The sequence below is a fragment of the Achromobacter sp. MUI-25009338 genome (genome assembly GCF_057359325.1).
This window is the reverse complement of sequence record NZ_CM170627.1, coordinates 2,270,370-2,323,364: the sequence shown is the minus strand read 5'-3', so window position 1 is coordinate 2,323,364 and position 52,995 is coordinate 2,270,370. Positions and strand designations below refer to the sequence as shown.

At 68.3% G+C, this 52,995-nt stretch carries 57 protein-coding genes, 1 tRNA gene and 1 pseudogene (2 of these 59 running past the window's edge); 26 read left to right on the top strand and 33 right to left on the bottom strand.

Features of this window, described 5'->3' with window-relative positions; all coding sequences use genetic code 11:
• On the bottom strand, positions 1-624 hold the 5' portion of the coding sequence (locus AC1IQ6_RS11115; protein ID WP_111824815.1) for a DSD1 family PLP-dependent enzyme. Its footprint begins 531 nt before the window's first position; only the first 624 of its 1,155 coding nucleotides appear in the window; the start codon lies at positions 622-624; its stop codon lies off the left edge, out of view.
• A 99-nt stretch (positions 625-723) separates the two neighbouring features.
• Here AC1IQ6_RS11115 and AC1IQ6_RS11110 point away from each other — a divergent pair, with 99 nt between their 5' ends.
• Positions 724-1,635 (top strand): LysR family transcriptional regulator, encoded by a 912-nt coding sequence (locus AC1IQ6_RS11110; protein ID WP_485866321.1) that lies wholly within the window; start codon positions 724-726, stop codon positions 1,633-1,635.
• A 6-nt stretch (positions 1,636-1,641) separates the two neighbouring features.
• Here the strand turns inward: AC1IQ6_RS11110 and AC1IQ6_RS11105 are convergent, their stop codons facing one another.
• On the bottom strand, positions 1,642-2,040 hold the full coding sequence (locus AC1IQ6_RS11105; protein ID WP_102772104.1) for a RidA family protein: 399 nt from the start codon (positions 2,038-2,040) through the stop codon (positions 1,642-1,644).
• A 177-nt stretch (positions 2,041-2,217) separates the two neighbouring features.
• Here AC1IQ6_RS11105 and AC1IQ6_RS11100 point away from each other — a divergent pair, with 177 nt between their 5' ends.
• Both AC1IQ6_RS11100 and AC1IQ6_RS11095 read left to right on the top strand, forming a co-directional pair.
• Entirely contained in the window at positions 2,218-3,651 is a 1,434-nt protein-coding gene (locus AC1IQ6_RS11100; protein ID WP_485866320.1) for an MFS transporter, read from the top strand.
• A 77-nt stretch (positions 3,652-3,728) separates the two neighbouring features.
• Positions 3,729-4,037: a hypothetical protein gene (locus AC1IQ6_RS11095; protein ID WP_102772106.1), complete on the top strand. Its 309-nt coding sequence runs from the start codon at positions 3,729-3,731 to the stop codon at positions 4,035-4,037.
• 2 nt (positions 4,038-4,039) lie between these two features.
• On the opposite strand, the gene AC1IQ6_RS11090 is transcribed toward AC1IQ6_RS11095, so the two are convergent.
• Together AC1IQ6_RS11090 and AC1IQ6_RS11085 are read right to left on the bottom strand one after the other, a co-directional pair.
• Entirely contained in the window at positions 4,040-4,297 is a 258-nt protein-coding gene (locus AC1IQ6_RS11090; RefSeq protein ID WP_102772107.1) for a hypothetical protein, read from the bottom strand.
• A 90-nt stretch (positions 4,298-4,387) separates the two neighbouring features.
• The gene (locus AC1IQ6_RS11085) at positions 4,388-6,040 is read right to left on the bottom strand and encodes a PqiB family protein (RefSeq protein WP_485866319.1); all 1,653 of its coding nucleotides are present in this window, start codon (positions 6,038-6,040) and stop codon (positions 4,388-4,390) included.
• Between the two features lie 156 nt (positions 6,041-6,196).
• Between AC1IQ6_RS11085 and AC1IQ6_RS11080 the strand changes: the two genes are divergently transcribed.
• Positions 6,197-6,682, top strand: a complete 486-nt coding sequence (locus AC1IQ6_RS11080; protein WP_102772109.1) for a GNAT family N-acetyltransferase — start codon at positions 6,197-6,199, stop codon at positions 6,680-6,682.
• A gap of 9 nt (positions 6,683-6,691) precedes the next feature.
• On the opposite strand, the gene AC1IQ6_RS11075 is transcribed toward AC1IQ6_RS11080, so the two are convergent.
• From AC1IQ6_RS11075 to aqpZ, 4 genes are all read right to left on the bottom strand, one after another.
• Positions 6,692-7,000: a carbohydrate isomerase gene (locus tag AC1IQ6_RS11075; protein ID WP_102772110.1), complete on the bottom strand. Its 309-nt coding sequence runs from the start codon at positions 6,998-7,000 to the stop codon at positions 6,692-6,694.
• Positions 7,001-7,069: 69 nt separating this feature from the next.
• Positions 7,070-7,927 carry a 3-deoxy-8-phosphooctulonate synthase gene (gene kdsA / locus AC1IQ6_RS11070; protein ID WP_102772111.1) on the bottom strand — a complete coding sequence of 286 codons (858 nt, stop codon included), beginning with the start codon at positions 7,925-7,927 and terminating at the stop codon, positions 7,070-7,072.
• A gap of 66 nt (positions 7,928-7,993) precedes the next feature.
• Entirely contained in the window at positions 7,994-8,683 is a 690-nt protein-coding gene (locus AC1IQ6_RS11065) for an MgtC/SapB family protein (RefSeq protein WP_102772112.1), read from the bottom strand.
• A 67-nt stretch (positions 8,684-8,750) separates the two neighbouring features.
• Positions 8,751-9,458, bottom strand: coding sequence for an aquaporin Z (gene aqpZ, locus AC1IQ6_RS11060; RefSeq protein ID WP_485866318.1), 708 nt, complete (start codon positions 9,456-9,458; stop codon positions 8,751-8,753).
• A gap of 600 nt (positions 9,459-10,058) precedes the next feature.
• Here aqpZ and AC1IQ6_RS11055 point away from each other — a divergent pair.
• Entirely contained in the window at positions 10,059-10,295 is a 237-nt protein-coding gene (locus AC1IQ6_RS11055; protein ID WP_111824810.1) for a toluene tolerance protein, read from the top strand.
• On the opposite strand, the gene AC1IQ6_RS11050 is transcribed toward AC1IQ6_RS11055, so the two are convergent.
• Entirely contained in the window at positions 10,292-10,660 is a 369-nt protein-coding gene (locus tag AC1IQ6_RS11050) for a hypothetical protein (protein WP_146196878.1), read from the bottom strand. The two genes, AC1IQ6_RS11055 and AC1IQ6_RS11050, sit on opposite strands and share 4 nt — an antisense overlap.
• 302 nt (positions 10,661-10,962) lie before the next feature.
• On the opposite strand from AC1IQ6_RS11050, the gene AC1IQ6_RS11045 reads away from it, so the two are divergent.
• Together AC1IQ6_RS11045 and AC1IQ6_RS11040 are read left to right on the top strand one after the other, a co-directional pair.
• On the top strand, positions 10,963-11,229 hold the full coding sequence (locus tag AC1IQ6_RS11045) for a BrnT family toxin (protein WP_485866317.1): 267 nt from the start codon (positions 10,963-10,965) through the stop codon (positions 11,227-11,229).
• The gene (locus tag AC1IQ6_RS11040; RefSeq protein WP_111824807.1) at positions 11,216-11,791 is read left to right on the top strand and encodes a BrnA antitoxin family protein; all 576 of its coding nucleotides are present in this window, start codon (positions 11,216-11,218) and stop codon (positions 11,789-11,791) included. Before AC1IQ6_RS11045 ends, AC1IQ6_RS11040 begins: the two co-directional genes overlap by 14 nt.
• 156 nt (positions 11,792-11,947) lie before the next feature.
• On the opposite strand, the gene AC1IQ6_RS11035 is transcribed toward AC1IQ6_RS11040, so the two are convergent.
• A tRNA-Leu gene (locus AC1IQ6_RS11035) sits at positions 11,948-12,034 on the bottom strand.
• Positions 12,035-12,079: 45 nt separating this feature from the next.
• On the opposite strand from AC1IQ6_RS11035, the gene dapC reads away from it, so the two are divergent.
• The 5 genes from dapC (at position 12,080) to AC1IQ6_RS11010 (ending at position 18,193) form a co-directional block, all read left to right on the top strand.
• On the top strand, positions 12,080-13,276 hold the full coding sequence (dapC, locus tag AC1IQ6_RS11030) for a succinyldiaminopimelate transaminase (RefSeq protein WP_168202103.1): 1,197 nt from the start codon (positions 12,080-12,082) through the stop codon (positions 13,274-13,276).
• A gap of 24 nt (positions 13,277-13,300) precedes the next feature.
• A complete protein-coding gene (gene dapD, locus AC1IQ6_RS11025) occupies positions 13,301-14,122 on the top strand; it encodes a 2,3,4,5-tetrahydropyridine-2,6-dicarboxylate N-succinyltransferase (protein WP_102772119.1) in 822 nt (273 codons plus the stop codon).
• Positions 14,122-15,282: a succinyl-diaminopimelate desuccinylase gene (gene dapE, locus AC1IQ6_RS11020; RefSeq protein WP_485866316.1), complete on the top strand. Its 1,161-nt coding sequence runs from the start codon at positions 14,122-14,124 to the stop codon at positions 15,280-15,282. Before dapD ends, dapE begins: the two co-directional genes overlap by 1 nt.
• 83 nt (positions 15,283-15,365) lie before the next feature.
• Positions 15,366-16,262 (top strand): 50S ribosomal protein L3 N(5)-glutamine methyltransferase, encoded by an 897-nt coding sequence (gene prmB / locus AC1IQ6_RS11015; RefSeq protein ID WP_209165335.1) that lies wholly within the window; start codon positions 15,366-15,368, stop codon positions 16,260-16,262.
• Positions 16,259-18,193, top strand: a complete 1,935-nt coding sequence (locus AC1IQ6_RS11010) for an ABC-F family ATP-binding cassette domain-containing protein (RefSeq protein WP_102772122.1) — start codon at positions 16,259-16,261, stop codon at positions 18,191-18,193. Before prmB ends, AC1IQ6_RS11010 begins: the two co-directional genes overlap by 4 nt.
• 22 nt (positions 18,194-18,215) lie before the next feature.
• Here the strand turns inward: AC1IQ6_RS11010 and AC1IQ6_RS11005 are convergent, their stop codons facing one another.
• From AC1IQ6_RS11005 to AC1IQ6_RS10995, 3 genes are read right to left on the bottom strand one after another with little or no spacing between them, the layout of a single operon-like run.
• Complete coding sequence (locus tag AC1IQ6_RS11005) at positions 18,216-18,521, bottom strand: chorismate mutase (RefSeq protein WP_102772123.1); 306 nt, start codon at positions 18,519-18,521, stop codon at positions 18,216-18,218.
• Between the two features lie 5 nt (positions 18,522-18,526).
• Positions 18,527-20,821, bottom strand: coding sequence for a UvrD-helicase domain-containing protein (locus AC1IQ6_RS11000; RefSeq protein ID WP_111824803.1), 2,295 nt, complete (start codon positions 20,819-20,821; stop codon positions 18,527-18,529).
• On the bottom strand, positions 20,818-22,026 hold the full coding sequence (locus AC1IQ6_RS10995; protein WP_111824802.1) for a DesA family fatty acid desaturase: 1,209 nt from the start codon (positions 22,024-22,026) through the stop codon (positions 20,818-20,820). Before AC1IQ6_RS10995 ends, AC1IQ6_RS11000 begins: the two co-directional genes overlap by 4 nt.
• 318 nt (positions 22,027-22,344) lie before the next feature.
• Between AC1IQ6_RS10995 and AC1IQ6_RS10990 the strand changes: the two genes are divergently transcribed.
• Complete coding sequence (locus AC1IQ6_RS10990) at positions 22,345-22,752, top strand: hypothetical protein (protein ID WP_485866315.1); 408 nt, start codon at positions 22,345-22,347, stop codon at positions 22,750-22,752.
• On the opposite strand, the gene AC1IQ6_RS10985 is transcribed toward AC1IQ6_RS10990, so the two are convergent.
• Positions 22,716-24,032 (bottom strand): RsmB/NOP family class I SAM-dependent RNA methyltransferase, encoded by a 1,317-nt coding sequence (locus tag AC1IQ6_RS10985; RefSeq protein ID WP_485866566.1) that lies wholly within the window; start codon positions 24,030-24,032, stop codon positions 22,716-22,718. The two genes, AC1IQ6_RS10990 and AC1IQ6_RS10985, sit on opposite strands and share 37 nt — an antisense overlap.
• Before the next feature lie 511 nt (positions 24,033-24,543).
• The gene (gene purN, locus AC1IQ6_RS10980; protein ID WP_111825526.1) at positions 24,544-25,200 is read right to left on the bottom strand and encodes a phosphoribosylglycinamide formyltransferase; all 657 of its coding nucleotides are present in this window, start codon (positions 25,198-25,200) and stop codon (positions 24,544-24,546) included.
• A gap of 110 nt (positions 25,201-25,310) precedes the next feature.
• Here purN and AC1IQ6_RS10975 point away from each other — a divergent pair, with 110 nt between their 5' ends.
• The 4 genes from AC1IQ6_RS10975 (at position 25,311) to coaBC (ending at position 30,970) form a co-directional block, all read left to right on the top strand.
• On the top strand, positions 25,311-26,276 hold the full coding sequence (locus tag AC1IQ6_RS10975) for a bifunctional riboflavin kinase/FAD synthetase (RefSeq protein ID WP_102772127.1): 966 nt from the start codon (positions 25,311-25,313) through the stop codon (positions 26,274-26,276).
• Entirely contained in the window at positions 26,266-29,127 is a 2,862-nt protein-coding gene (ileS, locus tag AC1IQ6_RS10970) for an isoleucine--tRNA ligase (RefSeq protein WP_479731537.1), read from the top strand. The genes AC1IQ6_RS10975 and ileS overlap by 11 nt, the downstream gene beginning before the upstream one ends.
• A gap of 2 nt (positions 29,128-29,129) precedes the next feature.
• Positions 29,130-29,654, top strand: coding sequence for a signal peptidase II (gene lspA, locus AC1IQ6_RS10965; RefSeq protein WP_102772129.1), 525 nt, complete (start codon positions 29,130-29,132; stop codon positions 29,652-29,654).
• 116 nt (positions 29,655-29,770) lie between these two features.
• Positions 29,771-30,970, top strand: a complete 1,200-nt coding sequence (gene coaBC, locus AC1IQ6_RS10960; protein WP_102772130.1) for a bifunctional phosphopantothenoylcysteine decarboxylase/phosphopantothenate--cysteine ligase CoaBC — start codon at positions 29,771-29,773, stop codon at positions 30,968-30,970.
• A 77-nt stretch (positions 30,971-31,047) separates the two neighbouring features.
• Here coaBC and AC1IQ6_RS10955 read toward each other — a convergent pair whose 3' ends face one another.
• Together AC1IQ6_RS10955 and AC1IQ6_RS10950 are read right to left on the bottom strand one after the other, a co-directional pair.
• The gene (locus AC1IQ6_RS10955; RefSeq protein WP_102772131.1) at positions 31,048-31,941 is read right to left on the bottom strand and encodes a cation diffusion facilitator family transporter; all 894 of its coding nucleotides are present in this window, start codon (positions 31,939-31,941) and stop codon (positions 31,048-31,050) included.
• A 13-nt stretch (positions 31,942-31,954) separates the two neighbouring features.
• Positions 31,955-32,242 (bottom strand): double zinc ribbon domain-containing protein, encoded by a 288-nt coding sequence (locus AC1IQ6_RS10950; RefSeq protein ID WP_485866314.1) that lies wholly within the window; start codon positions 32,240-32,242, stop codon positions 31,955-31,957.
• Positions 32,243-32,467: 225 nt separating this feature from the next.
• On the opposite strand from AC1IQ6_RS10950, the pseudogene AC1IQ6_RS10945 reads away from it, so the two are divergent.
• Positions 32,468-33,523, top strand: a pseudogene (locus tag AC1IQ6_RS10945) (PDDEXK nuclease domain-containing protein).
• Positions 33,524-33,613: 90 nt separating this feature from the next.
• Here AC1IQ6_RS10945 and AC1IQ6_RS10940 read toward each other — a convergent pair.
• The 5 genes from AC1IQ6_RS10940 to AC1IQ6_RS10920 form a co-directional block, all read right to left on the bottom strand.
• A complete protein-coding gene (locus AC1IQ6_RS10940) occupies positions 33,614-34,600 on the bottom strand; it encodes a Bug family tripartite tricarboxylate transporter substrate binding protein (protein ID WP_102772133.1) in 987 nt (328 codons plus the stop codon).
• Positions 34,601-34,672: 72 nt separating this feature from the next.
• On the bottom strand, positions 34,673-35,371 hold the full coding sequence (locus AC1IQ6_RS10935) for an AroM family protein (RefSeq protein WP_485866313.1): 699 nt from the start codon (positions 35,369-35,371) through the stop codon (positions 34,673-34,675).
• Entirely contained in the window at positions 35,368-36,297 is a 930-nt protein-coding gene (locus tag AC1IQ6_RS10930; protein ID WP_485866312.1) for a DUF1177 domain-containing protein, read from the bottom strand. Before AC1IQ6_RS10930 ends, AC1IQ6_RS10935 begins: the two co-directional genes overlap by 4 nt.
• On the bottom strand, positions 36,294-36,998 hold the full coding sequence (gene pepE / locus AC1IQ6_RS10925; protein WP_209165331.1) for a dipeptidase PepE: 705 nt from the start codon (positions 36,996-36,998) through the stop codon (positions 36,294-36,296). The genes AC1IQ6_RS10930 and pepE overlap by 4 nt, the downstream gene beginning before the upstream one ends.
• A gap of 31 nt (positions 36,999-37,029) precedes the next feature.
• Positions 37,030-37,797, bottom strand: a complete 768-nt coding sequence (locus AC1IQ6_RS10920; RefSeq protein WP_111824799.1) for an IclR family transcriptional regulator — start codon at positions 37,795-37,797, stop codon at positions 37,030-37,032.
• Positions 37,798-37,956: 159 nt separating this feature from the next.
• Between AC1IQ6_RS10920 and AC1IQ6_RS10915 the strand changes: the two genes are divergently transcribed.
• Positions 37,957-38,160 carry a hypothetical protein gene (locus AC1IQ6_RS10915; protein WP_479731533.1) on the top strand — a complete coding sequence of 68 codons (204 nt, stop codon included), beginning with the start codon at positions 37,957-37,959 and terminating at the stop codon, positions 38,158-38,160.
• A complete protein-coding gene (locus AC1IQ6_RS10910; RefSeq protein WP_479731532.1) occupies positions 38,157-38,558 on the top strand; it encodes a type II toxin-antitoxin system VapC family toxin in 402 nt (133 codons plus the stop codon). The genes AC1IQ6_RS10915 and AC1IQ6_RS10910 overlap by 4 nt, the downstream gene beginning before the upstream one ends.
• A 29-nt stretch (positions 38,559-38,587) precedes the next feature.
• Here the strand turns inward: AC1IQ6_RS10910 and AC1IQ6_RS10905 are convergent, their stop codons facing one another.
• Entirely contained in the window at positions 38,588-39,628 is a 1,041-nt protein-coding gene (locus AC1IQ6_RS10905) for a metal-dependent hydrolase (protein WP_485866311.1), read from the bottom strand.
• A 118-nt stretch (positions 39,629-39,746) separates the two neighbouring features.
• Between AC1IQ6_RS10905 and AC1IQ6_RS10900 the strand changes: the two genes are divergently transcribed.
• The 3 genes from AC1IQ6_RS10900 (at position 39,747) to AC1IQ6_RS10890 (ending at position 41,604) form a co-directional block, all read left to right on the top strand.
• Positions 39,747-40,385 (top strand): DedA family protein, encoded by a 639-nt coding sequence (locus AC1IQ6_RS10900; protein ID WP_102772140.1) that lies wholly within the window; start codon positions 39,747-39,749, stop codon positions 40,383-40,385.
• 13 nt (positions 40,386-40,398) lie between these two features.
• Positions 40,399-40,863 (top strand): hypothetical protein, encoded by a 465-nt coding sequence (locus tag AC1IQ6_RS10895; RefSeq protein WP_485866310.1) that lies wholly within the window; start codon positions 40,399-40,401, stop codon positions 40,861-40,863.
• Between the two features lie 90 nt (positions 40,864-40,953).
• Positions 40,954-41,604, top strand: a complete 651-nt coding sequence (locus AC1IQ6_RS10890) for a dUTPase (protein WP_102772142.1) — start codon at positions 40,954-40,956, stop codon at positions 41,602-41,604.
• Here AC1IQ6_RS10890 and AC1IQ6_RS10885 read toward each other — a convergent pair.
• Positions 41,601-42,551 carry a LysR family transcriptional regulator gene (locus AC1IQ6_RS10885; RefSeq protein WP_485866309.1) on the bottom strand — a complete coding sequence of 317 codons (951 nt, stop codon included), beginning with the start codon at positions 42,549-42,551 and terminating at the stop codon, positions 41,601-41,603. The two genes, AC1IQ6_RS10890 and AC1IQ6_RS10885, sit on opposite strands and share 4 nt — an antisense overlap.
• A 116-nt stretch (positions 42,552-42,667) precedes the next feature.
• On the opposite strand from AC1IQ6_RS10885, the gene AC1IQ6_RS10880 reads away from it, so the two are divergent.
• On the top strand, positions 42,668-43,777 hold the full coding sequence (locus tag AC1IQ6_RS10880) for a maleylacetate reductase (protein ID WP_485866308.1): 1,110 nt from the start codon (positions 42,668-42,670) through the stop codon (positions 43,775-43,777).
• On the opposite strand, the gene AC1IQ6_RS10875 is transcribed toward AC1IQ6_RS10880, so the two are convergent.
• The 6 genes from AC1IQ6_RS10875 to AC1IQ6_RS10850 all read right to left on the bottom strand — a co-directional run bounded on the left by AC1IQ6_RS10875 (position 43,774) and on the right by AC1IQ6_RS10850 (position 49,300).
• Positions 43,774-44,886, bottom strand: a complete 1,113-nt coding sequence (locus tag AC1IQ6_RS10875; protein ID WP_485866307.1) for an NADH:flavin oxidoreductase/NADH oxidase — start codon at positions 44,884-44,886, stop codon at positions 43,774-43,776. The genes AC1IQ6_RS10880 and AC1IQ6_RS10875 overlap by 4 nt on opposite strands.
• Positions 44,887-44,939: 53 nt before the next feature.
• Entirely contained in the window at positions 44,940-45,710 is a 771-nt protein-coding gene (gene ehuA / locus AC1IQ6_RS10870) for an ectoine/hydroxyectoine ABC transporter ATP-binding protein EhuA (RefSeq protein ID WP_102772146.1), read from the bottom strand.
• Positions 45,707-46,378 (bottom strand): ectoine/hydroxyectoine ABC transporter permease subunit EhuD, encoded by a 672-nt coding sequence (ehuD, locus tag AC1IQ6_RS10865; RefSeq protein WP_111824793.1) that lies wholly within the window; start codon positions 46,376-46,378, stop codon positions 45,707-45,709. Before ehuD ends, ehuA begins: the two co-directional genes overlap by 4 nt.
• On the bottom strand, positions 46,375-47,028 hold the full coding sequence (ehuC, locus tag AC1IQ6_RS10860; RefSeq protein WP_485866306.1) for an ectoine/hydroxyectoine ABC transporter permease subunit EhuC: 654 nt from the start codon (positions 47,026-47,028) through the stop codon (positions 46,375-46,377). The genes ehuD and ehuC overlap by 4 nt, the downstream gene beginning before the upstream one ends.
• Positions 47,029-47,038: 10 nt before the next feature.
• Entirely contained in the window at positions 47,039-47,956 is a 918-nt protein-coding gene (gene ehuB, locus AC1IQ6_RS10855; RefSeq protein ID WP_102772149.1) for an ectoine/hydroxyectoine ABC transporter substrate-binding protein EhuB, read from the bottom strand.
• A gap of 189 nt (positions 47,957-48,145) precedes the next feature.
• The gene (locus tag AC1IQ6_RS10850; protein WP_485866305.1) at positions 48,146-49,300 is read right to left on the bottom strand and encodes an ABC transporter substrate-binding protein; all 1,155 of its coding nucleotides are present in this window, start codon (positions 49,298-49,300) and stop codon (positions 48,146-48,148) included.
• Between the two features lie 217 nt (positions 49,301-49,517).
• Here AC1IQ6_RS10850 and AC1IQ6_RS10845 point away from each other — a divergent pair, with 217 nt between their 5' ends.
• Positions 49,518-49,943: an OsmC family protein gene (locus tag AC1IQ6_RS10845; RefSeq protein WP_102772151.1), complete on the top strand. Its 426-nt coding sequence runs from the start codon at positions 49,518-49,520 to the stop codon at positions 49,941-49,943.
• 62 nt (positions 49,944-50,005) lie between these two features.
• On the opposite strand, the gene AC1IQ6_RS10840 is transcribed toward AC1IQ6_RS10845, so the two are convergent.
• Complete coding sequence (locus AC1IQ6_RS10840) at positions 50,006-50,203, bottom strand: XRE family transcriptional regulator (RefSeq protein WP_102772152.1); 198 nt, start codon at positions 50,201-50,203, stop codon at positions 50,006-50,008.
• A gap of 172 nt (positions 50,204-50,375) precedes the next feature.
• Positions 50,376-50,978 carry a TetR/AcrR family transcriptional regulator gene (locus tag AC1IQ6_RS10835; RefSeq protein WP_102772153.1) on the bottom strand — a complete coding sequence of 201 codons (603 nt, stop codon included), beginning with the start codon at positions 50,976-50,978 and terminating at the stop codon, positions 50,376-50,378.
• Between the two features lie 107 nt (positions 50,979-51,085).
• Between AC1IQ6_RS10835 and AC1IQ6_RS10830 the strand changes: the two genes are divergently transcribed.
• Positions 51,086-52,372, top strand: a complete 1,287-nt coding sequence (locus AC1IQ6_RS10830) for an MFS transporter (RefSeq protein WP_485866304.1) — start codon at positions 51,086-51,088, stop codon at positions 52,370-52,372.
• 22 nt (positions 52,373-52,394) lie between these two features.
• Here AC1IQ6_RS10830 and AC1IQ6_RS10825 read toward each other — a convergent pair whose 3' ends face one another.
• Positions 52,395-52,995 carry the 3' portion of a GntR family transcriptional regulator gene (locus AC1IQ6_RS10825; protein WP_102772155.1) on the bottom strand. The gene runs 101 nt beyond the window's last position, so the window shows 601 of its 702 coding nt (coding positions 102-702); its start codon lies beyond the right edge, outside the window; the stop codon is at positions 52,395-52,397.

Below are 52,995 nucleotides of genomic sequence, written 5' to 3'. Positions count from 1 at the left end.
GCGGATGGCCTCGGCGCAACTGACGGCGGCCTGCCTTTCCTGCTCGGCCATGTCGGCGATGGCCTCGATGCTGTCGCAGCCATAGGATTCGCCCGCATGGGTCATCACGCCCCGCAGGCAGGCGCCCTGCTCATGCAGCGTCCTGGCGATGGCCAGCAGCTGCTCGGTATTGCCGGGCTGCACGCCGGCGCGGTGGCCGTCGCAATCGATCTCGATCAGCGCGGGAATGGGGTCGCCGGCGTCGCGGGCGCGGCGCGCCACGGCCTGCGCCGCCTCGATGCTGTCGACCACCACGGTCAGATCGACGCCGCGGCGGCGCAGCGCCAGCACGCGGTCCAGTTTCGCCGGCGAGACGCCGACGGCGTACAGCAGATCGGTGACGCCGGCGGCGGCGAACTGCTCGGCCTCCTGCAACGTCGACACCGCGGCCGGGCCTTGCGGCGTGGACATCAGCCGGCGCGCGACCTCGATGGACTTGGGCGTCTTGAGGTGCGGGCGCAACTGCACGCCATGACCGGCCATCAAGGCGTTCAGGCGCTCGATGTTGCGCGCCATGCGGGTCTCGTCGAGCAGCAGGCACGGGGTGTCCAGGGAGTCCACGGTGGATGGGGCGGCGGCGGTCATGGGCGTCTCGGCATGGCGGATTGGAATGCCTGCCAGTATGGCGCGGCGGCGCCCTCCCGTGTTTAATATCGACTTAATCATCCATTAACGTGACACTGAATGATTACCACCGACGACCTGCGCTTTTTCCTGAGCCTGGCGGCGACCCGCTCGCTGGCCGAGGCGGCCCGCATGATGGACGTGACCCCGCCGGCCGTCACGCAGCGCCTGCATGCGCTGGAAAAGCGCCTGGGCGTCAGGCTGGTCAACCGCTCCGGGCGCGGCACGGCGCTGACCGACGAGGGCCGGCTGCTGGCCTTGCGGGCCGAGCAGATCTGCGCGGAACTGGGCGACCTGGCCGACGAACTGGCGGGCCGGCGCGGCGTGGTGGCGGGCCATCTGCGCGTGGTCGCCCCGCTGGGCTTCGGCCAGCGCTACGTCGCCGGGCTGGTGGCGCAATTCCGCGAGCGCAGCGAGAACCTCACCGCCAGCCTCACGCTGTCGGACGGCCCGCCCCGGCTCGCCGCCGACGACTGGGACGTCATGGTCCATATCGGCGAACTGCGCGATTCGACGCTGGTGGCCCATCCGCTGGCGCCCAACCGCCGCCTGCTATGCGCCGCTCCCGCCTACCTGGCGCGCCGCGGCGCGCCCGCCAAGCCGGAAGACCTGCGCGCGCACGATTGCATCGCGCTGCGCGAAAACGACGAGGACGTGACGCTGTGGCGCTTCAGGCAGGGGCGCGGCGCAGCGGTCGGCGTGCGCATCGCGCCGGTGCTGTCGAGCAACGCCGGCGAAACCGCGGTGGAGTGGGCGCTGGCCGGGCACGGCATCATCGTGCGTTCGGAATGGGACGTGGCGGCGCACCTGCAGGCGCGCCGGCTGGTGCCGCTGCTGGCCGGCTGGGCCCTGCCGCAGGCCAACGTGGTGGCCCTGGTGAAATCGCGCCAGGAACTGGCCGCGCGCACCGCCGGATTCCTCGCACACCTGCGGGCGGCCTTCGCCACGCCGCCGTGGCGCGCCCAGGTTTAGGCCGCGTCAGTCCAGCATGGCTTCGGCTTCGATCTCGACCAGCCATTCCGGCAGCGACAGGCCGCTGACGATGATCCAGGACGACGGCGGCGGGTCCTGAGGGAAACGGTCGCGCAGCGCCTGGGCGATCACCTCCTGATCCTCGCGCACCGTCTCGCAGATGTAGATGCGCAGCATGATGACCTGATCCAGCCTGCCGCCCGCGGCGGCCAGCACGCGCTCGACATTGTCGAGCGCGGCCTCGGTCTGCCCCTGCAGGCCGGGGCTCACCGTGCGCGCCTGGGCGTCGACGCCCACCTGGCCCGACAGCAGCATGCGGCGCTGGCCGGTCACGATCACGGCCTGGCTGAAGCCGTACTGCACGGAGTCGAATACGGTATCGGGATTGACGACGGTTCGGGACATGGCCTGCTCCTGGGACACTCGGGTCCCGCCATTCTATCTGCCCGGGTCCCGACGCCGCCGCGCGCAGGCCATGCGGCCCTTGCCGCGCCCGCGATTTGCGGCCGGCCGGCGACGCGCATACCATCGGCCCCCATCGATTTTCCGTTCAATCATTTTCATGCAAGGCGGACAGACCGCGTGAACACCCGCACCCCCTCCGGCACGCCCCGGGTCACAGGCGCCTCCTGGGCGGCGCTGCTGCGCGGAAGCAACGCGCTGCGCTCCATTGCGCTGGCCGGCGGCGTGGCGCTGCACGCCATCAACGTGTATGTCGTCACCACCATCCTGCCCAGCGTGATCCAGGACATCGGCGGGTTGGAGTACTACGCCTGGAACACCACGCTGTTCGTGGTCACGTCCATCGTCGGGTCGGCGCTGTCGGCCCGGCTGATCGAGGCGCTGGGGCCGCGCGCCGCGTACCTGCTGGCGGTGCTGGTGTTCACGGTGGGATCGGCGGCCTGCGCGCTGGCGCCGTCCATGCCCTGGCTGCTGGCCGGGCGCAGCGTGCAGGGCCTGGGCGGCGGCATCCTGTTCGCGCTCAGCTACGCGCTGATCCGGCTGGTGTTCGAGCCGGCGCTGTGGTCGCGCGCCATGGCGCTGGTGTCCGGCATGTGGGGAGTGGCCACCTTGTGCGGCCCCGCCATCGGCGGCATCTTCGCGCAGGCCGGGCACTGGCGGCTGGCCTTCTGGGCGCTGCTGCCCGCGGCGGCGGCGCTGGCCCTGATCGTGGCGCTGAAGGTGGGCGGCAGGAGCGCCTCGCGGCCGGCCAGGCCGACGTCGCTGCCCTGGTCGACGCTGGGCCTGCTGGTGGTCAGCGTGCTGGCGATCACCGCGGCCAGCCTGTCCACCAGCCTGGGCTGGAACCTGGCGGGCATCGCCGCCGGGCTGGCGATCGCGGCGCTGATCGCGGCGGTGGATACGCGCGCCGCCAAACGGCTGCTGCCCACCGGCGCCTACCGCATCGGTTCGCCGCTGGGCGCGCTGTACGCGCTGATGTGCCTGGTGGTGGTGGCCATCACCACCGAGATCTTCGTGCCGTACTTCCTGCAGGTGATCCATGGCATGTCGCCGCTGGCCGCCGGCTACATGACGGCCGCGATGGCGGCGGGCTGGACGCTGGCCGCCATGCCCAGCTCGACCCGCAGCGGGCCGGCCGCCGACTTCCTGGTGCGCCTGAGCCCGGCCGTCATCCTGGCCGCGCTGGCCGCACTGGCCGTCATGACGCCGCGCACGGCGCTGTTGCAGTCGCAAGCGGGGCTGGCCGTCTACGTGCTGGCGCTGGCCGGGGTCGGCTTCGGCATCGGCCTGAGCTGGCCGCATCTGCTGACCCGCATCTTCAAGGCGGCGCCGCCCGGCGAGGAGACCCTGACCTCCTCGTCCATCACCACGGTGCAGTTGTACGCCACGGCCTTGACCGCGGCGCTGGCCGGCGTCATCGCCAACAGCGCGGGCCTGGCCGATCCGGGCGGCGTCACTGGCGCGCAGCGCGCCGCGCAATGGCTGTTCGGCGCGTTCGCGCTGGCGCCCGCCGCGGCCCTGCTGCTGCAGGCGCGGATCGTGCACCGGCGCTAGCGGGCCGGTCCCCCAAAGGCGGTATGGAAGCGCGCGGGCGGGTTTGCTACGCTGCTCCTACCTGGAGGGTACCGGCCATGAACAATGGAATCCGCGTGCTGTGCGTGCAGCCATCGTCGTTCTCCGCGCGTTTCGCGTTCCTGGGGATCGCGCTGCGATGGACGCTGGGCGCCACGCCGCGGCCCGCCAGGCTGCTGATCGGCCCCCACGACCTGGAGCCGCTGGGCTCCGAGGCCGACTTCTGGAGATTCGCGCTGCGCCATGCGTGCGCCAGCCGCTCCATCCTGATCACCCGGGGCGGCCGCTGGGACGTGACGGCCTCGGTCGACGGCGACGAAGTCCGCGCCTTCGGACGCAAGTTCGCCCTGCGCCATTGCCTGTTCTGAGGTCAGGCGTCCTGCGGCGGCTTGCGGTGATACAGCGCCAGTTCCTCGGCGGTCCAGCGCTGCCGCGCCTCTTCCTGGCAGCAGCTGCGGAACACCAGCGCCCCCACGTCCAGGAAACGCTTGAGGTCGGCGTCCGACAGCTTGGCCTGCACCTGTATCAGGCAATCCGCGTAGGCGGACAGTATCCCGTCCCAATGGTCGAACCTGCCCGGCGCGACGGGCTGCGTGATCATGCGCGCCATCATTTCACTATGATCCATGCTCTGACCCTCTCGGACGCCCCGCCGCCGCCATGAGCGCCGGCGTAGGGGCCGCCCGCCCCGTCAGCAAGCGCCATGCCCGGACGGGGATCAGCGCGCGGCGGGTTGGCGCTGGGCCTGGCCGTCCGGCGCGCGGCCGCGCAGCAGCGCGTCGGGATAGGCCTGCAGGTAGTCCGCCAGCTCCCGCAGCGAGCGGGCCGCGCGCGCCAGCTCCTGCAAGGCCGTGCCGGCGCTGACCGGCAGGTCGCCCTCGGGACTGAGCACGCCGCCGACCGCCGCCAGCGAACGGCTGGCCTGCTTGAGCACGGCCTGTGCCTGCGGCGCCAGGCCGGTGTCCAGCCGCCTGACCAGGCTGGCCGTGCCGCGCAGCAACTGGTTGAGTTCCGTGCCCAGCGCCTCGAACGGCACCCGCTCCAGCTTGGCCAGGATGCTGTTGACCTGCTGCTGCAGCTGGTCCAGGTTGTTCGGCACGGTGGGGATCAGCGGCCTGGGCTCCATCTTGAACGCCACCGGCTTGGCGTCGGGAAACACCGCCACCGCGACGTACAGCTGGCCGGTCAGCAGGTTGCCGATGCGCAGCTGCGCGCGCATGCCGCGCTCGATCATGGCGCTCAGCAGCTTGCCGCTGGGATGCTCCAGCGAGGACCCGGAGTATTCGCGGATCTCGCCCACGGTCTTGGCGCCCAGGCGCTCGAGATACAGCGTGGCGCCGACCATCGCATAGAACTGGTTGGTCTCGCGGTCCAGCTCCAGGCCGATGGAATCGACCTGTCCGATGGTGGCGCCATAGGCGTCGATGGGCGCGCCGACCGTCAGGCCGCGCACCGACTGGTCGAAACGCATGCGGATATGCAGCGGCACGCCGTCGGGCTGGGCCCGCGCGGCGCTCTCGGATGGGAAGATGACGAATTCGTCGTCGGCCTTGGTGACCACCCGTTCGCGCTGCTCGATCGTATCGAAGGCCACGCCGCCCACGATGACCGACAGCAGCGATTGCGAGCGCATCTGCAGGCCGCGCGCGTCCACGCTGAAGTCCACGCCGCTGGCGTTCCAGAAGCGCGTGGCCGCATTGACGTAGGCGTCGTTGGGCGCGTCGATGAACACCTGCACGTCCACGCCTTCGCCGGTGCGGTCGAGCTGGTAGCCCACCACCTGCCCCACCGGTATGCGCCGGTAGTAGACCGGCGAGCCCACGTCCAGCGAACCCAGGTCGCGGGCCTTGAGCGTGTAGCGCTTGCCGGCGCGGTCCTGCGTGACCTCAGGCGGGATTTCCAGGCCTGTGAAGGTCGATTGCAGCGTGTGCCGATCATTCTTCGGGTCCGGGCGGCTGGCGGGATCGACGCCGATGTAGGCGCCCGACAACAGGGTGCCCAGCCCCGACACCCCGCTCAGGCCGAGGCGCGGGCGCACCACCCAGAACCGGGTGCCTTCGCGCAGCAGGCTGGCGGCTTCCTTGTCGAGGCGTATGGTGACGATGACGCCGGAATGGTCGGGGTTGAGCGCCACCCGTTCGACCAGGCCGACATTGACCTCTTTGTAGCGCACCTGCGTCTTGCCGGCTTCCAGGCCTTCGGCGGTCTGGAAGCCGATGGTGGCGGTGGGGCCCGCCTCCATCCAGACGCGCACCACCAGCAACAGGCCGCCGACCGCCGCGATGATGGGCACCAGCCAGATCCATGACAGGCGACGCCGTTTGCGCCCGGCGGCTGGCGCATGGGCGGAGGCAGGGCCGGGCTCAGGCATAGAGAACGCTCTCTGTAGTATCCATCCGGACGCGCGGGCAAGATCCGTCCCAAGAATCGCCCCCCGCCGCCCGCCACGCAAGTAAGGGAAATCCCGAGGCCGGGGTTCGCGGTAGGATAAGCGTCCCTGAAAGCAGAAATACAGCAGGAATATCCCGTGACTCTCGAAATCCGCCCCGCCGCCCCTACGGACGCGGCCCAGATCCATGCCTTCATCACCGAACTCGCCATCTATGAGCGCGCCGCCCACGAGGTGATCGCCAGCGTCGAGGACGTGCGGCGCACGCTGTTCGCCGAGGGCGCGCCGGCCAAGGCGCTGATGTGCCTGCTGGACGGCAGGGTGATCGGCTACGCCGTGTACTTCTACAGCTACTCGACCTGGCTGGGCCGCAACGGCATCTACCTGGAAGACCTCTACGTCACGCCGGAACACCGCGGCATCGGCGCCGGACGCGATCTGCTGCGCCACCTGGCGCAGGAAGCGGTGGCCAACGGCTGCGGCCGGCTGGAATGGAGCGTGCTGGACTGGAACGAGCCGGCCATCGATTTCTACCGCTCGATCGGGGCGCTGCCGCAGGATGAATGGGTGCGCTACCGCCTGGCCGGCGAAGCGCTGCAGAACTTCGCGCAGGGCCGGCGCTGAGCGGCCGGCTCAGAATTCCGGCAGGTCGAACAGCGTGTGCAGCGTGGAGCTGGGCACGGGCACGGACGCGAGATGCTCGCGTCCGTCATCGTCGACCAGCACGCGCACCGGACGCGAGGCCACGCTCATGCCGTCCAGGCTCATGGCGGTTTCGACCTGGGCGCCGTCCTTGATGAGTTCGATGACTTCCGAAGCCGCCGCCGTCACCGGCTCGGTGACCCAGCCGGGCACGCCGCGCTCGGCCTGCCCCCAGCGCACATAGGCCACATGCCCGCTGACGGGCTCCTTGCGGACGGCGACGATTACATACAAAGACATCCGGGCCTCCCTGATAGAACGTGGCCAGGATCGTATAACAACTTGGCGCGGCCATGACGGCCGCCGGGCTCAGGGTTCGATGTCGATCGGGGCAAAGGATTTCACCAGGTCGTCCAGCATCTTCAGCTGGGTGAGGAAGGGCTCCAGCTTGTCCAGGGGCAATGCGCTGGGGCCGTCGCATTTCGCGTTCCTGGGATCGGGATGCGCCTCCAGGAACAGACCCGCCAGCCCGACCGCCATGCCGGCGCGCGCCAGTTCGGCGACCTGCTCGCGGCGTCCGCCCGAGGCCGCATCCAGCGCCGAACGCTGCTGCAGCGCGTGGGTCACGTCGAAAATCAGCGGGCGGTTGCCGGTCACCTTTTTCATGACGCCGAAGCCCAGCATGTCCACCACCAGGTTGTCGTAGCCGAAGCAGGTGCCGCGGTCGCACAGGATCAGCTTGTCGTTGCCGGCCTCGGTAAATTTTTCCACGATGTTCAGCATCTGGGTCGGGCTGAGGAACTGCGGCTTCTTGATGTTGACCACGCGCTGCGTCTTAGCCAGCGCCACCACCAGGTCGGTCTGCCGGGCCAGGAAGGCCGGCAGCTGCAGGATGTCGGCGACCTCGGCCACCGGCGCGGCCTGCCAGGGCTCGTGCACGTCGGTGATGACCGGCACGCCGAAGGTCTGCTTGACCTCTTCGAAAATGCGCATGCCCTCTTCCAGCCCCGGACCGCGGTAGGAATGGATCGAGGAACGGTTGGCCTTGTCGAAGGACGCCTTGAATACGTAGGGGATGCCCAGCTTGCGCGTCACGCGCTGGTATTCCTCGCAGGCGCGCAGCGCCAGCTCCCGGGATTCCAGCACATTGATGCCGCCGAACAGCACGAAGGGCAGATCGTTGGCGCAGTTGATGGAAGGGGAAATGACGACTTGCGGCGCGGTCATGGCGGGTGAATCCTGTAGAGATGTAGCGGGTGATAGTGCGTAATGTACAACCTTGGCCGGCGCGGCTCAGGCGTTGCCGGTGTCGGAAGTCCAGCTGGCCGAGTAGGTCTGCGGCAGCAGGCTCAGGCTGCCCACCAGCTTTTCCACGCGCTCGTCTTCCTGGCGCATGGAATAGACCACGGCCGTCACCTCGGAGCGGCCGGCGTCGCGCTGCTGGCTTTCCACGCCGCGCAAGCGCAGGCTGTGCTTGCCCAGCGCGTTGAGCAGTTCGGCGCGCACCAGGGCTTCGTCGGCCGACGCGCAGGTCAGCGCGATGTTGTAGTAGCGTTCCTCGGTTTCCGCCTCGGGCACGTAGCGGTCGACCAGCCTGGCGCCGCCGCGCAGCACGACGTTGGTGACCAGGATCAGGGCCGCCACCGCGCCGGACTCGGCCAGAAAGCCGTAGCCCGCCAGCACGCCGACGGCGCCGGTGGCCCAGATGGTGGCCGCGGCGCTCAGGCCGCGGATGGTGAGTCCGTCGCGCATGATGAGGCCCGCGCCCAGGAAACCGATGCCGGTCACCACCTGGCTGCCCAGGCGCATGTCGCTGCCTGCGTCCAGCAGCGCCGGCAGCGCGGTGTAGGCGGCCGCGCCCAGCGCGACCAGCGCGTGCGTGACGACGCCGGCGTAGTTCTGGCGCCACTGGCGCTCCAGGCCGACGGCGGCGCCCAGCAGCATGGCCAGCGTGAGATGGGTGGCGATGGAAAGTCCGGTCATGGCAGGCTTGAGGTGACGGCAAGCGTGCCATTATCGCCCGCGTCCGGGCGCTCCGGACGCCGGCCGCTTACTCCTGGCCCGGATCGCTCACCAGCCGGTAGGCGATGACGCCGATGATGGCGCCGACGATGGGCGCCACCCAGAACAGCCACAACTGCTCCAGCGCCCAGCCGCCGACGAACAGCGCCGGTCCGGTGGAACGGGCGGGATTGACCGACGTGTTGGTCACCGGAATGCTGATCAGGTGGATCAGCGTCAGCGCCAGGCCGATGGGAATGGCGGCGAAGCCGGCCGGTGCCCGCTTGCTGGTGGCGCCCAGGATCACGAACAGAAAGCCCGCGGTCATGACGATTTCGGTAATCAGGGCCGACGCCATCGAATACTTGCCCGGCGAATACGCGTCATAGCCGTTGGCCGCGAAATGGCTGCCCTTCAGGTCGAAACCCAGCTTGCCGCTGGCGATGCAGGCCAGCACCGCGGCCGCCGCGATGGCGCCGAGCACCTGCGCGATGACATAAGGCAGGATTTCCCTGGCCGGAAAACGGCCGCCCGCCACCAGGCCGACGGTGACCGCCGGATTGAAATGGCCGCCCGAAATATGGCCGACGGCGAACGCCATGGTCAGCACCGTCAGGCCGAAAGCCAGCGCCACGCCGGCGAAGCCTATGCCCAGTTCGGGAAAACCGGCGGCCAGCACCGCCGCCCCGCAGCCGCCCAGCACCAGCCAGAACGTGCCGAAGAATTCCGCGCCGCAACGCTTCGATAGCGAATACATTTCCACTCCCCAAAAACGAAAACCCAACGGTATCGCGCGGCGGGAATTGCAACGTTAAAGCAATGCAAATCTTGACAGTTCTTGTTCGCGGCCCGAGCGCCGGCAGCTCCGCCCCACACAAGGTAACGGCGCGAAAAGGCTTCGGGGATCGGCCGGATGGGCGAACCCATTGCGGCCCCATCGGTCCTGCGGCTTGCAATAAATATTTAAACAGGCACACTACGGCCATTCGAAAGTATGGCCTTGCCACGCAAGGCCTCATCCGGCCGGCTGCAAACCCCTTGCGGCCGAGTCTGCGGTAGGAGTGCGCGGTGTCTGATGTCCGGGACATGAATCCTCTTCATCAAAACAGGCGGGTGCCGTCACGGCCCGCTGCCGCCTTGCCGATGCCCTCCCCGCGCCACCTTCCCCGCGCAATCGCGTCTGCCGCCATGCGGTAGCGATCGGCCGCGGCCGTTCCTCGCGGAACCGGCCGTCCGGCTTCCCTCCCCCTTCTGATTCCGTTTCCCGTCTTTCGCGGCCGCATGCGCCGTGAGGACTTTCTTCGTGCAGACCCGTCAAGAGGCCGACACACCCATAGACCGACTCAAGGAGCGTCACATGCGGTTAATCACCGACCAGGAACTCAACACCATGTCCACCGAGAGCAAGCGCCGCCGGCACCAGGAGCTGGATCGCAAGCTCGTCGTCGCCAGCCAGCGCGGCTGGTCCTGCGTGCAACGGATCGAGGCCAGCCGCGCCAAGGTCCATGCCGCCATTCAGCGCGACGTCGAACTGGGCCGCGACACCGAGGCCAAGGTCGACAAGCGGCGCGTGCGCGCCCGCGCGGCCAGTTAGCCCGGGCGGCCAGGCAGGGGATGCGGCGACTGGCAACGGGCCGCATTCTCCTGCGGGCCGCCGCTGGTCCAGCGCTGCACGTCGCGGATCAGGTATTGCAGGAATTGCGCGTAGGCCCGGTCCAACGCCCGCATCCAGGCGCTGTCGTCATGCCTGACGCAGGAGGCGCGCACGGCGCAGTTCAGCGTTTCCGCCAGGAGGCCGACGGTTGCGCCGGACATCCGGAAACAGATCGGCGCCTGGCAGGAATGCCGGTGAGCATCGCGCAGCGCGTCATCGCGCGCCTGCGCCGTGGCCTGCGTATCGGCCGCGACCCGCAGCAGCAGGTTCAGTATTTCGCACCAGTCCGCCAGCAACTCGTGCACGGCACACCTCGCGGGGAACGCGTACGGACGCTCGGATTCGGGGCGCGCAGATCGATGACATCCAGAAATGCAGCGTACTTGAGTGCCACGGAAGGCTCTCCTTATCGTGCTGTTTATGGGCAAGCATCCACTGAAGAGCGCGACGATATAGCAAAAATCGGGATATTCGCACTGGCGTATACCCGTAAGCGGGCGTCCCGACTTGCCTTGCCCGGCGCCCCACCTTCGATAGCGCGAGGGCACATTAAATGTATGTACAAAAAATCGTTGCACCCTTTATTTTCTGTACATACAATAAATAAATGATCATCACCTTCGACACTGCCAAAGATCTGAGCAATCAGCGCAAGCACGGCGTTTCGCTGGCGGCCGCTGAATGGTTCGAATGGGATGAAGCCCTGGTGCGCGAGGACATGCGCCGAGAGTACGGCGAGCGCCGCATGATCGCCTTGGGCTATATCGATGTGCGCCTGTATTGCATGGTGTACGTGGACCGCAACGACGAACGGCGCATCATCAGCCTTCGCAAGGCAAACTCGAGAGAGGTGAACCTGTATGCCGAAACTTAAGCCGGGGACGATCGTTCCCAACCGCGAAGAGGACGAGGTCATTAACCGTGGCATCGCCGCCGATCCGGATACCTACGAGCTCGGAGCAGCCGACCTGAAAAAAATGACACGAGTCGGACGTCCCAAGGCAGAGATCACGAAAGAGCGGATCTCGATCCGGCTGTCACCCGACGTGCTGGCGTTGGCCAAAGGCAAAGGAAGCGGCTGGCAAACCCGGATAGACCAAAAGCTACGTGCGGCCTACAGCCCCAAGATCGCGTACATCGGCGGTTCGATGGACGGTATCCAACTGTACGTGGCGGGACATCCGAAGACTGCAATGGTCCAATATAAGGGCGCCGACGATTTTCCGGCCGACCCGTTGCGACTGGAGCAGTACGTGCGCAGGACGATCAGCCGCAAGATTGGCGACCACACCGAGCAGCGCGATTTCTTCGTGCTCAAGGGGATGACAGACAGCGAGGCGAAGAAACTCGCCGAAAAGCGCCCCCTGCTTTGGCATGACGACGAAGTGCAGGTGGAGGAGCAGGACGGAGTGGCCATCGTTCATGGCCTCCCCTGATGCTCCCCGGGACGCTACGAAATACAGGCAGCAAGGAATCCGCCAGCTGTCGAAAAGAAAACCCCCGAGGCATTCGACGCCTCGGGGGTTCTCGGGGGGCTGTAGACACTGTTGGCGCACCGCTGTGCGCACCCCCAGACAGCGTCAGGCAATAAGTGGTGCGAAGGAGGGGACTCGAACCCCTACACCTGTTACGGCGTCAGGACCTAAACCTGGTGCGTCTACCAATTTCGCCACCTTCGCAAAGCCAAGCCCGCTATTGTAGCTTGCTTGTTAAAATCTTGCGTCATGAATCCGCGCCTCGATGCCCTACACCCCTATCCGTTCGAAAAACTGCGGGCTTTGCTGGCTTCGGCCGCCCAGCAGCCGGACGGCCTGACGCCCATCAATCTATCGATCGGCGAGCCCAAACACGCCGCGCCGGAGCGCATCGGACAGGCGATCCGCGACAGCCTCGCGGGCCTGTCGGTCTATCCGTCCACCAAGGGCGACCCGGCGCTGCGCCAGGCGATTTCGCAGTGGCTGGCCAGCCGCTACAGCATTCCGGCGCCGGACCCGGAAACCCAGGTGCTGCCGGCGCTGGGCTCGCGCGAGGCGCTGTTTGCGTTCACGCAGACCGTCATCGACCCGTCGGCCGGCTCGGTGGTGATCTGCCCCAATCCTTTTTATCAGATTTACGAAGGCGCCGCGCTGCTGGCCGGGGCCACGCCCTACTTCGTGAACGCCGACCCGGTGCGCGATTTCGGCAGCGACTGGAACCGGGTTCCGGCCGAGGTCTGGAAGCGGACGCGCATGGTTTTCGTCTGTACGCCGGGCAATCCGGCGGGCAACGTCATGTCGCTGGACGACTGGAAGACGCTGTTCGAGCTGTCCGACCGCCATGATTTCGTGATCGTGTCGGACGAGTGTTATTCCGAGATCTACCTGGACGAAGCCAATCCGCCCCTGGGCGGCCTGCAGGCGGCGCGCCGCCTGGGCCGCGACGACTACCGTAACCTGGTGGCGTTCTCCAGCCTGTCCAAGCGTTCCAACGTGCCGGGCCTGCGCTCGGGCTTCGTGGCGGGCGACGCCGCCCTGATCGGCCGTTTCCTGCTGTACCGGACGTATCATGGCAGCGCGATGAGCCCGCTGGTGTCGGCGGCCAGCATCGCCGCCTGGACCGACGAGGCCCACGTCAAGGACAACCGCCGCATGTACCGCGAAAAGTTCGACGCCGTGGTGCCGATCCTGCAAAACGTGCTGGACGTGACCCGTCCACAGGCCTCTTTCTACCTGTGGGCGGCCACGCCCGGTTCGGATACGGCGTTCGCGCGCGACCTTTACGGCCGTACCGGTGTTACCGTGCTGCCGGGCAGCTTCCTGGCGCGCGAGGCGCACGGGACGAATCCCGGCCAGGGCCGCATCCGCATCGCCCTGGTGGCGCCCTTGGCCGACTGCGTGCAGGCGGCCGAACGCATTGCCCATTTTGTGCATACTTCTGTTTGATCAACCCTTAAAAGCTGAGCCGCTATGACTCTCGACCTGCAGACCACCATCGAACAAGCCTGGGAAAACCGGGCCAACCTGTCGCCCACCGACGCCAGCGCCGAAGTGCGCGAAGCGGTCGAGCACACCATCGACGGCCTGGATCTGGGCCGCCTGCGCGTGGCCGAGAAGATCGGCGACGACTGGGTCGTGCATCAGTGGATCAAGAAGGCCGTGCTGCTGTCGTTCCGCCTGAGCGACAACGCCATCATGGGCCAGGCGCCGCTGCAGTTCTACGACAAGGTGCCGCTCAAGTTCTCGGAATACGGCGACAACGCCTTCAAGCAGGGCGGCTACCGCGTGGTGCCGCCGGCGGTGGCGCGCCGCGGCGCCTACATCGCCCGCAACGTGGTGCTGATGCCCTCCTACGTGAACATCGGCGCCTACGTCGACGAAGGCACGATGGTCGACACCTGGGCCACGGTCGGTTCGTGCGCCCAGATCGGCAAGAACGTGCACCTGTCGGGCGGCGTGGGCATCGGCGGCGTGCTGGAGCCGCTGCAGGCCAACCCCACCATCATCGAGGACAACTGCTTCATCGGCGCGCGCTCGGAAGTCGTGGAAGGCGTGGTGGTGGAAGAGAACTCGGTGCTGGCCATGGGCGTGTTCCTGTCGCAAAGCACCAAGATCTATGACCGCGCCACCGGCAAGATCACCTACGGCCGCGTGCCTTCGGGCTCGGTGGTGGTGCCCGGCTCGCTGCCGTCGGCCGACGGCACGCACAGCCTGGCCTGCGCCGTCATCGTCAAGCGTGTCGACGCGCAGACCCGCGCCAAGACCAGCATCAACGATCTGCTGAGGGCCTGATGAGCACACCCGCGTCCGCGTCGGCCTGCGCCGTACTGGATCTGGTCAAGGACCTGATCGCCCGCCCGTCGGTGACGCCCGCCGATGAAGACTGCCAGGCCACGCTTGCCGCGCGCCTGGAGCGCATCGGCTTCAAGTGCGAAACCATCGCCCAGGGCGGCGTGACCAATCTGTGGGCCCGGCGCGGCAGCGCCGCGCCGCTGGCGGTGTTCGCCGGCCACACGGACGTGGTGCCCCCGGGGCCGCGCGAGAAGTGGGAGAGCGATCCGTTCGTGCCCACCGAACGCGACGGCTACCTGTACGGCCGCGGCGCGGCCGACATGAAGAGCTCGATCGCCGCCTTCGTGGTGGCGGCCGAGGAATTCGTGGCGGCCAATCCGCAGCATGGCGGCTCCATCGCGCTTTTGATCACGTCCGACGAGGAAGGCCCGTCGATCGACGGCACCACCATCGTCTGCGACGCGCTCAAGGCGCGCGGCGAGCAGCTGGACTACTGCATCGTGGGCGAGCCGACCTCGGGCGAGGCGCTCGGCGACATCTGCAAGAACGGCCGCCGCGGCTCGCTGTCGGGCAAGCTCACGGTCAAGGGCATCCAGGGCCACGTGGCCTACCCTCACCTGGCGCGCAACCCGGTGCACCAGCTGGCGCCGGCGCTGGCCGAGATCGTCGCGATCGAATGGGACCAGGGCAACGAGTACTTCCCGCCCACCACATTCCAGGTGTCCAACCTGAACTCGGGCACCGGCGCCACCAACGTGGTGCCGGGCGAGGCGGTGGCGCTGTTCAACTTCCGCTTCTCCACCGCCAGCACGCCGGACGGCCTGAAGGCGCGCGTGCATGAGGTGCTGGACCGCCACGGCCTGGAATACGCGCTGGACTGGGAGCTGGGCGGCGAGCCTTTCCTGACCCCGCGCGGCACGCTCAGCGAGGCGCTGTCCTCGGCCATCAAGGACGAGACCGGCGTGACGACCGAGCTGTCGACCACCGGCGGCACGTCCGACGGCCGCTTCATCGCCAAGATCTGCCCGCAGGTGATCGAGTTCGGCCCGTGCAACGCCACCATCCACAAGGTCAACGAACGCGTCGAGATCGCCTCGCTCGCGCCGCTGAAAAATATTTACCGGCGCACGCTGGAAAACCTCCTGCCCGCCAAGGCGTAATCCGTCCCGCGCCGATCGCGCGGGCCCTGCGCCCCTCGGGAGACGCCGTTTCCCGAGGGGCGAATTCATCAAGAATGCCAGCCATGCAACCATCCGCCCGCCTAGAACTGCTGACCCTGCGCGACCTGATCCGTTACGGCGTCTCCCGGCTGAACGCCGCCGGGGTGGCGCTGGGCCACGGCAGCGACAACGCCTGGGACGAGGCGGTATACCTCGTCCTGCACGCCCTGCACCTGCCGCTGGACACGCTGGAACCCTTCCTCGACGCCCGCGTGCTCGACAAAGAGCGCGCCCGCGTCCTGGACCTGATAGACCGCCGCGTGACCGAGCGGCTCCCCGCCGCCTACCTGACCAACGAGGCCTGGCTGCGCGGCCACCGCTTTTACGTGGACCAGCGCGTCATCGTGCCGCGCTCGCCGATAGCCGAACTGCTGGACCAGGGCCTGGCGCCCTGGGTCGCGGACCCGGCCGAGGTCGGGCGCGTGCTGGACATGTGCACCGGCTCGGGTTGCCTGGCCATCCTGGGCGCGCTGGCGTTTCCCCATGCGCAGGTGGACGCGGTGGACGTGTCCTCCGATGCGCTGGAGGTGGCGCGGCGCAACGTCGAGGACTACGGGCTGGAGGACCGGCTGGCGCTGCACCAGAGCAATCTGTTCGAAAGCCTGCCCGCGCAGCGCTACGACGTCATCATCTGCAATCCGCCGTACGTCAACAGCGGCTCGATGGACGTGCTGCCCGAGGAATACCGCCACGAGCCGCAGCTGGCGCTGGCCGGCGGCGCCGATGGCATGGACCTGGTGCGCCGCATCCTCGAGGCCGCCCCGCGCTACCTGAGCGAGAACGGCGTGCTGGTGCTGGAGATCGGCCACGAGCGGCCTTTCTTCGAAGCGGCCTTCCCCGAACTGTCGCCCATGTGGCTGGATACCGAGCAGGCGTCCGACCAGATCCTGCTGTTTACCCGTGAGCAATTGACAACGTGATACGCGCTACTGGATTGACCCTGCGCCGGGGCACGAAAGTGCTGCTGGACGGCGCCGAATTCGTCGTGCACCCGGGCGAGCGCGTCGGCATCGTCGGCAAGAACGGCGCCGGCAAGTCGTCCCTCTTCGCGCTGCTGACCGGCGCGCTGGACGTGGACGCCGGCACGCTGGCCATGCCGGCCGGCTGGCGCATCGCCAGCGTCAAGCAGGAAATCGAGGCCGACGAGCGCCCGGCGCGCGAGTTCGTCATCGACGGCGACGTGCATCTGCGCGAGCTGCAGGCGCGCCGCGCGGCGCTGACGGACGAGCAAGGCACACAGATCGCCGAGGTCGAGGCGGCGCTGGTGGAAGCCGGCGCCTGGAGCGCGGCCTCGCGCGCCGAGCAGCTGCTGGCCGGCCTGGGCTTCAAGCCCGCCGAATGGATGCAGCCGGTGGCGAGCTTCTCGGGCGGCTGGCGCATGCGCCTGGCGCTGGCGCGCGCGCTGATGGCGCCGTCCGAACTGCTGCTGCTGGACGAGCCCACCAACCACCTGGACCTCGACGCCATGCTGTGGCTGGAGAAGTGGCTGGGCGCCTACCCCGGCACCGTGATGCTGATCTCGCACGACACCGAGTTCCTGGACGCGGTGGCCAAGTCCATCCTGCATTTCGACCACGCCAAGCTGGTGCGCTACCGCGGCGGCTACGGCGACTTCCTGACGCAGCGCGCCGAGCGCCTGCGCCAGAGCAACATCGCCTACGAACGCCAGACGCGCGAAGCCGCGCGGCTGCAAGGCTTCATCGACCGCTTCAAGGCCAAGGCCTCCAAGGCCAAGCAGGCGCAAAGCCGGGTCAAGGCGCTGGCCCGCATGCAGGTGCTGGCGCCCCTGCAGGCCGAGGCCGGCATCGACATCCGCATCCCGTCGCCCGAGCAGGTGCCCGACCCGCTGCTGACGCTGGAGCACCTGTCGGCCGGCTATACCGACGCGGCCGGCAATGCCGTGCCCATCCTGCGCGACGTGACGCTGATGGTGCGCGCCGGCAGCCGGGTGGGCGTGCTGGGCGCCAACGGCGCCGGCAAGAGCACGCTGATCAAGACGCTGGCCGAGGAACTGCCGGTGCAGGCCGGCGAGCGCCGCGCCTCGCGCGGGCTGGCCATCGGCTATTTCCACCAGCACCAGCTCGACATGCTGGACGTGGACAGCACACCCATCGCCCACCTGGCGCGCCTGGCGCCCGAGGCGCGCGAGCAGGAGCTGCGCAACTACCTGGGCGGCTTCGGCTTTTCAGGCGACACGGTGACCAGCAAGGTCGGCCCCATGTCCGGCGGAGAAAAGGCGCGCCTGGCGCTGTCCCTGATCGTCTGGCAGAAGCCCAACCTGCTGCTGCTGGACGAGCCCAGCAACCACCTGGACGTGGAAACCCGCGAGGCCCTGGCCACCGCGCTGGCGGACTTCGGCGGCAGCATGCTGCTGGTGTCTCACGACCGGCACCTGCTGCGCACCACGGTGGACAGCTTCTGGATCGTGGCCGACGGCGCGGTGCGCGAATTCGACGGCGACCTGGAGGACTACCGCGACTGGCTGGCCGCACGCAACGCCGGCGAACGCGCCGAAGCGGCGCGCGAGAACGCGGCCAACGGCGAGCCCGTCATCGACCGCAAGGCGCAGCGCCGCGCCGAGGCCGAACAGCGCCAGCGCCTGTCGGCGCTGCGCAAGCCGCTGGAAGCGAAACTCGCCAAGGTGGATGCCGAGATGGAAAAACTGCGCGCCAAGCTGCAGGCGCTGGACGCCGTCATCGCCGACCCGGACCTGTATTCGGACGCACGCCGCGCGGAACGCCAGAAGGTCATGGCCGAGCATGGCGAGCACGGCAAGCGCATGGACGAGCTGGAAGAGCAGTGGCTGGAGATCCAGGGCTCGCTCGAGGAGATCGAGCAGTCGGAGCCTTGAAGGGATGGCGGCTTGCGCCGCCTTACGAATAAGGGCGTTCGCGCAGCCGGGTATGGTGCGCGACCACCGTATCGATCACTTCGTGCAGTATGTTTTCGGCCAGCTCGGGCGGCACGCCCGCTTCCTCGGCCAGGCGCCGGATACGCGCGACCTGCTGGGACTCGCGCCGGGTGTCGAGCAGGTCCATGCCGTGGGCCTGCTTCAGTTCGCCGATCATGTCCGTGCAGCGAAAGCGCACGCCCAGCAGCAGGATGATCTGCTGGTCGATCTCGTCGATCTCGGCGCGCAGCGACGCCAGCTCGTCTTCGGGGGATTCGTGCTCGGCCATGTTTTTCAACCCTGAACGATATCGAGTTTCGCGATGCCCAGCGCCAGCGTCTTGGCGCCCACGTCACGGAACTGGATTTGGGCCTGGGCGTCCTGTCCTGCGCCGCTCAGGCCGATGATCGTGCCCTCGCCGAACCGCGCGTGGCGCACGCCCTGACCTACACGATACTGCTTGTCGCCCACGGTGACGCCGCTGGCCACGCTGCGCGGTTGACGCGGCGCAATGGTGTTGGTGGGCTTGCGTCCGAACGCGTCGCCGCGGTTGCCGCCGCCCCAGCTCGCGCTGGTGGCGCCGACCTGCGCCAGGCCGGCCTTGGGGGTCAGCCATTTCAGGTGCTGCTCCGGAATTTCGTCCAGGAAGCGCGAGCGCATCGCGTAGCGCGTCTGGCCGTGCAGCATGCGGCTTTGCGCCAGGCTGATGTACAGGCGCTGGCGCGCGCGCGTGATGGCCACGTACATGAGGCGGCGCTCTTCTTCCAGCCCGGACGGCTCGAGGATGCTGTTCTCGTGCGGGAACAGGCCCTCTTCCAGGCCGGTGATGAAGACCGCGTCGAACTCCAGGCCCTTGGCCGCGTGCACGGTCATGAGCTGCACCGCGTCCTGGCCCTGCTGGGCCTGGTTGTCGCCGGCCTCCAGCGCCGCGTGCGACAGGAACGCCGCCAGCGGCGTCAGGCCGTCGCCGCCGATGGCCGGCGCGTCCACCACGCCCGGCATGAGCGTCGAGGAAGCGTCCTGCTCGGGCACGACGCCGGCCGGCAGGCCGTCGTAGTTTTCCTCGGACGCGAACACGGCGGCCGCCGTGATCAGTTCGTTCAGGTTTTCCAGACGCTCGGCGCCTTCGCGCTCGGCCTTGTAATGGGCGTTCAGCCCGCTGGCCTCGAGCATGTGCTCGACCATCTCCGGCAGCGGCAGGTCGCGCGTTTCCTCGATCAGACGGTGGATCAGCTGGGCGAACTGCGCCAGGTTGGAGCCGCCCTTGCCGCCCACCAGGGCCACCGCCGAATACAGGCTGGTGTCATGGGCGCGCGCGGCGTCGGCCAGCTGCTCCAGCGTGCGCGCGCCGATGCCGCGGGTCGGGAAGTTCACCACCCGCATCCACGAGGTGTCGTCGTGCGGGTTGGCCATCAGGCGCAGGTAGGCCAGCGCGTGCTTGATTTCCTGGCGCTCGAAAAAGCGCAGGCCGCCGTACACCTTGTAGGGAATGCCGGCCGAGAAGATGGCGTGTTCCAGCACCCGCGACTGCGCGTTGCTGCGGTAGAGCACGGCGATCTCGCGGCGCAGGCTGCCGTCGCGGATCAGCGCGCGGATCTCGTCGACGATCCATTGCGCCTCCATGCCGTCGGACGGCTGCTCGATGACGCGCACCGGCTCGCCCTCGCCCTGCTCGGTCCAGAGATTCTTGCCCAGCCGGCCGGTGTTGTGGCCGATCAGCGCGTTGGCCGAATCCAGGATGTGGCCGTAGGAGCGGTAGTTCTGCTCCAGGCGGATCACGGTGCCGCGCGCGTAGTCGCGCTCGAAGTCGGCCATGTTGCCGACGTTGGCGCCGCGGAATGCGTAGATGGACTGGTCGTCGTCGCCCACCGCGAAAATGGCGGCGCCGCCGCCGGCCAGCAGGCGCAGCCACTTGTACTGCAGCGTGTTGGTGTCCTGGAACTCGTCGACCAGGATGTGGCGGAAACGGCGCTGGTAGTGCTCGCGCACGGGCGCGTTGCGCGACAGCAGTTCATAGGCGCGCAGCAGCAGTTCGGCGAAGTCGACCACGCCCTCGCGCTGGCACTGGGCCTCGTAGAGCTGGTAGATCTCGATCAGGCGGCGGCGGTGGGCGTCGTAGGCTTCGACATCGGCCGGACGCAGGCCCTCTTCCTTGGCGCCGTTGATGAAGCGCTGCACGTCGCGCGGCGGATACTTTTCATCGTCGACGCCGTTGGCCTTCATGAGGCGCTTGATCGCCGCGAGCTGATCGGTGACGTCCAGGATCTGGAAGCTCTGCGGCAGGCCGGCATCGCGGTGATGGGCGCGCAGCATGCGGTTGCACAGGCCGTGGAAGGTGCCTATCCACAGGCCGCGCATATCGATGGGCAGGATGGCCGACATGCGCGCCAGCATCTCGCGGGCGGCCTTGTTGGTGAACGTGACCGCCAACAGCCCAAAAGGCGAGGCCTGGCCGGTTTGAATCAGCCAGGCCATGCGGGTGGTGAGCACCCGGGTCTTGCCGCTGCCCGCCCCGGCCAGGACCAGGGCGTGCTGCGGTTCTAACGTTACTGCGGCGCGTTGTTCAGGATTGAGCTTCTCTAGCATCATGCCGCGTAGCGGCGCAGACGTTGAGCGAATTGCTCGAGCCCGGCGATGCCGCTTTGCTGGGCGCGCTGGCACCAGGCCTGCAGATCATTGAGGAGCTGTTCGCTGCTGGCGCTGGAGCTTTCCCAGATGCGGCCGAGTTCGCGGCGCATCTGCACCAGCGTGGCCAGCGACTTGTTGCGGGCGATGGCCTGGTCCACGGCGGCAACCTGTTCGGGCTGGAGGATGTCCTCGTTGCGATGGATGGCGCGGCGCACGCGGTGCAACTGAGTCCAGTCGCATTCGGCGCTGCCCTTCTTGCGCGAATCCTTCAGCTTGGCGAGTTCTTCGCGGGCGGCGCTCTTGATCACGTCCGCGTAGCGGGCCATGACTTCGTAGCGGTGCGTGATCACGCCCTGCAGGGTACGCAGGTCGATGCCGGTGCGGCTGTCGTCCAGCTTGAGCTTGGGCGCGACCTTCTTGATCTTGGCCAGGCCGAAGAACTTCAGGATGTTGATGTAGCACCAGCCGATGTCGAACTCGTACCACTTCGCCGAGAACTTGGCCGACGTGCCGTGGGCGTGGTGGTTGTTGTGCAGCTCTTCGCCGCCGATCACGATGCCCCACGGGAACACGTTGGTGCTGGTGTCCGGGCTGTTGTAGTTGCGGTAGCCCCAGTAGTGGCCGATGCCGTTGACCACGCCGGCGGCCCAGAACGGAATCCAGGCCATCTGCACGGCCCACACCGTCACGCCGATGGCGCCGAACAGGGCGATGTCGATGGCGAGCATGGTCAGCACGCCCCACAGGCTGTGCTTGCTGTAGATGTTGCGCTCAAGCCAGTCGTCGGGCGTGCCGTGGCCGAACTTGGCCATGGTTTCCTTGTTGGACGATTCCTCGCGGTACAGCTCGGCGCCGCGGAACAGCACTTTCCAGATGCCGAACAGGATGGGCGAATGGGGATCGCCTTCCTTTTCGCACTTGGCGTGGTGCTTGCGGTGAATGGCAACCCATTCCTTGGTGACCATGCCGGTCGTCATCCAGAGCCAGAAACGGAAGAAGTGCATGACGGCTGGATGGAGGTCCAGGCCGCGGTGCGCTTGGCTGCGATGGAGGAATACCGTGACCGAAACGATCGTGATGTGCGTCATCACCAGGGTGAACACGACGATCTGCCACCAGGTGGCTTGCGTCAGACCGCCGGCAATGAAGGAGAGGATGTAATCCATAAAGCTGTTATGAGCCTCGCTTGAGAAGTGCGTGAAGTTTAGCTTACCTTTGCCGTCTTATGACAAGGGAGTTTCAAAATAGTTTTTGAGAGAAATCAAGGACTAAGCCAGGGTTTTGACACGTAAACATCCCTACTCGCGACCATAAAAGACGAGCGCGAGGCCAGGCCCTGCGACCCTGCATCTACCCTGTAACAAGGGTAGCGCAATCGCCGGGACAAGTGGTTTGGGCCAGGTTTTGGCATTAAAGTTCCTGTCAGCCGCGCGGCCGCGCGCCCTGCCGTCCGCCACGCCCCGACTGTCTCTTTTGCCCCACTGATGTTGCCGAACAAACCCCGCTTCAAAATACGTCCCCATTTTACTTGCGCCCTGGCCCTGGTGGGCGCCGGCCTGTCCGCGCCCGCCGCGTCGCAGACGCTGAAGCCGGGCGACGTGGTGGTGCTGGCCTCTTATTACGAGATCCGCGGGTCGGACTGCCTGGCCCTGCGCGCGCCGCGGCTGTCCATCACCCTGGCGCCGCGCCTGGGCAAGGCCAGCGTCATGCAGACGCGCGGCCAGTCGGGCGCCTCCGGGCGCTGCGCCTACAAGACGGTGCCCGTGTCGCAACTCGTGTACCAGGCCGACCGGCCGGGCCAGGATTCCCTGGCCTGGGAGGTGAAGTACCAGGACAAGACGCTCGGCACCCGCCGCTACAGCGCCACGGTGGGCGTCACGCCGGGTTCCTGATCCGACGCCTGCGCCGCCTCGGCCGATTCCTCGGATTCGGCTACGGCCCCCTTTTTCTTGCGCTCGAACACCGCGGCGAAGAAGCCGTCGGTGCCGTGCACGTCGGGGCGCAGCTGGACATAAGGGCCGTCGAGCTGAAGGTTCTCGCAGCGGGCCGCCAGGATGGCGGCGGCGTCCAGGCGTTCGAAATCGGGGTGGCTGGCCAGGAAACGCTCGGCCTGCACCTCGTTTTCCTCGGCCAGCAGGCTGCAGGTGGCGTAGACCAGGCGGCCGCCGGGCGCCACGCAGCGCGCGGCGCTCTTGAGGATGCGCTCCTGCAACTGGCCCAGCTCGGCCAGCGCCTCGGGGTGCTGGCGCCATTTGAGATCGGGATTGCGGCGCAGCGTGCCGATGCCGCTGCACGGGGCGTCGACCAGCACGCGCTGGGCCTTGCCGGCCAGGCGCTTGACGCGGGCATCGTTCTCGTTATCGATGACGACCGGCACCACGTTGGACAGGCCGCTGCGCGCGAAGCGTGGCTTGGCGCGCGCCAGGCGCGCCGCCGACACGTCGAAAGCGTACAGGCGGCCGGTGGAGCGCATCAGCGCGCCCAGCAGCAGCGTCTTGCCGCCCGCGCCGGCGCAGAAATCGATGATCATCTCGCCGCGGCGCGGCCCGACCAGCAGCGCCAGCAGCTGGCTGCCCTCGTCCTGCACCTCGATACTGCCGTTTTCGAATTGCGGCCAGCGGTTGATGGCCGGCCGGCCGTCCATGCGGATGCCCCAGGGCGAATACGGCATAGCGACGGGCTGGTAGCGGCCGGCGCCCTGCTGCAGCTCGGCCAGCATGGCGTCGCGTTCGGCCTTCAGCGGATTGACGCGCAGGTCCAGGCTGGCCTGGCGGTTGAGCGCCTCGATCAGCGTTTCGGGACTGTCCATCGCGCCCAGGCGCTCGTCGAGCCAGTCCGGGATGCTGCCGCGCACCGCGCGCGGCAGCGTCGCCAGGTCGATCTGCGACACGCGCCGCAGCCACTCGGCCTCGGCGGCGTCCAGGCCTTCGGCCAGCTCGCCGGCACCCAGCGTGGCCGCCAGGCCCAGGATGGCCAGGCGGCGCGAGGCCGGGCCCACGCCGCTTTCGCCGAACTGGCGGTAGCGGCGCAGATGGCGCAGCACGTCGTAGACGGCCTCGGCGACCTCGGAGCGGTCGCGCGCGCCCAGGTTGGGATGGCTGCGCAGCCAGTGCGACAGCGCCGCGTCGGCCGGGTGGGTCCATTGCAGGATTTCGCCCAGGGCGCGCTGCACCTGCTCGATCCGGATGGCGGCGTACGGCTGGCGCGGACGGTTGTACTGGGGCTTCTGCGGCGCGCGGGCCTCGCCGCGCGGGGCGTCGTGGGGACGCTGGCCGGGACGGCCTTCGCGGCGCTCGGCGCCATAGGAGGCGCGCTCGGCGCCATAGGAGGCGCGCTCGCCGCCGCGCGGTGCGTCGTAGGACGGACGCTGGCCGGGGCGGCCTTCGCGGCGCTCGGCGCCGTAGGAGGCGCGCTCGCCCTGCCGCTCGTCGCGGCGTTCTTCGCGCCTGCCGTCGGGACGGCCTTCGCGCCGCTCGTCGCGGCGACCGTCGCGGCCGCGCTCCAGCGCCTGCCGGGCCTCGCCCTTGGGGCGCGAAAAGAAGCTCCGGCCGTCGCGGCCTTCGGCGGCGCGCGGGGCGCCGGCCGGACGGGAACGCGGGGGTTGGGATTTAGTCATGGCGTATTCCAGTGGGGCGGAGGTTTTCCGCCCGGTAAATGCATTGCAGCGCGCGTTGCGCGGACGGTCAGGCGGCCGGCGACCAGGTGAACAGGCGCTCGGGATCGCCCGCCACGTTCACGCGGTGGTCGCTCGTCAGGGTAACCCGGCCTTCGGCCAGCCAGCGCACCGCCGCCGGGAAAGCCTGGTGCTCGACCGTCAGCACGCGCTCGGCCAGCGCTTCCGGCGTATCGCCGGCCAGCACCGGAACGCAGCCCTGGGCGATGATGGGGCCGTGGTCCAGCACCGGGGTCACGAAATGCACCGTGCAGCCGTGCACCCGCACGCCGGTGGCCAGCGCCTGGGCGTGGGTGTGCAGGCCGGGGAAGGCCGGCAGCAGCGAAGGATGGATGTTGACCAGCCGGCCCGCATAATGGTTGACGAAGCCCGGCGTCAGCACGCGCATGAAGCCGGCCAGGATGACGTAATCGGGCTCGTAGCGGTCGATCTCGGCGGCCAGCGCGGCGTCGAAGGCCTCGCGGCTGGCGTAGTCCTTGTGGAACAGGGCCGCGGTGGGAATGCCCTGGTGGGCGGCCCATTCCAGGCCGGCGGCGTCCGGCCGGCTGGCGATCACGGCGGCCACTTCGGCCGGCCAGCCCTGGTCGCGGCACGCTTCGGCCAGCGCCCGCATGTTGCTGCCCCGCCCCGAGATCAGGATGACCAGGCGGCGCTTGGTGGTAGATATTTCCGGCAAGATAAGGAATTCCAAGGGAAATCGGGTTTGTGCGCGCGAGTCCCGCGCGATTTGGGCGGGATGGGAACAAACCCGGAATCCAAAATTGTAAACTCTCGCTCGTGAAACCATCGCTGCATATCTACCGATCCCTGCCCCCGCCCGAGCGGCGCGCCCCGTGCGCGCTGACGATCGGCAATTTCGACGGCGTCCATCGCGGACACCAGGCCATGCTGGCGCGCGTCTGCCAGGTCGCGAGCGAACGCGCGCTGGCGCCCGCCGTCATGACCTTCGAGCCGCATCCGCGGGAATATTTCGCCACGCTGCACCAGCGCCCGGAACTGGCGCCCACCCGGATCTCCGGGCTGCGCGACAAACTGGCGGCGCTGGCGCGCTACGGCATCTCCCAGGTCGTGGTCGAGCGTTTCAATGCCCGCCTGGCCGAGATGTCGGCCAACGCCTTCATCGAACAGCTGCTGGTGCAGGGCCTGCACACCAGATGGCTGCTGGTGGGCGAGGATTTCCGCTTCGGCCACAAGCGCAGCGGCGACATCGACCTGCTGCGCGAAGCCGGGCTGCGCCACGGCTTCGAGGTGCAGACGCTGGCCGACGTAACCGACCAGCACGGGCACCGCATCTCCAGCTCGGAAGTGCGCACCGCGCTGGCGGTGGGCGACCTGGAGCGCGCCCGCCACCTGCTAGGCCATCCGTATCACATCAGCGGCCACGTCATACACGGCCAGAAGCTGGGCCGCACGCTGGGCTTTCCCACCATGAACCTGCGCGTGGCCGAACGCTGCGCCGCGCGCTCGGGCATTTATGTGGTGCAGGTCCACGGCCTGGGCGAGCGCGCCCTGCCCGCGGTGGCCAGCCTGGGCGTGCGCCCCACGGTCGAAGACCGCGGCCGCGTGCTGCTCGAGGCGCACCTGCTCGACGAGACCATCAACGCTTACGGTAAACTCGTACGCGTCGAATTCCTGCAAAAGTTGCGGGACGAAGAAAAATTCCCTGACCTCCCTTCCCTGACTGCCGCCATCGCCGAAGACGCGCGAAACGCGCGCGCCTATTTTGCCGTCCATGGACTATAAAAAGACCCTCAACCTGCCCGATACCCCTTTCCCCATGCGGGGCGACCTCGCCCGACGCGAGCCCGCCTGGATTTCGCAGTGGGAGGAAAACCACGTCTACCAGGCGATCCGCGCCGCCAGCCGCGGCCGCCCGCGTTTCGTGCTGCACGACGGCCCGCCCTACGCCAACGGCGACATCCATATCGGCCACGCGGTCAACAAGATCCTGAAGGACATCATCGTCAAGAGCCGCAACATGGCCGGCTATGACGCGCACTACGTGCCGGGCTGGGACTGCCACGGCATGCCGATCGAAATCCAGATCGAGAAAAAGTACGGCAAGCACCTGCCGGTGGCCGAAGTCCAGTCCAAGGCCCGCGCCTACGCGCTCGAACAGATCGACCGCCAGCGCAAGGACTTCAAGCGCCTGGGCGTGCTGGGCGAGTGGGATCGTCCCTACATGACGATGAACTTCAGCAACGAAGCCGACGAGATCCGCGCGCTGGGCCGCATCCTGGACAAGGGCTACGTCTTCCGCGGCCTGAAGCCCGTGAACTGGTGCTTCGACTGCGGCTCGGCCCTGGCCGAGGCCGAGGTCGAATACGCCGACCGCGTCGACCCGGCGGTGGACGTGGCCTTCCCGTTCGCCGAACACGCCAGGCTGGCCGCGGCCTTCGGCCTGGATTCGGTGGACGACGGCGCCATCGTCATCTGGACCACCACGCCCTGGACCATCCCGTCCAACCAGGCGCTGAACGTGCATCCCGAAATCGAATACGCCCTGGTGCGCGTGTCGCCGGCGCCCAAGTTCGGCCCCCTGCTGCTGATCGCCAAGGAACGCGTCGAGGATTGCCTGAAGAGCTGGGAGCTGGAAGGCGAAATCATCGCCACCGCCCCGGGCGCGGCGCTGTCCGAGATCCAGTTCCGCCATCCGCTGGCGCAGTTCGAGGCCGCCTACGACCGCAAGGCGCCCGTCTACCTGGGCGACTACGTGACCGCCGACTCCGGCACGGGCGTGGTGCACTCGGCCCCGGCCTACGGCATCGAGGACTTCATCTCGTGCAAGGCGCACGGCATGAAAGACACCGACTTCATCAGCCCGGTGATGGGCGACGGCAAGTATGCCGACAGCCTGGCGCTGTTCGGCGGCCTGTCGATCTGGGACGCCAACCCCAAGATCGTCGAGGCGCTGAAGGAAGCCGGCGCGCTGATGCACGTGGAAAAGCACAAGCACAGCTACATGCACTGCTGGCGCCACAAGACGCCCATCATCTACCGCGCCACCAGCCAGTGGTTCGCCGGCATGGACGTAGCCCCCAAGGACGGCGGCCCGACCCTGCGCGAATCGGCGCTGGCCGGCATCGACGCCACGGCCTTCTATCCGGCCTGGGGCCGCGCCCGCCTGCACGCCATGATCGCCAACCGTCCGGACTGGACCCTGTCGCGCCAGCGCCAGTGGGGCGTGCCGATGGCCTTCTTCGTGCACAAGGAAACCGGCGAGCTGCATCCGCGCACCATCGAATTGCTCGAACAGGTGGCGCAGCGCGTCGAAAAAGGCGGCATCGAGGCCTGGCAGGCGCTGGACCCGCGCGAACTGCTGGGCGACGAGGCCGACCAGTACGAGAAGAACCGCGACACGCTGGACGTGTGGTTCGACTCCGGCAGCACGCACGCCACGGTGCTGGGCGGCAAGGACGGCGCTTTCGCCGGCTCGCACGGCGCCGAACTGGGCTGGCCCGCCGACCTCTACCTGGAAGGCTCGGACCAGCACCGCGGCTGGTTCCATTCCTCGCTGCTGACCGGCTGCATGCTTTACGGCCAGCCGCCCTACAAGGCGCTGCTGACGCACGGCTTCGTGGTCGACGGCCAGGGCCGCAAGATGAGCAAGTCGGTGGGCAACGTGATCGCCCCGCAGAAGGTGTCCGACTCGCTGGGCGCCGAAATCCTGCGCCTGTGGGTGGCCTCCACCGACTACTCGGGCGAACTGTCCATCTCCGACGAGATCCTCAAGCGCGTGGTCGAAGGCTACCGCCGCATCCGCAATACGCTGCGCTTCCTGCTGGCCAACCTGGCCGACTTCGACGCGGTGTCGCAGGCCGTGCCCTACGGCGAACTGTTCGAGATCGACCGCTACGCGCTGGCCATGACGGCGCAGATGCAGGCCGAGGTTCAGGCCAACTACGAACGCTATGATTTCCACCCGGCCGTCGCCCGCCTGCAGACCTTCTGCTCGGAAGACCTGGGCGCGTTCTACCTGGACATCCTGAAGGACCGCCTGTACACCTCGGCCGAAGACAGCCGCGCCCGCCGCTCGGCCCAGACCGCGCTGCTCGACATCACCCAGACGCTGCTCAAGCTGATGGCGCCGATCCTGTCGTTCACGGCCGAAGAAGCCTGGAAGGAACTGGTCGACTCCGCCCTGAAGAACCAGGCCGACGCCGCCCGCACCACGATCTTCACCGAGGTCTACCACGCGCTGCCGCCGTACGCCGACGCCGAAGCGCTGACGGCCAAGTGGACGCGCCTGCGCGCCATCCGCGCCGAAGTCCAGCGCAAGCTCGAAGAAGTGCGCACGGCCGGCGACATCGGTTCGTCGCTGCAGGCCGAGGTCGACCTCTACGCCAGCGGCGCGGACCGCGAACTGCTTGCCAGCCTGGGCGACGACCTGCGCTTCGTGCTGATCGTCTCGCGGGCCACCGTGCACGCCGGCGAAGGCGAGACCCGCATCGAAGTCACGCCCTCGGCGCACAAGAAGTGCGAGCGCTGCTGGCACTGGCGCCTGGACGTGGGCCAGGACGCGGATCATCCCGAGATCTGCGGCCGCTGCGTGTCCAACCTGTTCGGCTCGGGCGAAGCCCGCGACAAGGCCTGAACATGGCCGGGCCCGCCCCCACCGGCGTCCAGTCCGGCACCCGCCCCGCGCCCGCGCGCGTGGGGCGCTGGCTGGCCATCGCGCTGGCCATCATCGTGCTGGACCAGCTGACCAAGATCTACTTCAACACCGCGTACCAGTACGGCCAGCGCGTCAACCTGCTGCCGTTCTTCGACTTCACCCTGGTGTACAACCGCGGCGCCGCGTTCAGTTTCCTGGCGTCCGAGGAAGGCTGGCAGCGCTGGCTGTTCACCGGGCTGGGCTGCGTGGCGGCCGTGGTCATCACCATCATCCTGCGCCGCACCCACGGCCAGCCGCGCTTCTGCCTGGCGCTCACGCTGATCCTGGGCGGCGCCATCGGCAACGTCATCGACCGGGTGGTGCATGGCCACGTGGTGGACTTCCTGCTGTTCTACTGGAACAACTGGCAATTCCCCGCCTTCAACCTAGCCGACGTCGGCATCACCTGCGGCGCCGTGCTGCTGGTGCTGGACGAACTGCTGCGCTCGCGCAAGCCGCAAGCCTGAGTTTCGCCGCGTTTGATCCCCCCTGAACGGATGGCGAACGGCGCGATGCCGCAATGCAGAATAAAATCACTGTCCGTTCCTCGTTTACGCGGCGCTTAACCCGCCGCCCCGCCCCCATGCTCGACCTCGCCCGCAAACGCATCGTCCTCGGCCTGACCGGGGGCATCGCCTGCTACAAAATCGCCGAGCTGGTGCGGCGCATGACCGAACAGGGCGCCACGGTCGACGTGGTGATGACCGAGGCGGCCACGCACTTCATCACGCCCGTCACCATGCAGGCCCTGTCGGGCCGCCCGGTGTTCGTGGACGCCTGGGACGCGCGCGTGCCCAACAACATGGCGCACATCGACCTGACACGCGGCGCCGACGCCGTGCTGATCGCGCCCGCCAGCGCCGATTTCATGGCCAAGCTGGCCCACGGCATGGCCGACGACCTGCTGTCCACGCTGTGCCTGGCGCGCGCTTGTCCGCTGCTGGTCGCGCCCGCCATGAACCGCGAAATGTGGGCCAACCCGGCCACGCAGCGCAATGTCGCACAACTGCGCGCCGACGGCGTCAGCGTGCTGGGACCCGCCGCCGGCGAACAGGCTTGCGGCGAGACCGGCGACGGCCGCATGCTGGAAGCGCACGAACTGCTGACCGACCTGATCGCCTTCTTCCAGCCCAAGCTGCTGGCCGGCCGCCACGTGCTGCTGACCGCCGGCCCCACGTCCGAGCCGGTGGACCCGGTGCGCGTGCTGAGCAACCGCTCCTCGGGCAAGACCGGCTACGCGCTGGCGCGCGCCGCGCGCGAGGCCGGCGCCCGCGTCACGCTGATCACCGGCGCCACCTTCCTGCCGGTGCCGCGCGGCGTCACCGCGCTGTCGGTCACCACCGCGCGCCAGATGCACGATGCGGTAATGGCCAGCGCGGCCGACGCCGACATCTTCATCGCCGTGGCCGCCGTGGCCGACTGGCGCGTGAAGAACGTCAGCACCCAGAAACTGAAAAAGACCAGCGAGGGCGGCGGCGCCCCCGTCATGGAGTTCGAACCCAATCCCGACATCCTGGCCGAAGTCGCCAAGCTGGCCGACGGCCCCTGGTGCGTGGGCTTCGCGGCCGAAACCGAGAAGCTGGCCGAGCACGCCGAAGCCAAGCGCGCGCGCAAGGGCATCCCCCTGCTGGTGGGCAACCTCGCGCACAAGGTCATGGACGCCGACACCACCGAACTGGTGCTGTTCGACGAACAGGGCGTGCATCCCCTGCCCGCCGCCGGCAAGCTGGACGCGGCGCGCCGCCTGATCGCCGAGATCGCGGCGCGGGTGCCGCCGAAGTAGTCCTCTGCGCACTCAAAAAAAAACGCCAGGCGTCGCGGCCTGGCGTTTTTGTTTGCGCGCCCGCGCCGCGGCCGCGCTCAGTGTATGTGCTCCTGCGCCGAGCGGTCGTCACGCTCCATCTGCAGCGTCGTATGATGCAGGTCGAAGTCCTGCTGCAGGCGGTCTTCGATGGCGCGGCGCACCGCTTCGCCGTCGGCCCCCGGCTCCAGCACCACATGGCCCGTCAGCATCGGATTGCTCTGCGTCACCGCCCACAGGTGGATGTCATGGATGGCGGCCACGCCGGCCGTGCCGGCGATGGCGTCGCGCACCGCCTGCAGGCTCATGCCCGGCGGCACGCCTTCGAGCAGGATGTTCACGCACTCGCGCAACAGCGTCCAGGTGCGCGGGAACACCATGAAGCCGATGCCCACCGCCAGCGCCGAATCCACCCAGCGCCAGCCCGTGAACCAGATCACCACGGCGCCGACGATCACGCCTATCGAGCCCAGCATGTCGGCCCACACTTCCAGGTAGGCGCCCTTCACGTTCAGGCTTTCGTCCTTCGCGCTTGCCAGCAGCCGCATCGCGATCAGGTTGACGATCAGGCCGACCACGGCGACGGCCAGCATCCCCACGGACTGGATATCCGACGGCGCCGACAGGCGCTGATAGGCCTCGTACAGGATGTAGAACGCGATGCCCAGCAGCACCAGCGCATTGACCGCCGCCGCCAGGATCTCGAAGCGGGCGTATCCGTAGGTGCGCATCAGGTCCGCCGCCTTGCGGCCCGCGCGGATCGCGACCAGCGCCAGCAGCAGGGCCATGGCGTCGGTCATCATGTGCATGGCGTCGGAAATCAGCGCCAGGCTGCCCGTCATGATCCCGCCGACGATTTCCACCAGCATGAAGGTGCTGGTCAGGCCCAGCGCGATCCAGAGGCGGGATTCGGGTAAGGTGCGCACGTCGCCGTGCTGATGGCTATCGCTCATTGGTGTCCGCGGATCAAGGCTGGTTCGACGGCGCGACGGCGGTGCCGCACTGCGCGCAGAAACCCGCTCCGGCAGCGATGGCCGCGCGGCACTGTGAGCAAGCCAGCGGCGCCAGCGAGACGCCGCATTGCGAACAATAGCGCCCGCCCGCGGCCTGGGAGGCGCCGCAACCGTTGCAGACGACGGCGGCGCCCTGCGGCGCGCCGCCATTGGCCCCGCCGCCGCGACGGTCATAGCCATAATGGCCGCCGTACCCGTGATGCCCGGCGCGCCCGCCCAGCAGATGTTTCAGTATGCCCATATCAGCCTCCGAGCCGCGATCGCGGCGTATTGCCAGGCATCATGACAAAGCCTGAAGCAGCTTCAGAGTCAAGGGCAGAGTACGACGACAGTGCCCCGAGGCGAGTATTCGTGGTGCGGTGGCGGCGCCCCCGGAAATGGGATGAATCTGTCACTCGGCCAGGCCCTGCAGGCCCCTCCGACCTCCATACCCCCCTATCATCGGCCCAAAACATGGAGGAATGACATGATCGGACACAAGCCGCCTGCGGCGTCGACAGTCCTGATCGGCGACATCCGTACGCTGATCGAGGCATCACGGCAGCGCGCCGTCTCGACCGCCAACGCCGAACTGACCTTGCTGTTTTGGCGTATCGGCCACCGCATCCATACGGAGGTTCTGGCCGGACAACGGGCCGGATACGGTGAGGAACTACTGGCAACCTTGGCCCGGCACCTCGTTCGCGACTTTGGGCAAGGCTTCGCGGAAAAGAATCTACGGCGCATGGTGCAGTTTGCGGCCGCCTAACCTGACGAATCAATTGTCGTGACGCTGTCACGACAATTGAGCTGGTCGCATTTCGTGGCGCTGTTGCCGCTGAAGGATCCGCTCAGGCGGGACTACTATGCACAAATGGCCAGTGCCGAACGCTGGAGCGTGCGGACACTGCGCGAACGCATGGATTCGATGCTGTACGAGCGCACTGCGCTTTCAAAAAAGCCGCATGAAACAATCGCTCAGGAACTGGCGGCCTTGCGCGATACCCGCCGGATGTCGCCGGCGCTGGTGATGCGCGACCCATATATCCTGGACTTTCTGGGCCTGCTGGATAGTTGGCAGGAGGACGAACTGGAAGCGGCGATCATCCGCGAAATGCAGTCCTTTCTGCTGGAGCTGGGCGCTGATTTTTCTTTTCTTGCGCGACAGAAACGCATCCAGATCGACGACGAGGACTTCCACCTCGATCTGCTGTTTTATAACCGCAAGCTGCGCCGACTGGTAGCGGTGGAACTGAAAATCGGCGAGTTCAAAGCAGCGTTCAAGGGGCAGATGGAGCTTTACTTGCGCTGGCTCGACAAGCATGAACGCGAACCTGGAGAAGCCCCGCCGCTAGGCATCATCCTATGCGCCGGCAAAAAGCGCGAGCAGATCGAACTATTGGAGCTGGACAAGTCGGGCATCCATGTCGCCGAATACCTGACCGCCCTTCCACCACCCGCAGTGTTAGCCGAACGGCTACAGCAGGCAACCGAGCGGGCTCGCTCCCAGATCGAGCGCCGCAAGTCCGGCGAACAGCGATGACGGCGGCATTCAGGTTGCGCGAAAAGCCGCCGCCAGACCCGCGATCAAGCCTGGCGCCCTTGCGGACGCTCAGGCGCTGGCGCCTTGCGTTCAATCGAGGCTGATGTTGGCGGCCTTCACGATGTCCGCCCACTGCTGGCGGTCCTTCTCCAGGAACTGGCCGAACTGCTCGGGCGTCATGCCCGTGACCGGCTCCGAACCCAGGCCGGCCATTTTCTCGACCAGGGCGGGTTGCTTGAGCACGTCCTGCAGCGCGGCGTAGTAGGCGGCCAGCACGTCGGCGGGCAGGCCGGCGGGCGCGAACACGCCCTGCCAGGTCGGCATGTCGAAGCCCTTCAGGCCCTGCTCGTCCAGCGTGGGCACGTTGGGCAGCTGCGGCGCGCGCTTGAGCGAGGCCACGCCGATGGCCTTGACCTTGCCTTGCGTGGCCAGCGGGGCCGCGGTGGAGATGTTGTCCATCGTCATCGCGATATGGCCGCCCAGCAGGTCGGTGATGACAGGCGCCGCGCCACGGTACGGCGCGTGCGGCACTTTCACGCCCAGCTTGTACAGCATGGTCTCGGCGATCAGGTGGTTGGAGATGCCCACGCCGGCGGTGCCGTAGGTGGCGGTCGGCGTCTTCTGGAAGTATTCCTTCAGCTCGGCCAGGTTGTTGGCCGGCACGTCCTTGTTCACGATGACCACGTTGGGCTGCACCGCGACCAGCGTGATCGGGGTGAAGTCAGTGGGCTTGTAGTTGGTGCCCTTAGGGTTGAGCACGTGGGTGATGGCCATGGAGCCGGCGGCGCCGATACCGATGGCGTAGCCGTCGGCCGGCGACTGGCTCAAGCGGTACGCCATGATGTTGCCGCCGGCGCCGGCCAGGTTTTCGACCACGACAGGCTGGCCCAGGCGTTGCGACAGCGGGTCGGCCAGCAGGCGGGCCAGCGTATCGGCCGAGCCGCCCGGGGCGAAGCCCACCAGCAGGCGCACGGGTTTAGCGGGCTTCCAGGCGTCGGCGGCCAGCGCCGGCGTGGCGGCAAGCGCCGAAACGGCGAACAGCGCGCCGACGGCGCGGTTTAGGGTACGGCTGAACATAACGAAAAACTCCCTGCGATATTTGATTCACCGAAGGCCCGGCGCGCCAGGCCTTCGGGTAGAGATTGGGTGTCAGACACCCGGACCAAGGATTTGCGCCAGCGTCTGCGCGACGAGGCGGTTGGAGAGCAGGACCGGACGGCCGGACGCCTGGGCCACGGCCGCGCGCATGCGCTCGGCGTAACCCATGCAGTGCATGACGATCAGGTCACAGGAGGCCAGCTCGCGGCCGGCCTGCTCGAAATTTCGCGCCGCCTGCTGCGCGTCGGCCTCATAAGGCGAGGCGTGCGCCACCTGGACGTCGTAAGGCAGCGGCACGGCCATGTGGAAGGCGTCGACCTGCGCGGCCAGCGGCACCACCAGGCCCACCTTGCGGCAGTGCTGCGCCAGCGCCGCGACCAGGTGATCCACGACCTGCTGCGGCTCCACCACCAGCGTGCGCATCGGCGCGATGGCCGTGCCGGTGCACAGCGGCACCAGCACGTCGTAGCCGGCGGCGTCGGCCTGGCTCATGACCTGGGCCAGCCGGGCCTCGGCGGCGGCCGCGTCCAGCTCGATCTGCGAGCCGTCGCGCATGCGCGTGGCGAAGCGGTAGGCGCCCGGCTTGGGCGCCAGCGCGGCCAGCGCCGCCGCGTCCAGGCCGTCCAGCGCGCCGAACTCGTCGACCTGCACGTGCGCGCCCAGCAGCGGCGCGATTTCCGGCACCACGTCGCTGCGCGGCGACTGCCCGATGGTGAAGAACGCCACCCGCCGCCGCGGTTGCGCGCTCATGCCGCGTCTCCGGTTTCGCGGCCCACGGTCTGCAGGTGCGCCATGGAGCCGTAGCGCGATTGCAGCGCGGCCCATTCGGCCTCGTCGAAAAACCTCATGGCGCGCTGGCCGAAGAGCTTGGCGGTTTCGATGCAGAAGCGCATGGCGACGTCGGCGTCCACCGCGTTGGTCACGCCGGTGGCGCAGCCCGGCACCGTGGTCTGGGCGGTCAGCGCCACGCCCACCACGGGCGCGTCGGTGACGATGGTGGGCTGCATCAGCGAATTCACGTGCCACAGGCCGTTTTCGTAGGGCGTGATGTCCTGCGTGGTCAGCGGCAGCGTCACGGGCAGTTCGCCGCTGACCCAGCCCATCACGTCCAGCATCGTCTCGGGAATGCGCAGCAGATAGCCCTGTTTTGCCACCGGCGTCAGCGCCACGCCGCGCTTGTTGACGAGACGGTTGCCGCGCGTGGTGTCGACCGAGAGGATCGCGTCCATGCGCGGATCGACTTCATGCGACATCATCTCGCGCATCGGGAATGGCGAGCGCATCATCGGCACCGGATGATGCGGACGCGTGCCGGCGCGCGGGCAGATATGCGTGCGGATGCGCACCGTGCCGGGCAGCACGTCGCCCTCGCGGGCCATGGCCATCAGCTTGAAAGCCGCCGCGATCGCGACCACCGCGCCGTCGCTGTCGGACACCAGGCCCGTGACGGCCGGGCGCGCGCCGATGCCGCCCAGGCGGCCCACGATGCCCAGCTGCGGCGCCGTCTCGTCGGCGCCCGGGATGACGATGGAAAGGAATTCGGTGGCGGCGCCGTCGCGCTCGAGCCGGGTCACCTCGACTTCGCAGTCGCCGGCCTCGCGCAGCCGCTGCGCCACCGACTCGCCGGTGACGTGGGCGGACGACAGCAGTTCGATCGTGTCGATGACTTGCTTCATGCCTGGACCTCCACCGGACCCGGGCGGAATACGCGCGGTTCCTGCTGGCCGAGGAACAGCGGCGCCTCGTGCGGGCCGATCAGGGTCATCTCGCCGCCGCTCACCCGCAGCCCGGAACCTTCCGGCAGGCCCAGCACCGGCATCGCCGGGTTCAGGGTGCAGAACTCGGCCAGGCGCTGCGCGCGGGTCTCGCCGCGATGGCCCGGCGGATGGGCGTTGGTGTAGTGCGGATTGATCTGGAACGGCAGCAGGCCCAGCGCGTCGAAGCCCTGCGGGTCGGTGATGGGCATGTCGTTGGTGGTGCAGATGGTCGGGCAGCTCAGGTTGGACCCGGCGCTCCAGCCCAGATAGGCCGCGCCCTGGCGGACCCGGCGCGCCACCACGCCCAGCAGGCCCTGGCGGCGCAGCTGGCCCAGCAGATTGAACGTGTTGCCGCCGCCCACGATGATCACGGCGGCGCCTTCCAGCGCGGCCACCGGATCTTCGGCGCGGTGCAGGCCCTGGATGTTCAGGCCGGTGTCGGCCAGCGCCGAGACCACCAGCGCGGTGTAGTCGTCCCAGTTGCGGGTCACGCCCGCGAACGGCACGAACACGGCCGGCGCGCCCGGCGGCAGCGCCGCGATCAATTCGCGGATGGCGGGCAGCGCATGCACCAGATAGCCGGCGTCGCTGCTGGAATTGCTGAGTAGCAGGAGGTTCATGAAAGCGATTTCCGTAAGGAAGTTTGGAGATTCAGGCGAGCCAATAGGGATCGTTCAGTTCGCGGCCCAGCGCCCCCACCTGCTCGAGCACGGTCTGGCGCAACCGCGCGACGCGCTCGGCGTCGACCTGGAAAGACACGAAGGACAAGCACAGGCCGCGCAGCTCGCCGGTGGCGGGATCGCGCAGCGCCGCGGCCACCGCGCCGATACCGGGCATGGCCTGGTCGATGGCGACGCCGCAGCGGTCGGCGCGGACCTGCGCCACCAGGCCGGCCAGTTCGCCCACGGTGGCGGGACAATCGCGTCCCTCCATGGGCAGCGACTGGCCGGGGTCGGCGCCGTACAGCGCCTGGAACTCGGCATCGCTCAGGCGCGACAGCAGCGCCCGGCCCATGGCGGTGCCCGAGGCCGCGCGGCGCGAGCCGGGCGAAGACAGCACCTGCACCGGGTGCGAGCCGTTCAGGCGCTGCAGCACCACGGTCTCGCGCTGGTTCAGGGTGGACAGATAGGCGGTCAGCCCGCTTTCGTCGGACAGGCGCGCCAGCACGGCGCGGCAGGCGTCATCGAGCGGCGTGGCCGCCATGCCGGCGCGCACCGCCTGGGCCAGCAAGGCCCCTGCGCGGTAGCGGCGCGTGGCGGGGTCCTGGTCCAGCAGGCCGTAATGCTGCATCTGGTTGAGCAGGCGCGAAGCCGTGCTCTTGGGCAACGCAAGGCGCGCCGCCACATCGGTGAAGCTCAATTCCGTCGCGCCGTCCGCATACAGCGACAAGACGCGCTGGACTCCGTCGAGAATGCTCATATTAGTTCCGAATTATGGAACTCAAGTTCCTAATAGACGAACAAGAATAAAACACGGGGTGGATGGCGGTCAATACGAAGTGCAATGGGCGGGGTTTCCGGCAGACTGCAGAGACACAAAGGCGGCCCCGCCCTGTGGCCCATGCGAAAAGGACGAACCATGACCATCCCGCCCCCTTCTTCCAAGTCTCGTGACGCGAGGCTGGCCCGCAATGATCCAGGTCAGGCCGCACGCATTCCCGCAGCCGGCCCGGGAAATATCGTGACCTTGCTGGCCGAATGGAGAAACGAAGAACCGTTAGGACCCGAAGACCAGTTCCCCGATCTCGAGGACACACCGATCGGGCGGCAAAACCCGCGATGAGCGCCTATCTGCTGGACACCAATATCATCAGCGTCCTGCTGCGCGAGCCCGATGGCCGGGCCGCGCGCCGTGTCGAGCGGGTCGGCCATCGCCGGGTCTGCACCAGCATCGTCGTCGCGGCCGAACTGCGCTACGGTTGCGCCAAGAAGAACTCCGCCAGATTGCGTGCCAGGGTCGGATGCCTGCTGAACGCGATACCGGTCCTGCCGCTGGACGCGCCCGCCGACGCCAGATACGGCAGCATTCGCGCCCAGTTGGAAGCGGCAGGGGAAACCATCGGCGCCAATGATTTATTGATCGGCGCGCATGCCCACGCGCTCGGCCTGACGCTGGTGACCGGCAACACCCGGGAATTCGAGCGCATTCGCGGGCTGGTCATAGAAAACTGGCTGGCTTGAAATCGGCGCTGCGCTGCGGCGTCCCTTCCCTACCTCTCCGCCATCTCCGCCCACTGCGCCAGCGGCAGCGGCGGTTGTTCGTGCAGGATGCGCGCCAGCACCAGTTTCAATTCGGCCCAGCCGCCGCGCGCGGTGGGCCAGCTCGACGGAGTGACCGGCGTCCAGCCGCCGTCGGCGGCGCGCTGCGCCATCTTGAAGCGGAAGGTGTAGTGGCCCGCCACGCCCATGCGCAGGTCGGTGACGACCAGCGCGTCGCCGATGGCGTCGTAGCGCAGCCAGTCGTCGGTGAACCAGCGCAGCCGCTGGTGCAGCGGCACGCCGGCCAGGGCCTGGCCGAGGTCCAGGTTCAGCGGCTGGCGCAGCCATTCCGGCGGGTCGCGGTCGAACAGGCTGCTGACGGATTCGTAGTAGTGGCCGTCGGCGGTCTTGGCGATGACGCGCCATACCAGGGTGTTGAATGGCATGTTGACCGCGCGCAGTTCGGTGACGGCGATGCCCCGGGCCTGCATCGCTTCGCGCACGCGGTGCTCGGCGGCCATGCGGCCGGCCAGGCCGAAGCCCAGGTAGGCGGTGCTGAACACCAGGGCGGCGGCCAGCAGGCGGCGCGCGCCGCGGGTCATGCCGCAGGCGATCGCCACCAGCACGCCGGCTGCCAGCGGCACGGTGTAGATGGGGTCGATGATGAAGACGGCGGACCAGCTTTCGGGTATGCGCGCCAGCGGCCAGAAGAGCTGGGTGCCGTAGACGGTGAACGCGTCCAGCACGGGGTGTGTGACCAGCACCAGCCACAAGGTGAGGAACAGCCGCCGCCCGCTGTAGGGCGCCTGCGGCCAGTATTTGCGGATCAGCCAGGCGAGCAAGGCGGCCAGGCCGGTCAGGACGAAGACCGAATGCGAGAAGCCGCGATGGTAGGTCATGAGCGAGACCGGGTCGGGGTAGCTCATCAGCACGTCCAGGTCCGGCACGGTGGCCAGGGCCGCGCCGTAGATCAGCGCCCGGCGTCCCTGGAAGCGTCCCATCAGCGCGCCCTGTATTCCGGCGCCCAGCACCGCTTGCGTAACCGAATCCATAATTCCCTGACTGTAGACTTCAACCGTACGGACTAGGGCCTGCGCGTCCGCTCTTGCAGGCGTTAAGATACCCGATTGCATTCAGCTTATTTTCAAGTTTGCCTTTGTGAGCCTATACGTGGACCAATACATCGACCAGATCGCCGCGTTCATCGAGACCAACCAGGCATGGGCGGGTCCGATCACTTTCCTGCTGACGCTGGGCGAGTCCCTGGTGCTGGTGGGCCTCTTCATCCCGGCCACCGCGCTGATGCTGCTGACCGGCGGGCTGATCGGCGCGGGTACGCTGAGCCCGTGGATCGTGCTGGCCTGGGGCATCGCCGGGGCCATCGTGGGCGATGCGCTGTCTTACTGGCTGGGCCGCTGGGCCGGGCCGAACGTGCTGCGCCGCTGGCCGCTGAAGCAGCAGCGCTCCGGCGTCGCGCGCGCCCGCCTGTTTTTCTACCGCTACGGTTTCGCTTCGGTGCTGGTCGGCCGCTTCCTGGGCCCGATCCGTTCCACCATTCCCACGGTGGCCGGGGTGATGGGCATGGCCCACGGCCGCTTCCAGCTGGCCAATGTCATTTCCGCCGCGCTGTGGCTGCCGCTGATGCTGGCGCCGGGCTACATCACGGCGCGCAGCCTGGGCACGGCGGACAACGCGCAGCAGATCGCCATGATGATAGGCGCCGGCCTGTCGGTGCTGCTGGGCGGCGGCCTGCTGGTGGCCATGCTGCGCAAACGCCGCGTGCCGGCTCGCCAGCGCCGCGGCAACTGAACCGGAGAGCTCCATGGCCATCGATGGCGAGCCGAAAGACGGCGATTTCGTGCGCTATATCGAAAACCTGACGCGCGCCGGCGGCGCCGCGCGCGGCAGGGTCGAGGCCGAGCGCGTCGACGCCGGCCAGTTGTCCGACCCCTTCCCCACGCCCGCGCGCAAGCCCGCGGCGGCCGCCCCCGCCGGCCAGGAAGACCCCGCCGCGGACTCGCTGGCGCGGCGCGCGCGCCAGCGCAAGACCGGCATCATCCTGACCATAGGCGGCGTGCTGGCCGGCTGGGCGGCGGCGCGCATCGTGTTCCAGGTGCTGCGCAGCCCGCAGTTCGACCTGGACGAGCTGATGCCCGCGGCCTTCCTGGTTTTCTTCGCGGTGATGCTGTTCAAGGCCGCCGCCGGCGCGCGCAATCCGCGCCGGCCGCCGCTGGCCAAGCTGCCGCCCTTGAAGACCTCCGCGTACCGCAAGGACGGTAGCGCGTGAGGCCGGGACGCGGCGGCAATGGTGCTAACATTTCCGCCGCTGTCCAACAGACCCCACGAACCCGGAGTGAAAGTGAATAACGTAGTCGGATTGAACCAGGCCCAGGCGGCCACGATGCTCAAGTTGCAGGACCACTTGAACAGCATGATCAATCCGGACTGGGTCAACGGCGGCGCCCGTTTCCTGCGGGCCGCCTTCGTCGAATCGGCCGAGGCGCTGGAGCACTACGGCTGGAAATGGTGGAAGAAGCAGACCATCGACCTGCCCCAGGTGCAGATGGAACTGGTGGACATCCTGCACTTCTATCTGTCGCACACCATCGTCGCGGCCGGCGGCAGCGCCGGGCAGGCCGCCGACGCGCTGGTGGCCGATCTGGCCGGACCGGCCTCGGTGTCGCTGGACGGCAAGGCCTACGCGCTGGACACGCTGAACGTGCCCGAGCTGCTCGAACTGATCGGCGGCCTGGCGGTGTGCGGGCGCGCCAGCTTCAAGGTGCTGGAGCAGGCCATGACGGCCTGCGAAATGAGCTGGAACGACGCCTACACGCAGTACGTTTCCAAGAACGTGCTGAACATCTTCCGCCAGCGCCACGGCTACAAGGAAGGCACCTACGTCAAGATCTGGAACGGCGAAGAAGACAACGTCGTGCTGGCGCGGCTGATGTCGGCGCTGGACCCTGCCCAGGCCGATTTCGCCGAACAGCTACAGGCCCGGCTGGAACAGGCTTACGCCGCTCTCTAGGCGCTGCGGGCCACGGGCCCCGCCACCGAATCGATCGCGACGTCCCACACCGACGGCGAACCCACCTGCTGGCGCAGCGCTTCGGTGAAGGCGCGTATCCTGGCGTTGGCGCGCGGCATGGCCCGCAACAGATAAATGCCGCTGTCCGGCGCCGGCGCGGCGTCCCGCAGCGCCAGCTGCACCAGGCGGCCGGCGCCGATGTCCGGGCCGGCCGACCAGTTCGGCATGAGCGCAATGCCCAGGCCTTCCAGCGCGGCCTGGCGCCGCGCGTCGCAATCGTCGCATTCGAGCACGAAGCGGGCGTCCTGCGCCCACAGCCCGCCGCCCACCTCGCGCCAGCCGCGCACGCTGGTGCTATGGCGCCGGTCGATCAGGCGGTGGCGCGCCAGGTCCGCCAGCGTGCGCGGCACGCCGTGCCGCTCCAGATAGGACGGCGCCGCGCAGATCAGGTAGCGGTGGCTGCCGATGCGCTGCCCGATCAGGCTGCTGTCGGGCTGCTGGCCCACTCTGACCACCACGTCCATGCGCTCGACCACCGGGTCCACCACCCGCTCGGTCAGCTCCAGTTCCACGCGCAATTGCGGATGGCGCAGGCCCAGGCGCGGCAGCATGGGCACCACGTAGCGCCGCGCGAAAGCAGGCAGGCAGCTCACGCGCAGCTGGCCCTGGACGCTCTGTTCCAGCGAAATGACCTCGGAACGGGCCTCCGTCATGTCGTGCAGGATCTTCACGGCGCGCTCGTAGAGCACTTCGCCGGCCTCGGTCAGGGCCAGGGCGCGGGTGGAGCGCAGGAACAGCGGCACCTGCAGTTCGGACTCCAGCGCCCCGATCTGGCGCGCCACGGACGAGGCCACCATGCCGCGGCGGCGCGCCACCTCGGAGAAGCTCTGCGCGCGCGCGACGTCGACGAAGATCGACAGGTTTTCGGCGAATTTGACGGCTTTCATTTGTGCATATGGCGCAAAAGGCTTTGGCGTGTGGCGCGTGCTTTCCTGCTGGCGCTGGCACTTACGATAGCGTGCATGGCCGCAGTTTGGCAATTTGCACAAAAATAGGAACCGCAATGACCGACACCGCTTACCCGAACGCCGTCTCGCCGTTCGTCTACACCAGCCGCGCGCAGCGCGTGGTCTTCGGCCCGGGCAGCCTGGAAGGTCTGGCGGCCGAGCTCGACGCGCTGGGCCTGCGGCGGGCGCTGGTGCTGTGCACCGCGCCGCAGCGCGCCCAGGCCGAGCGCGTGGCCGCGCTGCTCGGCGCCGACCGGGTCGCCGGCATATTCGCCCAGGCGGCGATGCACGTGCCCATCGAGGTCGCGCGCCAGGCGCGCCAGGCGGCGCGCGAGCATGGGGCGGATTGCGCCGTGGCGGTGGGCGGCGGCTCCACCATCGGACTGGGCAAGGCCATCGCGCTGGAGGCCGGCCTGCCCGTGATCGCGGTGCCCACCACTTACGCCGGTTCCGAGATGACGCCGATCTACGGCATCACCGAAGCCGGCCTGAAAAAGACCGGCAAGGACGAGCGCGTGCTGCCGCGCAGCGTGGTCTACGACCCGGAACTGAGCATGTCGCTGCCGGCGGCGATGAGCGCGACCAGCGGCATGAACGCCATCGCCCACGCCGCCGAAGGGCTGTACTCGGCCGACGGCAATCCCATCATGGACCTGATGGCGCAGGAAGGCATCCGGGCGCTGGCCCGGGCGCTGCCCGTCATCTGCGGCGGCGCGGCCGGCCAGGCCCTGCAGGCGGCGCGCGGCGACGCGCTGTACGGCGCCTGGCTTTGCGGGACCGTGCTGGGCAGTGTGGGCATGGCCCTGCACCACAAGCTCTGCCATACGCTGGGCGGCAGCTTCAACCTGCCGCACGCCGAGGTGCATACCGTGGTGCTGCCGCATGCCCTGGCCTACAACGCGCCGGCCGCGCCGCAGGCGATGCAGCGCATCGCCGCCGCGCTGGGCGCGTCCGACGCCGCGCAGGGCGTGTACGACCTGGCCCGCTCGCTGGGCGCGCCCACGGCGCTGCGCGAGATCGGCATGCGCGAGCAGGACCTGGACCAGGCCTGCGACATCGCGCTGCGCACGCCCTATCCCAACCCGCGTCCGCTGGAACGCGCGGCCTTGCGCGCCTTGCTGCAGGACGCCTACGAAGGCCGCCGGCCCGGCGCGGCCGGCCGCTAGCGCGCGCCGAAGCGGGTTTCGCCGAACAGCGCTTTCTGGTCGCGCGGCTGCGAGCGCCAGTACTGGTGCGGCGCGGCGACCTGGCCGCCGAGCTGCGCGGCGGCATGCCAGGGCCAGCGCGGGTCATACAGCATGCCGCGCGCCAGCGCGACCATGTCGGCCTGGCCCTGCGCCAGGATGTCCTCGGCCTGCTGCGCCTCGGTAATCATGCCGACGGCGATGGTGGGCATGCCCACCTGGCGCTTGATCTGCTCGGCGAACGGCACCTGGTAGTTCGGCCCGACCGGAATTTTCTGCTGCGGCGACACGCCCCCGGAAGATACGTCGATGAACTCGCAGCCGCGCGCCTTGAGCTGCTGCGCGAAGGCCAGGGTCTGCTCCAGGTCCCAGCCCCCTTCGACCCAGTCCGTGGCCGAGACGCGCACGCCCAGCGCCACATTGCGCGGCGTGATTTCGCGCACCGCCTGGAACACCTCCAGCGGGAAGCGCATGCGGTTCTCCAGCGAGCCGCCGTAGGCATCGTCGCGACGGTTGGCCAGCGGCGACAGGAACTGGTGCAGCAGGTAGCCGTGCGCCGCATGCAGCTCGATCGCGTCCAGCCCCAGGCGTAGCGCGCGGCGGGCGCTGTCGACGAAGGCCTCGCGCACGCGCGCCAGGCCAGCCTGGTCCAGGACCCGGGGCGCCGGCTCGGCCGCGCCGTGCGGCAGGGCCGAAGGCGCCCAGGGCTGCCAGCCGCCCGCCTCGGGCGCGACCAACTGGCCGCCGTTCCAGGGCGCCTCGCTGGAGCCCTTGCGGCCCGCGTGGCCGAGCTGTATGCCGAGCCTGATCGGCGAATGGCGCCGTACGGCGGCCACCACGCGGCCCAGCGCGGCCTCGGTGTCGTCGGACCACAGGCCGAGATCGCCCGGCGAGATGCGGCCCTCCGGCTCGACCGCCGTGGCTTCGATGAACATCAGCCCGGCGCCGGACAGCGCCAGGTGGCCCAGGTGGATCATGTGCCAGTCGACGGCCCGGCCCTGTTCTGCCGAGTATTGGCACATGGGCGCAATGACGATGCGGTTGGCCAGTTCCAGGTTACCGATGGCGGCGGGGCTGAAAAGCAGGGACATGCGAGGAACCTCCGTGTCAGGGGATACCACAGCATACCGCCTGCGCCGCAGCCCTACTGGCCCTCGATCACGGAGTCCAGGAACTGGCGCGTGCGTTCTTCGCGCGGCTGGCTGAACAGCACCGACGATTCCGCGTCCTCGACGATGTTGCCGGCGTCGAAGAACAGCGTGCGGTCCGAGCTGCGTTCGGCGAACTTCATCTGGTGGGTCACGATGATCATGGTCATGCTGCGCCGTGCCGACAGGTCGCGCAGGATCTGCAGGATGCCGCCGACCAGTTCCGGGTCCAGCGCCGAGGTGACTTCGTCGAACAGCATGATGCCGGGGCACATGGCCAGCGCCCGTGCGATGCCCACGCGCTGCTTCTGCCCGCCCGACAGCTGCGCGGGATAGACGTCGAGCTTGTCGCCCAGCCCCACCATTTCCAGGTACTCCACGGCGCGCTCGCGGGCCTGGTCGCGCGACATGCCCAACACGCGCAGCGGCGCTTCCATGGCGTTGCCCAGCGCGGTCATGTGAGGGAACAGGTTGAAGTGCTGGAACACCATGCCGATCTTGCCGCGCACCTTGCGCAGGTGCTCGGAGTTGGGGCCGACCGGCCGGCCCTGGGCGTCGGTCCACATGGGCACGCCGTCGATCTCGATCTCGCCGCTGCTGGGGCGGTCCAGCGTCATCAGCACGCGCAGCAGCGTGGACTTGCCCGAGCCCGACGGCCCGATCACGGCCACGGTCTGGCCGGCCGGGATCTCCAGGTTGATGCCGCGCAGCACCTCCAGGTCGCCGTACTGCTTGCGCAGGTTCTTGATGCTTACGCTGGCGCTCATCGCCTTCCTCCATATCGTTGCAAACGGGCCTCCAGGCCGCGCACGCCCCAGGCCGCCACCAGGCTGAGCGCCAGGAACAGCAGGCCCACCAGGGTCAGCGGCTCGGTGTAGCGGAACGTGGCCGAGCCGATCATCTTGCTTTGCTGCAGCAGCTCGACCACGGTGATGGCCGACAGCAGCGGCGTGTCCTTGAACATGGCCACCAGGTAGTTGCCCAGCGCCGGCACCACGGGCGGTATGGCCTGCGGCAGCACCACGTCGACCGCCGTGCGCCAGCGCGACAGGTTGAGCGCGGTGGCGGCCTCCCACTGGCCGCGCGGCACCGCCTCGATGCCGGCGCGGTAGACCTCGGCGCAATAGGTCGCGTAGTGCAGGCCCAGCGCGAGAATGCCGGTGGCCAGCGGCGACATGCGCACGCCGGTCAGGGGCAGCACGTAGAACAGGAAATACATCTGCACCAGCAGCGGCGTGCTGCGCACGAACTCGATCACGAAGCCGACCGGCAGCGACACGATGTGCAGGCGCGAACGCCGCAGCATGGCCAGCACCAGGCCCAGCGTGACCGCCACCAGCATGCCCAGCAGCGTGGCCTGGATGGTGACGACCAGGGCGGAGCCCAGGGTGGGCAGGATTTCCAGGGCGAAAGACCAGTCGAATATCGGTGTCATCGGACCCGGACCCTCCGCTCCAGCAGGCGCACGCCGGCCGTGATCAGCAAGGCCACCGCGAAGTACAGCAGCAGCATCAGGGTGAAGATTTCGGTGGTGCGCAGGGTTTCGCTGCGCAGCAGCTGGCCGCGGAACGTCAGGTCGGTAATGGTGACCAGCGACACCAGCGCCGTGTTCTTCAGCAGTTCGATCAGCAGGTTGCCGGCCGGCGGCAGCATGGCCGGCACCGCCTGCGGCACGACGATGCGGCGCATGATCTGCGCGCGCGTCAGGTTCAGCGCGATGCCCGCCTCGCGCTGGCCCGGCGGCACCGCGCGGATCGCGCCGCGCACCACCTCGGCGCCGTAGGCGCCGGCGTTGAGCGCCAGCACCACGATGCCCACCAGCATGGCCGGCAGCTGCACCCCGAACAGCGGCAGCACGAAATAGAACCAGAAAAGCTGGACCAGGGCCGACGTGCCGCGGAACACCTCCACGTAGATCGAGGCGATCCAGCGCACCGGGGCCAGGCTCGACAGGCGGCACATGCCCGCGGCCAGCGCCAGCGGGACGGCCAGCACCACCGCGCCCGCCATGACCTGCAGCGTGACGCCCAGGCCTTCCAGCAGCGGCGGCGCCAGCTCGGCGAAATGCTCGGAGATCAGCTGCATGGCCGCCCCCTTACTGGCCGGCGCACAGCTGGGCGGCGGTCACGCCCTTGGGCAGCTCCTCTGAAGTGAAGCCGAACGGCGCCACCAGCTTCTGGTGCTCTTCGGTGCCGATGAACTTGGCCAGTTCCGCGTTGAACGCATCGGCGAAGGCCTTGTCGTCGCTGCGGAACGCATAGGCGCCATAGCCGCGCACGTTCTTGCCGTCGATGACCGGGTCGGTGAACGGCTCGGCCTTCTGCAGGCCGCTGGCGGCGCTGGTCTTGCCCATCAGATCGTTGACCGTCAGCGCGGTGGCGGCGTAGGCGTCGGCGCGGCCGGCCTGCACGCCCGACAGCGCGCTGACCGCATCCGGGAACACCACCACCTGGGCGGGCGGCACCTTGGACTTGGAGGCGTACTCGCCCTCGATGGCGCCCACCACCACGCCCAGCTTGGCGTCGGGGTTCTTGACCACGTCTTCGTAGCTGTGCAGGTTCTTGGGGTTGCCCTGCTTGACCAGGAACGCCTGGCCCACGCCGTAGGTGGGATTGGAGAACGCCACCTGCTGGCAGCGTTCGGGCGTGACGTACATGCCGGCCGCGATGATGTCGAAGCGCTTGGCCTGCAGGCCCGGAATCAGCGAGCCGAATTCGGTCAGCACGCCTTCCACCTCGTCGATGCCCATGCGCTTGAGCACCACGCGGGCGATTTCCACGGATTCGCCGGTGACCTTGGCTTCCTTGCTGTCCATGTAGGCGAACGGCGCTTCGTTGGCATAGCCGATGCGTATCTTGCCGGCCGCCTTGGCCGCTTCCAGCGTGGAGGCGGCGGCCGGCTTGTCGGCGGCGGCCGCGGCGGGCTTGTCTGAGCCGGAATCGGAGCAGGCGGCCAGCAGTCCCAGGCTCAGCGCCGCCAGCAGGCGCCGGGATCGGATCGAGGTCGAGTTCATGGGTCGTTTTCTCCCTGATTTATTTCTAGATTCATGAATGCACTAAAAATGATACGACACTAAATCATTTCGACGCTAATGATATGGACGAAAAAAAGCAGGCCGCAGCCTGCTTTTCCCTGCCCTGCCCCTATGGGACGTTAGGACTGGTTACGAACCGTTGGCGTCCATGACCCGGCCGCCGGATGGCTATTGCGCGTACGAGAACCGGCCGTTCCTGATGACGCCCATGACCCGCGCGCGTTCGTCGAAGCCCTGGTGGTCTTCCTTGGAAATGTTCAGCACGCCGTTGGGCACGACCAGGTCGCGGGTGTCCTCGATGGCGTCGCGCAGCGCGGCGCGAAACGCCGGCGTGCCCGGCTTGGCGCCGGTCTTGAGCGCGCGCGCCACCGCCGAATCCAGCAGCATCCACGCGCCATAGGCGTCGCCGGCGAACTGCGTCATCGTGTTCTTGCCGTACTGGGCTTCGTACTTGTCGGCGAAGGCCACGGCTACCGGCTTGACCGGATTGCCGTCGGGCAGCTCGCGCGCCACCACGCCCGGGCCGGTCGGAAACAGCGTGCCTTCCACGTCGGCGCCGCCGATCTGCAGGAATTCCAGCGTGGCGATGCCATGGGTCTGGTAGATGGCGCCGGTGTAGCCGCGCTCCAGCAGCGTCTTCTGGGGCAGCGCCGAGGGCGTGCCCGCGCCGGCGATCAGCACGGCGTCCGGATGGGCGGCGATGATTTTCAGCGCCTGGCCCACCACCGAGGCGTCGGTGCGCTGGAAGCGCTCCTGCGCCACGATCTTCAGGTCGTCGCCGGCGGCGGCGCTGAACTCCTTCCACCAGCTGTCGCCGTACGAATCCGCGAAGCCGATGAAGGCCACGTTCTTCAAGCCCTTCTTTTTCATGTCCTCGACCAGCGCGGTCGCCATCAGCGAATCGTTCTGCGGCATCTTGAACGCCCAGGCGCGCTTGGGGTCGGACAGCGGCTCGACGATGACGCTGGAGGCGGCCAGCGCGATCATCGGCGTGCCGGTCTCGGCCAGCACGTCCAGGCCGGCCAGCGCCGCCGCGGTGGTGTTGGGGCCGACGATGGCGTCGACCTTGTCCTCCGAGGTCAGCTTGCGCATGTTCTTCACCGCGCGGCTGACGTCGGTGCCGTCGTCCAGCACCACGTAGCGGGCCGGCTCGCCGCCCAGCGTGGCGGGCCAGAGGCGGATCGCGTTATTGGTCTGGATGCCGATGGCGGCGGCCGGACCGGTCGTGGACACGTCCACGCCGATGACGACTTCGGCCTGGGCGGTAAAGACGGGAACGGCCAGCGCAATGGCACAGGCGTAGCGGAGGAATGCGGCAGACATGACTACGTTTCTCGGAAAGATTGAAGGAATTGAAGGCAATCCCCGTATTCTGCCTTATCCGCGTAGCGCCCCGTGCCCACGCCGCCGTTACATCGGCTTGCCGATGCGCGCAAGCCGCCGCAAGCCGCGGGCCGTATCATCGACAAGGCGGCCCGCGCGGCCCGCTCCCACCCACCGGATGCGCCCGCAACGGGCGCCCTTCTTACAGGAGTCACGCATGAAGAAAACCGCAACCGCCGCCTGGTCGGGCGACCTGAAGACCGGCAAGGGCACCCTTTCCACCCAAAGCGGCGTACTCAAGGACCAACCCTACGGCTTCAACACGCGCTTCGGCGACACCCCGGGCACCAACCCCGAAGAACTGCTGGGCGCCGCGCATGCCGGCTGCTTCACCATGGCGCTGTCGGCCATCCTGGGCGAGGCCGGCATGGTGGCCCAAAGCCTGGACACCAAGGCCGAGGTCACGCTGGACAAGGTGGCCGACGGCTTTTCGATTTCAGCCGTGCACCTGACGGTCGAAGCCGTGATTCCCGGCGCCAGCGCGCAGGCCTTCGAAGAGGCGGCCCGCAAGGCCGAAAAGGGCTGCCCGGTCTCCAAGGTGCTCAACGCCAAGATCACGATGGACGCGAAGCTCAAGTCCTGATCGAGCGCTCCAGACGCAAAAAAGCCAGCATCTGCTGGCTTTTTTTGGCTTGCTGCGTGCTGCTAGTGGTAGGCCGAAATCACCGGATGCTGGCGGCGGCCTTCGTCCATATCGTGCAGCACTTCGCCTACCGCGCCGCCCAGGGCCGCCAGGCGCAGCTTCAGCCGCCGCCAGCCGCCGGTCGGACCCAGCGCCTGCGCTTTTGCGCCCTTGCCGGCCACAGAGTGTTCCCGGGTGTTCTTCAATGCGGTATCGCTCATGATTCTCTCCTTGAGAAAGCGCGATGTGGAACAGCACGAACTCATCTTAGACCTGAGTCTGCTGCGTCGCAATAAGAATTTCCAAGCATTTTTTTGTTCGTTGCACAATGAGTACAAACGCGAAATTCTGGTGCATGAGGCACCGTGTTGCGCACCATCCGGGTGCGCCGGCTCAGCGGGCCAGGTGCGCCTCGATCAGCTTGTCCGCCATCTGCGCCACGCGGCCGGCCGGCCCGCCCTGCCCGAACAGCTGGCTGGACACGAACGCGCCTTCCAGCAGCAGCAGCAGCCCGTCGCCCAGCGCGTCGGGATCGGCCGCGCCCATTTCCCTAGCCATCGCCGCCAGCCGGGTGCGCAATTGCGCCTTGTGGGCCACCGCCACGGCACGCGCGGGGTGGTCGGATTCCGGATATTCCACCGCCGCATTGGTCAGGCCGCAGCCGCGATAGCCGCTCTGCACGGCGCGCGCGCCCAGGCCGGACAGGTAGGCCAGGATCTGCGCCCGCGGATCGCCGGGATGGGCGGCGCAGGCCGCGTCGAAGCGGGCCCAGAATTCCGCGTCGTAATCGCGCAGGTAGGCGGCCGCCAGTTCGTCCTTGGACGAAAAGCTGCGGTACAGGCTGGGCTTGGTCACCCCCGCCTCGTTGACGATGGCGTCCACCCCCACGGCGCGGATGCCGTCGCGGTAGAACATTTCCCGCGCCGTCTTGCGGATGCGGTCGGCCGCCAGCGGCTGCTTGGCGGCGGGCCGGGTATCGGCGGTCTTGCTGGCCATGCTCGTGCTCCTTGTCTGGCTGACAGCGCCACAAAAAGCGCTTGACTGTGTTACTGACCGGTACGTACTATGCGCTTCTCGACTCTTCATACGTACCGGTAAGTAACATGAGTATAGCCCAACCCCCCATGCCTTTCCGGCGCGTCGGCCAGAAGTACGCGTTCGTCGTCGTCGCCGTGATCTTCCTGTCCCTGCTGGTCTCGGCCGGCCTGCGCTCCTCGCCCGGCGTATTGCTGGTGCCGCTGGAAGAGGCTTTCGGCTGGAGCCGCAGCACGATCTCGTTCGCCGCCGCGATGGGGATCTTCCTGTACGGCCTGGTCGGCCCGTTCGCGGCCGCGGCGATGGAGCGCTTCGGACCGCGCCGCGTGCTGATCGGCGCGCTGGCGCTGATGTCCGCCTCCAGCGCGGCCAGCGCGTTCATGACCCAGCCCTGGCACCTGCTCATGACCTGGGGCGTGTTCTCGGGCATCGGTTCGGGCGCGGTCGCCGTGGTGCTGGGCGCCACCGTCGTCAACCGCTGGTTCACCCGCCACCGTGGCGTCATGATGGGCCTGCTGACGGCCAGCACCGCGACCGGCACGCTGGTGTTCCTGCCGGTGCTGGCGGCGCTGGCCTCGTCCGGCGACTGGACCCGGGTGGTGTGGGCGGTGGCCGCCGCCGCCGCGGCGCTGGTGCCGCTGGCCTGGTGGCTGGTGCCCGACAGCCCGGCCAGCGTGGGCCTGACGCCGTACGGCAGCGATCCGCACGCCGCGCCGGCCGCGCCGGCGCCGCGCCCCGGCCTGCTGGCCACCACCTTCGGCGTGCTGGCGCGCGCGGCCCGCACGCGCACCTTCTGGTTCCTGTTCGCCACCTTCTTCGTCTGCGGCTTCACCACCAACGGCCTGGTGGGCACGCACCTGATCGCGCTTTGCGGCGACCACGGCATGCCCGAGGTGCAGGCCGCCGGCCTGCTGGCGTTGATGGGCGTTTTCGACCTGATCGGCACCACCGCGTCCGGCTGGCTGACCGACCGCTACGATCCGCGCAAGCTGCTGTTCGTCTACTACGGGCTGCGCGGCCTGTCGCTGATCTACCTGCCCTATTCCGATTTCTCGTTCTACAGCCTGTCGATCTTCGCCATCTTCTTCGGGCTGGACTGGATCGCCACCGTGCCGCCCACGCTGCGCCTGACCACCGAGGCCTTCGGCGAGCGCGACGCCGCCATCGTGTTCGGCTGGATCGTGGCCGGCCACCAGCTGGGCGCAGCCAGCGCCGCGTGGATGGCGGGCGCGCTGCGCGCCGCGCAGGGCAGCTACCTGATGGCCTTCGTGATCTCGGGCGCCACCGGCCTGATCGCCGCCGTCATCGCGCTGATGATAGGCCGGCGCCGCCAGGCGACGGCGCAGCCGGCCTGAAGCGCGCGCGTCCCGGCGCCGCTCAGCGCTGGGGCGCGCCCGCGTGCCGGGCGCGCAGGTTGTAGGCCTTCTTGCTGCCCACGTGCTTGCGGATCAGCGATTCGGCAAGCGCGCCGTCGCGCCGCATCAGCGCCTGCACGAAGGCCTCGTGGTCGGCCACCGCCGCGGTCCATTCGTCGCTGTCGAAATTGGACTTGTAGCGCAGCGCCTGCACCTGCAGGTTGAGGCGGTCATAGGCATGGGTCAGCGCCGGGTTGTGCGCCGCGCGGTTGATCGCGATGTGGGTGCCCATGCTGGCGGCGAAATAGGCGCGGATGTCGCGCTTTTCATAGTTCTCGCGCATCTGCGCGTGCAATTGCGCGATCTGCGCCAGTTCGGCGTCGCTCGCGCGTTCGGCGGCGCTGCGCACCGCCAGTCCTTCCAGCACCGACAGCACATCGAAAATGTTCTCGACGTCGTCGGCCGACAATTCGATCACCATCGCGCCGCGCTTGGGCTGCAACGCCAGCAGCCCGTCCGAGGCCAGCATGCGGTAGGCCTCGCGCAGCGGCGTGCGTGAAATCTTCAACTGATCGCACAGGTCGCGCTCGTTCAGCCAGGTGCCCGGCTTGAAGGTGCCGTCG

Coding starts and splice junctions, on each gene's coding strand:
- AC1IQ6_RS10835 (WP_102772153.1), bottom strand. CDS start 50,978: ATGGCCAGCAAGACCGCCGATACCCGGCCCGCCGCCAAGCAGCCGCTG.
- AC1IQ6_RS10930 (WP_485866312.1), bottom strand. CDS start 36,297: ATGAAGCAAGTCATCGACACGATCGAACTGCTGTCGTCCGCCCACGTC.
- AC1IQ6_RS10905 (WP_485866311.1), bottom strand. CDS start 39,628: ATGGATTCGGTTACGCAAGCGGTGCTGGGCGCCGGAATACAGGGCGCG.
- AC1IQ6_RS10830 (WP_485866304.1), top strand. CDS start 51,086: ATGAGTATAGCCCAACCCCCCATGCCTTTCCGGCGCGTCGGCCAGAAG.
- AC1IQ6_RS11095 (WP_102772106.1), top strand. CDS start 3,729: ATGAACAATGGAATCCGCGTGCTGTGCGTGCAGCCATCGTCGTTCTCC.
- AC1IQ6_RS10880 (WP_485866308.1), top strand. CDS start 42,668: ATGACCGACACCGCTTACCCGAACGCCGTCTCGCCGTTCGTCTACACC.
- lspA (WP_102772129.1), top strand. CDS start 29,130: ATGGCCGGGCCCGCCCCCACCGGCGTCCAGTCCGGCACCCGCCCCGCG.
- AC1IQ6_RS10885 (WP_485866309.1), bottom strand. CDS start 42,551: ATGAAAGCCGTCAAATTCGCCGAAAACCTGTCGATCTTCGTCGACGTC.
- AC1IQ6_RS10845 (WP_102772151.1), top strand. CDS start 49,518: ATGAAGAAAACCGCAACCGCCGCCTGGTCGGGCGACCTGAAGACCGGC.
- AC1IQ6_RS11065 (WP_102772112.1), bottom strand. CDS start 8,683: ATGACCGGACTTTCCATCGCCACCCATCTCACGCTGGCCATGCTGCTG.
- AC1IQ6_RS10935 (WP_485866313.1), bottom strand. CDS start 35,371: ATGAGCGCGCAACCGCGGCGGCGGGTGGCGTTCTTCACCATCGGGCAG.
- coaBC (WP_102772130.1), top strand. CDS start 29,771: ATGCTCGACCTCGCCCGCAAACGCATCGTCCTCGGCCTGACCGGGGGC.
- AC1IQ6_RS11105 (WP_102772104.1), bottom strand. CDS start 2,040: ATGTCCCGAACCGTCGTCAATCCCGATACCGTATTCGACTCCGTGCAG.
- dapD (WP_102772119.1), top strand. CDS start 13,301: ATGACTCTCGACCTGCAGACCACCATCGAACAAGCCTGGGAAAACCGG.
- AC1IQ6_RS11000 (WP_111824803.1), bottom strand. CDS start 20,821: ATGATGCTAGAGAAGCTCAATCCTGAACAACGCGCCGCAGTAACGTTA.
- AC1IQ6_RS11090 (WP_102772107.1), bottom strand. CDS start 4,297: ATGGATCATAGTGAAATGATGGCGCGCATGATCACGCAGCCCGTCGCG.
- prmB (WP_209165335.1), top strand. CDS start 15,366: ATGCAACCATCCGCCCGCCTAGAACTGCTGACCCTGCGCGACCTGATC.
- AC1IQ6_RS10940 (WP_102772133.1), bottom strand. CDS start 34,600: ATGTTCAGCCGTACCCTAAACCGCGCCGTCGGCGCGCTGTTCGCCGTT.
- pepE (WP_209165331.1), bottom strand. CDS start 36,998: ATGAACCTCCTGCTACTCAGCAATTCCAGCAGCGACGCCGGCTATCTG.
- AC1IQ6_RS10990 (WP_485866315.1), top strand. CDS start 22,345: ATGTTGCCGAACAAACCCCGCTTCAAAATACGTCCCCATTTTACTTGC.
- AC1IQ6_RS11055 (WP_111824810.1), top strand. CDS start 10,059: ATGCGGTTAATCACCGACCAGGAACTCAACACCATGTCCACCGAGAGC.
- ileS (WP_479731537.1), top strand. CDS start 26,266: ATGGACTATAAAAAGACCCTCAACCTGCCCGATACCCCTTTCCCCATG.
- ehuB (WP_102772149.1), bottom strand. CDS start 47,956: ATGAACTCGACCTCGATCCGATCCCGGCGCCTGCTGGCGGCGCTGAGC.
- kdsA (WP_102772111.1), bottom strand. CDS start 7,927: ATGACCGCGCCGCAAGTCGTCATTTCCCCTTCCATCAACTGCGCCAAC.
- AC1IQ6_RS11005 (WP_102772123.1), bottom strand. CDS start 18,521: ATGGCCGAGCACGAATCCCCCGAAGACGAGCTGGCGTCGCTGCGCGCC.
- aqpZ (WP_485866318.1), bottom strand. CDS start 9,458: ATGTATTCGCTATCGAAGCGTTGCGGCGCGGAATTCTTCGGCACGTTC.
- AC1IQ6_RS10850 (WP_485866305.1), bottom strand. CDS start 49,300: ATGTCTGCCGCATTCCTCCGCTACGCCTGTGCCATTGCGCTGGCCGTT.
- dapE (WP_485866316.1), top strand. CDS start 14,122: ATGAGCACACCCGCGTCCGCGTCGGCCTGCGCCGTACTGGATCTGGTC.
- AC1IQ6_RS10995 (WP_111824802.1), bottom strand. CDS start 22,026: ATGGATTACATCCTCTCCTTCATTGCCGGCGGTCTGACGCAAGCCACC.
- AC1IQ6_RS10875 (WP_485866307.1), bottom strand. CDS start 44,886: ATGTCCCTGCTTTTCAGCCCCGCCGCCATCGGTAACCTGGAACTGGCC.
- ehuC (WP_485866306.1), bottom strand. CDS start 47,028: ATGCAGCTGATCTCCGAGCATTTCGCCGAGCTGGCGCCGCCGCTGCTG.
- ehuD (WP_111824793.1), bottom strand. CDS start 46,378: ATGACACCGATATTCGACTGGTCTTTCGCCCTGGAAATCCTGCCCACC.
- ehuA (WP_102772146.1), bottom strand. CDS start 45,710: ATGAGCGCCAGCGTAAGCATCAAGAACCTGCGCAAGCAGTACGGCGAC.
- AC1IQ6_RS10950 (WP_485866314.1), bottom strand. CDS start 32,242: ATGGGCATACTGAAACATCTGCTGGGCGGGCGCGCCGGGCATCACGGG.
- AC1IQ6_RS10840 (WP_102772152.1), bottom strand. CDS start 50,203: ATGAGCGATACCGCATTGAAGAACACCCGGGAACACTCTGTGGCCGGC.
- AC1IQ6_RS11075 (WP_102772110.1), bottom strand. CDS start 7,000: ATGTCTTTGTATGTAATCGTCGCCGTCCGCAAGGAGCCCGTCAGCGGG.
- AC1IQ6_RS11045 (WP_485866317.1), top strand. CDS start 10,963: ATGATCATCACCTTCGACACTGCCAAAGATCTGAGCAATCAGCGCAAG.
- AC1IQ6_RS11040 (WP_111824807.1), top strand. CDS start 11,216: ATGCCGAAACTTAAGCCGGGGACGATCGTTCCCAACCGCGAAGAGGAC.
- AC1IQ6_RS10920 (WP_111824799.1), bottom strand. CDS start 37,797: ATGAGCATTCTCGACGGAGTCCAGCGCGTCTTGTCGCTGTATGCGGAC.
- AC1IQ6_RS10910 (WP_479731532.1), top strand. CDS start 38,157: ATGAGCGCCTATCTGCTGGACACCAATATCATCAGCGTCCTGCTGCGC.
- AC1IQ6_RS10895 (WP_485866310.1), top strand. CDS start 40,399: ATGGCCATCGATGGCGAGCCGAAAGACGGCGATTTCGTGCGCTATATC.
- AC1IQ6_RS11110 (WP_485866321.1), top strand. CDS start 724: ATGATTACCACCGACGACCTGCGCTTTTTCCTGAGCCTGGCGGCGACC.
- AC1IQ6_RS11085 (WP_485866319.1), bottom strand. CDS start 6,040: ATGCCTGAGCCCGGCCCTGCCTCCGCCCATGCGCCAGCCGCCGGGCGC.
- AC1IQ6_RS10955 (WP_102772131.1), bottom strand. CDS start 31,941: ATGAGCGATAGCCATCAGCACGGCGACGTGCGCACCTTACCCGAATCC.
- AC1IQ6_RS10915 (WP_479731533.1), top strand. CDS start 37,957: ATGACCATCCCGCCCCCTTCTTCCAAGTCTCGTGACGCGAGGCTGGCC.
- dapC (WP_168202103.1), top strand. CDS start 12,080: ATGAATCCGCGCCTCGATGCCCTACACCCCTATCCGTTCGAAAAACTG.